The organism is Virgibacillus aidingensis, from assembly GCF_010994035.1.
Lineage (GTDB): Bacteria > Bacillota > Bacilli > Bacillales > Amphibacillaceae > Virgibacillus_N.
This window is the reverse complement of the sequence record NZ_WIXN01000014.1, coordinates 1-57,671: the sequence shown is the minus strand read 5'-3', so window position 1 is coordinate 57,671 and position 57,671 is coordinate 1. Positions and strand designations below refer to the sequence as shown.

General features: G+C 40.7%; 57 protein-coding genes and 2 pseudogenes (1 of these 59 running past the window's edge). 32 read left to right on the top strand and 27 right to left on the bottom strand.

The genetic code is table 11. The features are described from left to right. Positions 1-132, top strand: partial view of a glycerophosphodiester phosphodiesterase gene (locus tag GHD25_RS12840; RefSeq protein WP_164217453.1) — the final stretch only. It extends 627 nt beyond the left edge of the window; the window shows 132 of its 759 coding nt (coding positions 628-759); its start codon lies beyond the left edge, outside the window; it ends in the stop codon at positions 130-132. A gap of 119 nt (positions 133-251) precedes the next feature. On the opposite strand, the gene GHD25_RS12835 is transcribed toward GHD25_RS12840, so the two are convergent. The 3 genes from GHD25_RS12835 to GHD25_RS12825 are packed head-to-tail and all read right to left on the bottom strand — an operon-like array spanning position 252 to position 1,337. Then, positions 252-407, bottom strand: a complete 156-nt coding sequence (locus GHD25_RS12835) for a hypothetical protein (RefSeq protein ID WP_164217451.1) — start codon at positions 405-407, stop codon at positions 252-254. After that, a complete protein-coding gene (locus GHD25_RS12830; RefSeq protein WP_164217449.1) occupies positions 408-1,067 on the bottom strand; it encodes a Ger(x)C family spore germination C-terminal domain-containing protein in 660 nt (219 codons plus the stop codon). A gap of 51 nt (positions 1,068-1,118) precedes the next feature. Beyond that, positions 1,119-1,337, bottom strand: a complete 219-nt coding sequence (locus tag GHD25_RS12825) for a hypothetical protein (RefSeq protein WP_164217447.1) — start codon at positions 1,335-1,337, stop codon at positions 1,119-1,121. A gap of 518 nt (positions 1,338-1,855) precedes the next feature. On the opposite strand from GHD25_RS12825, the gene GHD25_RS12820 reads away from it, so the two are divergent. From GHD25_RS12820 to GHD25_RS12810, 4 genes and pseudogenes are all read left to right on the top strand, one after another. Then, on the top strand, positions 1,856-2,263 hold the full coding sequence (locus GHD25_RS12820) for a VOC family protein (protein WP_164217445.1): 408 nt from the start codon (positions 1,856-1,858) through the stop codon (positions 2,261-2,263). A gap of 118 nt (positions 2,264-2,381) precedes the next feature. Continuing rightward, positions 2,382-2,542 (top strand): annotated as a pseudogene (locus tag GHD25_RS19985) (alpha/beta fold hydrolase); the annotation flags it as partial. Between the two features lie 23 nt (positions 2,543-2,565). Continuing rightward, positions 2,566-2,862: a hypothetical protein gene (locus GHD25_RS12815; RefSeq protein WP_164217443.1), complete on the top strand. Its 297-nt coding sequence runs from the start codon at positions 2,566-2,568 to the stop codon at positions 2,860-2,862. Positions 2,863-2,923: 61 nt separating this feature from the next. Further along, positions 2,924-4,993 carry a catalase gene (locus GHD25_RS12810; RefSeq protein ID WP_240452362.1) on the top strand — a complete coding sequence of 690 codons (2,070 nt, stop codon included), beginning with the start codon at positions 2,924-2,926 and terminating at the stop codon, positions 4,991-4,993. Between the two features lie 63 nt (positions 4,994-5,056). Here the strand turns inward: GHD25_RS12810 and GHD25_RS12805 are convergent, their stop codons facing one another. Both GHD25_RS12805 and GHD25_RS12800 read right to left on the bottom strand, forming a co-directional pair. Beyond that, positions 5,057-5,299, bottom strand: coding sequence for a YozQ family protein (locus GHD25_RS12805; RefSeq protein ID WP_164217441.1), 243 nt, complete (start codon positions 5,297-5,299; stop codon positions 5,057-5,059). 370 nt (positions 5,300-5,669) lie between these two features. After that, positions 5,670-5,867, bottom strand: a complete 198-nt coding sequence (locus GHD25_RS12800; RefSeq protein ID WP_164217439.1) for a hypothetical protein — start codon at positions 5,865-5,867, stop codon at positions 5,670-5,672. A 210-nt stretch (positions 5,868-6,077) separates the two neighbouring features. Between GHD25_RS12800 and cyoE the strand changes: the two genes are divergently transcribed. The 3 genes from cyoE to GHD25_RS12785 all read left to right on the top strand — a co-directional run bounded on the left by cyoE (position 6,078) and on the right by GHD25_RS12785 (position 7,919). Beyond that, positions 6,078-7,001 (top strand): heme o synthase, encoded by a 924-nt coding sequence (cyoE, locus tag GHD25_RS12795; RefSeq protein WP_164217437.1) that lies wholly within the window; start codon positions 6,078-6,080, stop codon positions 6,999-7,001. 75 nt (positions 7,002-7,076) lie between these two features. Beyond that, on the top strand, positions 7,077-7,355 hold the full coding sequence (locus GHD25_RS12790; protein ID WP_164217435.1) for a GNAT family N-acetyltransferase: 279 nt from the start codon (positions 7,077-7,079) through the stop codon (positions 7,353-7,355). A gap of 333 nt (positions 7,356-7,688) precedes the next feature. Beyond that, on the top strand, positions 7,689-7,919 hold the full coding sequence (locus GHD25_RS12785; RefSeq protein WP_164217432.1) for an excisionase family DNA-binding protein: 231 nt from the start codon (positions 7,689-7,691) through the stop codon (positions 7,917-7,919). 162 nt (positions 7,920-8,081) lie between these two features. Here GHD25_RS12785 and GHD25_RS12780 read toward each other — a convergent pair whose 3' ends face one another. The 3 genes from GHD25_RS12780 to GHD25_RS12775 all read right to left on the bottom strand — a co-directional run bounded on the left by GHD25_RS12780 (position 8,082) and on the right by GHD25_RS12775 (position 10,799). Then, positions 8,082-9,161, bottom strand: coding sequence for a multicopper oxidase domain-containing protein (locus GHD25_RS12780; protein ID WP_164217430.1), 1,080 nt, complete (start codon positions 9,159-9,161; stop codon positions 8,082-8,084). 468 nt (positions 9,162-9,629) lie between these two features. Next, positions 9,630-9,755, bottom strand: coding sequence for a hypothetical protein (locus GHD25_RS20190; protein ID WP_276207828.1), 126 nt, complete (start codon positions 9,753-9,755; stop codon positions 9,630-9,632). Positions 9,756-9,797: 42 nt separating this feature from the next. After that, the gene (locus tag GHD25_RS12775) at positions 9,798-10,799 is read right to left on the bottom strand and encodes a DmpA family aminopeptidase (RefSeq protein ID WP_164217428.1); all 1,002 of its coding nucleotides are present in this window, start codon (positions 10,797-10,799) and stop codon (positions 9,798-9,800) included. Between the two features lie 264 nt (positions 10,800-11,063). Here GHD25_RS12775 and GHD25_RS12770 point away from each other — a divergent pair, with 264 nt between their 5' ends. The 4 genes from GHD25_RS12770 to GHD25_RS12755 all read left to right on the top strand — a co-directional run bounded on the left by GHD25_RS12770 (position 11,064) and on the right by GHD25_RS12755 (position 14,594). Then, on the top strand, positions 11,064-11,627 hold the full coding sequence (locus GHD25_RS12770; protein ID WP_240452358.1) for a peroxiredoxin family protein: 564 nt from the start codon (positions 11,064-11,066) through the stop codon (positions 11,625-11,627). A gap of 69 nt (positions 11,628-11,696) precedes the next feature. After that, the gene (locus tag GHD25_RS12765) at positions 11,697-11,891 is read left to right on the top strand and encodes a hypothetical protein (RefSeq protein WP_240452357.1); all 195 of its coding nucleotides are present in this window, start codon (positions 11,697-11,699) and stop codon (positions 11,889-11,891) included. Positions 11,892-11,916: 25 nt separating this feature from the next. Continuing rightward, complete coding sequence (locus GHD25_RS12760) at positions 11,917-13,800, top strand: ABC-F family ATP-binding cassette domain-containing protein (RefSeq protein WP_164217426.1); 1,884 nt, start codon at positions 11,917-11,919, stop codon at positions 13,798-13,800. 122 nt (positions 13,801-13,922) lie between these two features. Further along, positions 13,923-14,594, top strand: a complete 672-nt coding sequence (locus GHD25_RS12755) for a hypothetical protein (RefSeq protein WP_164217424.1) — start codon at positions 13,923-13,925, stop codon at positions 14,592-14,594. Positions 14,595-15,669: 1,075 nt separating this feature from the next. Here the strand turns inward: GHD25_RS12755 and GHD25_RS12750 are convergent. From GHD25_RS12750 to kynU, 4 genes are all read right to left on the bottom strand, one after another. Further along, on the bottom strand, positions 15,670-17,013 hold the full coding sequence (locus GHD25_RS12750; RefSeq protein ID WP_164217423.1) for a CoA-disulfide reductase: 1,344 nt from the start codon (positions 17,011-17,013) through the stop codon (positions 15,670-15,672). A gap of 372 nt (positions 17,014-17,385) precedes the next feature. After that, positions 17,386-18,225, bottom strand: coding sequence for a tryptophan 2,3-dioxygenase (gene kynA, locus GHD25_RS12745; RefSeq protein ID WP_164217421.1), 840 nt, complete (start codon positions 18,223-18,225; stop codon positions 17,386-17,388). After that, complete coding sequence (gene kynB / locus GHD25_RS12740; RefSeq protein ID WP_164217419.1) at positions 18,209-18,865, bottom strand: arylformamidase; 657 nt, start codon at positions 18,863-18,865, stop codon at positions 18,209-18,211. The genes kynA and kynB overlap by 17 nt, the downstream gene beginning before the upstream one ends. Then, positions 18,865-20,106, bottom strand: a complete 1,242-nt coding sequence (gene kynU, locus GHD25_RS12735; RefSeq protein ID WP_164217526.1) for a kynureninase — start codon at positions 20,104-20,106, stop codon at positions 18,865-18,867. Before kynU ends, kynB begins: the two co-directional genes overlap by 1 nt. A gap of 304 nt (positions 20,107-20,410) precedes the next feature. On the opposite strand from kynU, the gene GHD25_RS12730 reads away from it, so the two are divergent. From GHD25_RS12730 to GHD25_RS12700, 7 genes are all read left to right on the top strand, one after another. Beyond that, the gene (locus GHD25_RS12730) at positions 20,411-21,994 is read left to right on the top strand and encodes a Na+/H+ antiporter NhaC family protein (RefSeq protein ID WP_164217417.1); all 1,584 of its coding nucleotides are present in this window, start codon (positions 20,411-20,413) and stop codon (positions 21,992-21,994) included. 435 nt (positions 21,995-22,429) lie between these two features. Further along, positions 22,430-23,590: an LL-diaminopimelate aminotransferase gene (locus GHD25_RS12725; RefSeq protein WP_164217415.1), complete on the top strand. Its 1,161-nt coding sequence runs from the start codon at positions 22,430-22,432 to the stop codon at positions 23,588-23,590. Between the two features lie 247 nt (positions 23,591-23,837). Then, positions 23,838-25,331, top strand: coding sequence for an aldehyde dehydrogenase family protein (locus GHD25_RS12720; protein ID WP_164217413.1), 1,494 nt, complete (start codon positions 23,838-23,840; stop codon positions 25,329-25,331). A 167-nt stretch (positions 25,332-25,498) separates the two neighbouring features. Further along, positions 25,499-26,674, top strand: coding sequence for a saccharopine dehydrogenase family protein (locus GHD25_RS12715; RefSeq protein ID WP_164217411.1), 1,176 nt, complete (start codon positions 25,499-25,501; stop codon positions 26,672-26,674). 316 nt (positions 26,675-26,990) lie between these two features. Next, the gene (locus GHD25_RS12710; protein ID WP_164217409.1) at positions 26,991-27,764 is read left to right on the top strand and encodes an IclR family transcriptional regulator; all 774 of its coding nucleotides are present in this window, start codon (positions 26,991-26,993) and stop codon (positions 27,762-27,764) included. Beyond that, positions 27,761-28,093, top strand: a complete 333-nt coding sequence (locus tag GHD25_RS12705) for a DUF3870 domain-containing protein (protein WP_240452356.1) — start codon at positions 27,761-27,763, stop codon at positions 28,091-28,093. The genes GHD25_RS12710 and GHD25_RS12705 overlap by 4 nt, the downstream gene beginning before the upstream one ends. Before the next feature lie 440 nt (positions 28,094-28,533). After that, a complete protein-coding gene (locus GHD25_RS12700) occupies positions 28,534-29,376 on the top strand; it encodes a malate synthase (RefSeq protein ID WP_164217407.1) in 843 nt (280 codons plus the stop codon). A gap of 106 nt (positions 29,377-29,482) precedes the next feature. Here the strand turns inward: GHD25_RS12700 and GHD25_RS12695 are convergent, their stop codons facing one another. From GHD25_RS12695 to mreBH, 4 genes are all read right to left on the bottom strand, one after another. After that, positions 29,483-30,928 (bottom strand): NAD-dependent succinate-semialdehyde dehydrogenase, encoded by a 1,446-nt coding sequence (locus GHD25_RS12695; protein ID WP_164217405.1) that lies wholly within the window; start codon positions 30,926-30,928, stop codon positions 29,483-29,485. Between the two features lie 157 nt (positions 30,929-31,085). Further along, positions 31,086-32,291, bottom strand: a complete 1,206-nt coding sequence (locus GHD25_RS12690) for an acyl-CoA dehydrogenase family protein (RefSeq protein ID WP_164217403.1) — start codon at positions 32,289-32,291, stop codon at positions 31,086-31,088. A 13-nt stretch (positions 32,292-32,304) separates the two neighbouring features. Continuing rightward, complete coding sequence (locus GHD25_RS12685) at positions 32,305-33,459, bottom strand: CaiB/BaiF CoA transferase family protein (protein WP_164217402.1); 1,155 nt, start codon at positions 33,457-33,459, stop codon at positions 32,305-32,307. A 354-nt stretch (positions 33,460-33,813) separates the two neighbouring features. Beyond that, the gene (gene mreBH, locus GHD25_RS12680; RefSeq protein WP_164217522.1) at positions 33,814-34,821 is read right to left on the bottom strand and encodes a rod-share determining protein MreBH; all 1,008 of its coding nucleotides are present in this window, start codon (positions 34,819-34,821) and stop codon (positions 33,814-33,816) included. A gap of 460 nt (positions 34,822-35,281) precedes the next feature. Between mreBH and GHD25_RS12675 the strand changes: the two genes are divergently transcribed. From GHD25_RS12675 to GHD25_RS12665, 3 genes are all read left to right on the top strand, one after another. Beyond that, on the top strand, positions 35,282-36,052 hold the full coding sequence (locus GHD25_RS12675; RefSeq protein ID WP_164217400.1) for a CAP domain-containing protein: 771 nt from the start codon (positions 35,282-35,284) through the stop codon (positions 36,050-36,052). Between the two features lie 282 nt (positions 36,053-36,334). Continuing rightward, the gene (locus tag GHD25_RS12670) at positions 36,335-37,333 is read left to right on the top strand and encodes a glutaminase (protein ID WP_164217520.1); all 999 of its coding nucleotides are present in this window, start codon (positions 36,335-36,337) and stop codon (positions 37,331-37,333) included. Between the two features lie 26 nt (positions 37,334-37,359). Next, a complete protein-coding gene (locus tag GHD25_RS12665) occupies positions 37,360-38,028 on the top strand; it encodes an SOS response-associated peptidase (protein WP_164217398.1) in 669 nt (222 codons plus the stop codon). 174 nt (positions 38,029-38,202) lie between these two features. Here the strand turns inward: GHD25_RS12665 and GHD25_RS12660 are convergent, their stop codons facing one another. Then, complete coding sequence (locus GHD25_RS12660; protein ID WP_164217396.1) at positions 38,203-39,567, bottom strand: alanine/glycine:cation symporter family protein; 1,365 nt, start codon at positions 39,565-39,567, stop codon at positions 38,203-38,205. Between the two features lie 220 nt (positions 39,568-39,787). On the opposite strand from GHD25_RS12660, the gene GHD25_RS12655 reads away from it, so the two are divergent. The 6 genes from GHD25_RS12655 to GHD25_RS12630 all read left to right on the top strand — a co-directional run bounded on the left by GHD25_RS12655 (position 39,788) and on the right by GHD25_RS12630 (position 44,073). Further along, complete coding sequence (locus GHD25_RS12655; RefSeq protein WP_164217518.1) at positions 39,788-40,261, top strand: low molecular weight protein-tyrosine-phosphatase; 474 nt, start codon at positions 39,788-39,790, stop codon at positions 40,259-40,261. A gap of 14 nt (positions 40,262-40,275) precedes the next feature. Beyond that, positions 40,276-40,572, top strand: coding sequence for a YtxH domain-containing protein (locus GHD25_RS12650; protein ID WP_164217394.1), 297 nt, complete (start codon positions 40,276-40,278; stop codon positions 40,570-40,572). Between the two features lie 91 nt (positions 40,573-40,663). Then, a complete protein-coding gene (locus tag GHD25_RS12645; protein ID WP_164217392.1) occupies positions 40,664-41,479 on the top strand; it encodes a YihY/virulence factor BrkB family protein in 816 nt (271 codons plus the stop codon). A 240-nt stretch (positions 41,480-41,719) separates the two neighbouring features. Continuing rightward, a complete protein-coding gene (locus tag GHD25_RS12640) occupies positions 41,720-41,902 on the top strand; it encodes a YjzC family protein (RefSeq protein ID WP_164217389.1) in 183 nt (60 codons plus the stop codon). 410 nt (positions 41,903-42,312) lie between these two features. Then, entirely contained in the window at positions 42,313-43,182 is an 870-nt protein-coding gene (locus GHD25_RS12635; protein WP_164217516.1) for a transporter substrate-binding domain-containing protein, read from the top strand. A 201-nt stretch (positions 43,183-43,383) separates the two neighbouring features. Continuing rightward, positions 43,384-44,073 carry an amino acid ABC transporter permease gene (locus GHD25_RS12630; protein ID WP_164217387.1) on the top strand — a complete coding sequence of 230 codons (690 nt, stop codon included), beginning with the start codon at positions 43,384-43,386 and terminating at the stop codon, positions 44,071-44,073. Positions 44,074-44,395: 322 nt separating this feature from the next. On the opposite strand, the gene GHD25_RS12625 is transcribed toward GHD25_RS12630, so the two are convergent. Beyond that, entirely contained in the window at positions 44,396-45,553 is a 1,158-nt protein-coding gene (locus tag GHD25_RS12625; RefSeq protein WP_164217385.1) for an MFS transporter, read from the bottom strand. 432 nt (positions 45,554-45,985) lie between these two features. On the opposite strand from GHD25_RS12625, the gene GHD25_RS12620 reads away from it, so the two are divergent. The 3 genes from GHD25_RS12620 (at position 45,986) to GHD25_RS12610 (ending at position 48,834) form a co-directional block, all read left to right on the top strand. Next, a complete protein-coding gene (locus GHD25_RS12620) occupies positions 45,986-46,378 on the top strand; it encodes an OsmC family protein (protein WP_164217383.1) in 393 nt (130 codons plus the stop codon). A 71-nt stretch (positions 46,379-46,449) separates the two neighbouring features. Next, positions 46,450-47,262, top strand: a complete 813-nt coding sequence (locus GHD25_RS12615; RefSeq protein ID WP_164217381.1) for a YfkD famly protein — start codon at positions 46,450-46,452, stop codon at positions 47,260-47,262. Between the two features lie 258 nt (positions 47,263-47,520). Further along, positions 47,521-48,834 (top strand): Na+/H+ antiporter family protein, encoded by a 1,314-nt coding sequence (locus GHD25_RS12610; RefSeq protein WP_164217379.1) that lies wholly within the window; start codon positions 47,521-47,523, stop codon positions 48,832-48,834. Between the two features lie 271 nt (positions 48,835-49,105). Here the strand turns inward: GHD25_RS12610 and GHD25_RS12605 are convergent, their stop codons facing one another. After that, positions 49,106-49,465: a DUF3958 family protein gene (locus GHD25_RS12605; protein ID WP_164217377.1), complete on the bottom strand. Its 360-nt coding sequence runs from the start codon at positions 49,463-49,465 to the stop codon at positions 49,106-49,108. Between the two features lie 21 nt (positions 49,466-49,486). Further along, positions 49,487-49,780: a TIGR04197 family type VII secretion effector gene (locus GHD25_RS12600; protein ID WP_164217375.1), complete on the bottom strand. Its 294-nt coding sequence runs from the start codon at positions 49,778-49,780 to the stop codon at positions 49,487-49,489. Positions 49,781-50,030: 250 nt separating this feature from the next. Here GHD25_RS12600 and pdaA point away from each other — a divergent pair, with 250 nt between their 5' ends. Next, positions 50,031-50,816: a delta-lactam-biosynthetic de-N-acetylase gene (pdaA, locus tag GHD25_RS12595; protein ID WP_164217373.1), complete on the top strand. Its 786-nt coding sequence runs from the start codon at positions 50,031-50,033 to the stop codon at positions 50,814-50,816. A gap of 191 nt (positions 50,817-51,007) precedes the next feature. Here the strand turns inward: pdaA and GHD25_RS12590 are convergent, their stop codons facing one another. The 7 genes and pseudogenes from GHD25_RS12590 to istA all read right to left on the bottom strand — a co-directional run bounded on the left by GHD25_RS12590 (position 51,008) and on the right by istA (position 57,510). Further along, entirely contained in the window at positions 51,008-52,231 is a 1,224-nt protein-coding gene (locus tag GHD25_RS12590) for an ISL3 family transposase (RefSeq protein ID WP_462943738.1), read from the bottom strand. A gap of 116 nt (positions 52,232-52,347) precedes the next feature. Continuing rightward, complete coding sequence (locus GHD25_RS12585; RefSeq protein ID WP_164217371.1) at positions 52,348-52,572, bottom strand: PLD nuclease N-terminal domain-containing protein; 225 nt, start codon at positions 52,570-52,572, stop codon at positions 52,348-52,350. Positions 52,573-52,618: 46 nt separating this feature from the next. After that, entirely contained in the window at positions 52,619-53,410 is a 792-nt protein-coding gene (locus tag GHD25_RS12580) for an ABC transporter permease (protein WP_164217369.1), read from the bottom strand. Further along, positions 53,403-54,329 carry an ABC transporter ATP-binding protein gene (locus GHD25_RS12575; RefSeq protein WP_164217367.1) on the bottom strand — a complete coding sequence of 309 codons (927 nt, stop codon included), beginning with the start codon at positions 54,327-54,329 and terminating at the stop codon, positions 53,403-53,405. The genes GHD25_RS12580 and GHD25_RS12575 overlap by 8 nt, the downstream gene beginning before the upstream one ends. Before the next feature lie 15 nt (positions 54,330-54,344). Continuing rightward, positions 54,345-54,914: a helix-turn-helix domain-containing protein gene (locus GHD25_RS12570; RefSeq protein WP_164217365.1), complete on the bottom strand. Its 570-nt coding sequence runs from the start codon at positions 54,912-54,914 to the stop codon at positions 54,345-54,347. A 379-nt stretch (positions 54,915-55,293) separates the two neighbouring features. Next, a complete protein-coding gene (gene istB / locus GHD25_RS12565) occupies positions 55,294-56,013 on the bottom strand; it encodes an IS21-like element helper ATPase IstB (protein ID WP_164217363.1) in 720 nt (239 codons plus the stop codon). Position 56,014: 1 nt separating this feature from the next. Then, positions 56,015-57,510, bottom strand: a pseudogene (gene istA, locus GHD25_RS12560) (IS21 family transposase). Positions 57,511-57,671: the final 161 nt, after the last annotated feature.

The window sequence follows — 57,671 nt, the reverse complement described above, 5'->3', positions numbered from 1 at the left end:
AAAACCCGTATTTGGACCGTAAATGACATCGATGGATTGAAGCAATTATTGGACCTGGGTGTAAATACAATCATAACAGATTTTCCGGAAAAAGCCCTTTTCTACAAAAGCGAAAGAAAAACTTTCGCCTAAATACGGTTCGCAGGCCAAAATGCTCGTTGCGTCGTATAAAAGCTGTCCCTTCCCGAATTTCCCAAAGTATGTTTAAAGGGCATTGCTTTCGGCGGGATCGGGAAGTGACAGCACCCCCCTTATAACACAGAAAAAAACGGGGTTACAACAATTCCAATAGCTAAAAGAAAGATGGCAATTGACCCCGGCTTATTTTTCTCTTTCCACAGCTTTACTGCAAAACCGGCTGTATAGATAAAAATAACGAAAACAGCCAGCGCTATTACTATCATCATCTAATCCCTCACTTCTTCCAGACTCGGAAGGTCGGTTTGTCTTCCGAAATTTTCAAATTCCACCTCGGTTTTGATATCTATGTCCATTTCAGGATACGTTTTCATCCAGTCAAATGCTGTGAATTCGGGAATAGTGCGAAATTCTTTTCTGGCGGCCAATGACCAGCCAAACGGCTCTGAACCTAATTCTTCCTGCGTTTTTTGGATCAGTTCCGCAAATTGCTTGTTCATCGTTTCCTCGATGGATGCTTTTAGCGTCTCTCTTTTGTTTTGGTCATTTTCAAAATCAATCATGCTATGGTTTGTCAGAATTGCCATCCGAACAGGAACAGTTCCTTTAATAGAAGGGTTTTCCCCATCCAATTCCATATTTAATCGAATATTTCCCTTCCTGGCGATCCTTGCCGCTATTTGATATTCCTTATTAAATGGATCATTAAAAGTTGTTAATATTTCACCGGGCTGTTTCATGTCATTGCTTAATAAATAAGATAGTCTGGTTTCTTTGATGGTAAAGGTATCAATCATTTTTCCTTCTTTGAAAACTGCAGATCTTGTAAAATTGTGTAGTGTTTGTCTGGCCTTCATACTGGAACTCCCCGGCTTCAATTCGATCCGGATCTTCCAGATTGTTCTCTTCGCTCCTTTCCGTAGTTCCATACGTCCCTAAAAAAAGGTCTGCATCCCCCCTCTGTGATTCGAAAAACTCAATTAACCTGGAAGGGGGAGTGATTCCAGTCTCCTGTCCCCGTCCAAAATGGGAAAGCCAGTAATAAAAAACAACTCCGTTATATTGAACGGAGCATTCACTTCATCAAATGACAGGTTTGTTGTTTGTTTATCTATGACATAATCGGCATAATCCTTCAAATAATGATGAAGTACAGATCCGGCTGAATCCCTATGAAAACTGACTTTCTTCTTAATCATCTAAATGTCTAATGAAAATAACAGGCATTCCGTTTGTTTTTAAAGAAAATCTTTGATTATATTCTCCATACGTGAAAGTTCCTCAGTAAACTCGCCCAACTCTACAATCCCGTTTTGTACATCAATTACTAATAATGCTTTCAAAATCCTTCTCCTCCTTGAATACAATTCATCTAATTAATTTATCTTTTACCGCCAAACTGATATATTTGTGGAACAAAGTTTATTTTAAACGCTTATTAGGTTCAGCGATAACATTTACTTTATAAATGTTAAAATAATACTTAAGATGACTGTGCCAAAAAGAAAGATAATATTGTATTTTTATAAAATGGAGAAGAATAAATGGTTCAGCAGGTTTTTATAAGAAAATGGGCACTGAACTTATTGATGGAACACCTTCTGCCTTTTTAAAAATCGTAAGCTCCCTTTAATACAGTTTATAATTGGAGGTTAAGCTACTAAAAAAATATTTACATTAATATATTCTATTTTTCTATTGAAAAGGTGGTCTACTCATGAAATTCAATGATTTTACAGCTGCACAGGTAAGAATAGCCAGGCCTACAGATAAATTTGAGGAGGTTATTGACTTTTATAAAAATGGTCTGGGATTGACGGAAATACAGCAGTTTCAAGGTCATAGAGGATATGAAGGGGTCATTTTTGGATTTCCGGATACGGACTATCATTTGGAATTTACGAGACATATTGACGGAAGTCCCTGTCCTGCTCCGACTAAAGATAATCTAATGGTTTTTTACATCAGGGACCGGAATGAAATCAAAAAAGTGTCCGATCGGCTGCAAAAGATGGGATATGAGGAAGTCGAACCCGAAAATGACTATTGGAAAGAGCAGGGTGTAACGATAGAAGACCCGGACGGATGGCGCATCGTGCTAATGAACCGATCCTATACCTTATAAATGATGAGAGACATTGGATCAATAAAGGTGCAGGTTAAGTTTGAATAAAGTTTGCGTTGAAGATTGCGGAAGCAGTAAAGTGGGTCAAGGATATTCGGATAGGAAGCATTCATAAAATGGTCACTCGATAACCGCGCCATCAAGAGCAGGTTATGGAGCTGCATCAAAAGAAATAGGAAAAAGTCTTGCCACTGCACATGCAATTTTTACCATAAACTTTTAAACATTTTAAAAATCGGAAAGGGGCACGTACTTGCTATGTCTGCGGGAGGACCATCCTCGGAGTTAAGTCTTTTAGACACGTGGGGGGTCAATTAATTTGGCTTGGCAAGGATGCTGTAAAAACGGATAAGAAGCTGATTAAATTCTCAAAAAGCCGCACTAACGCATCGGGCGGATTGATTAAAATAAACTTGAGAGCCGCAGCTGCGTTATTAATCCTATACACGAAAATCCGGATTTATAAAGACGTCAAGCATCCGGTGTTTTTGCCTGTTTACGTATTTTCGATCCCTAATTTCAAATTCTTCCAAATAATAGGCATACATATGGTTTGTCCATCGTATAATGTAGGTTTCGTATACGATGAACAAGAATAATTTTGTTTTGCACACATATTATTAATGGGAGCCTTATATTTTGGGAGAAAGAGGTGATGAAGTGGATAAGGATAAAGATAAACAGAAAGGGGCAAGGAAAGACAACAAGAAAGACGAACAGCTTGATTGGTACAAAAGGAAAAATACAGGTCCCGGAAAGAAAATGACTGATGACCATGGTGTGAAAGTTTCTAATGACCGGACATCGCTAAGGGCGGGGAGACGCGGTCCAGGTTTATTGCAGGACTTTCATTTTTATAAGAAAATTACTCATTTCGACCGGGAGCGAATACCTGAAAAAGTTGTGCATGCCCGAGGGTTTGCAGTGCATGGAGATTTTGTGGCTTATAAGTCGTTAAGGCATTTGACGAAAGCTCATTTCCTGCAGGAAGCTGGGAGGAAAACCCCTGTATTTACGCGTTTTTCCACCTTTCAGGGTAACAGGGGATCGAAGGATACCGCAGTGGATATCCGCGGTTTCGCTGTAAAATTTTATACGGAAGAAGGGAACTATGATTCGTTGTCCCTTCAGTTTCCTGTGTTTATTGTAGCGGATGCCATGAAATTCATGGATGTCGTCCATGCTGCCAAGCCGAATCCGGTTACCGATATTCCGCAGGCAACGACAGCCCATAATAATTTCTGGGATTATGTTGCGAATAACCAGGAGGCAGCCCATATGGTCATGTGGCTTATGTCGATGCGTGGCCGTCCGAGGAGCTGGCGTATGATGGCAGGCTGGCCGATAAATACGTTCCGGTTTATTAATGAAGAGGGGAAATCCACCTTTGTCAGGTTTAAGTGGGTGCCTAAACTCGGGGTTCATTCCCTGCTGCTTGATGAGGCCAATCTGATTGGCGGGGTAGATCCTGACTACCACCGCAGGGATATTATCGAAGCAATTAATAAAGGAGCATATCCCGAATATGAACTGGGAGTTCAGCTTATTGCCGAGGAGGATGAATTCAAGTACGATTTTGATGTATTGGATAATACGAAACTTTGGCCGGAGGAAGAAATTCCTGTTCAAATCATAGGTAAAATGACATTGAACCGTCTCATGGATAATTTCTTTACGGAGGAGGAGCAGTCTGTCTTTGATCCCGCCCATGTAGTTCCAGGCATCGATTTTACGAACGACCCGGTATTACAGGGGAGAAGCATCGCTTACAGGGATACGGAATTATACCGTCAGCGTACCGCCAATATTAATGAAATACCTATAAATAAACCGATTAATGAAAAGAACTTTAATCTGCGTGACAGCTTTTCAAGATACCGGATTGATGTGGATTCTGTTCATTACCACAATAATTCGCTGGCTGGAAACACACCGTCGGAATCCACTTTCCAGGAAGGCGGATATGTCAATTATCCTGAAAATGTGGAGGGTCATGTTACCAGGGAAGTTCCAAGTGAGTCATTCAATGACTTTTTTTCACAGCCAAGAATTTTTTGGAACAGTTTATCATCCATTGAGAAGCAGGATCTGACCCAATGTCTGACTTTTCACCTGCAATATGTGAAAAGTAAATCAGTCAGACAGCAAAATGTGGAAATGTGGGCTAATGTCGATCAAGGTCTGGGGTCGGTTTTAGCGGAAAAATTAGGTGTAAATCCTCCCCAGACAAACCATGTACCAGTGGAAACAAGTTATCCTTCCCTCAGCCAACTGAATACACCGCATCTCGCCGCCACCCAAAAAGTAGGGGTGCTGATTGGTAATGGCTTTCATGGGAAAGAAGTAAAAAATACACTGTATGTATTGCAGAAAAATGGTGTGTTTATGGACATCATCAGTGAAGAACTTGGGATGGTGACCGGAGCAGACGGTACTCAAATTGAAGTGAACGAAACATTTTTAACCAAGTATTCCGTGCTGTATGACGCACTGTATGTTGTCGGGGGGAAAACGAGCAACCAGGCAAAATTCGAAGCTGATATAAATGAATTTATAACGATGGCCTATAAAAATTATAAGCCGATTGGTGTTGCAACAACTGCCAATAATTATATCAAAGCATCAAGTGAAAATAATTTAGCAGGGGTTGTTTTTGCTGCGAATAATCCGGACTTTGCGGAAGATTTTGTAGCTGCAATCGCCAAACAGCGCTTTTGGAACCGAACTTAGGAGGACGGACAGGTGCACGCTGCCACATTGAAACTGATCGGCACGAGGTACCTGTCCATTGTCCTATTCAGGTCTCTTTCTTTTTAGTAGCTGCCCATCATGTGTTTTTAATTTACCTTTACCATCTACCTCATCAATTTTCCCATCAATGGTCCCTTCCATATAGTTGTCAGAGACCTGTTCATGGGTAATGGCCATACCTTTATCCACGCTTTCATTGCTTTCATAGTCCGAGACATCATATGTTTTATCCGCTATCTTACTGGAATTTTCCGTGGATTTTCTTTCACGTTGATTATTGCCCATTTTATCGTCCTCCTTTACTTTCTTATGATTTGCATAGCAGGGTGGGATTATGCGGGAGCCAGACAATTTCAGGGCATTTCTAAACAGGATGCCTTTTTCAACCTGCTATATTTTCGAGCTGTGCAATACCACTCATTTTTCACTGATCCGGACAGGTCTATGGCTCTCTCTGCATGTTCAATAACATCTCGTGGTCTTAATAGGCAGCCAATAAATAATGCTGAAAAAACAGCTCAGGGAGAGGAAAGAACTGTTTAAATGGATGAACCAGTTCTTATTCTCCCTTCCCATTTTCCCTAAAAATACTAAACCGTAAAATAAGAGAGTATATTCTTCTTAGTGCAATTTAGTTATGAGGAATCATTATTTATTAAATTGACCCCTCCTTATCATTTTTTACATGTTTCTTTGTATTCTCTTCCCTGACCTCTTTGACTTCTTCAGGGTGCAGCGACTTTTTGTCCATACTTATTCCATATTGTGCTCCCGTGGAATCGTTCAGAACACCTTCACGCGAACCATCAAAATGGGGGTCAGCCTCAATTTCCTGACGTTCTTTTTCATTCATGCTATTCAGCTCCTTTTGATTTTAGCATCAGAATAGGATTGGGAAATTATGCATTTACCTTTTATATGCTGTCGTGCTGTATTCTTATAAAACACGTTATCCATGGCAAAATCTCCCCCGCCCAATTACTGTCGTCCCTTTTTAATCCATGATATGATAGTTATTATTACTGAAATTTTATGTTTTTTACCTGCTCCAGGAGGATAATATATGAACTATGAGGATAAAACTGTACGAAATTCCAGTCAAACTAAAAAAACGACCATTTTGACCGATCTCAGATCCCTTTTTAAAGCAACCGTCTTAATTGCAAACGTACTTCCCGTCATTTCGGGTTTTTGGCTTGCACTATATTTTACGGATAATGCTTTTGCGGATTATTGGGTATTATTTTTACTTACCATGATTGGCAGTACGCTGGTGATGGCCGGTGCTTTAGTGTTAAACAACTGGTATGACGTGGATATTGATAAGATAATGCAGCGAACGAAAAATAGGCCCACTGTAACTGGGAATATTTCTATGAATACTGTCTTGGCAACCGGAATAATTGCAAGTATTCTTGGTCTGATTATTTTATTATTTACAACATGGGAAGCAACAATTTATGCTTTTATCGGCTGGTTCTTGTATGTTGTGCCATACACCATGTGGACAAAAAGGAAATATACTTTTAATACCATAATTGGCAGTCTTTCGGGGGCAGTTACCCCGTTGATCGGATGGGCGGCAATTGATTCTGCATTTCATATCGTTCCTATTATCTTGTTTCTTATCCTGTTCATTTGGCAAATGCCGCATACATTTTCCATTGCGATCAGAAAATATGATGAATATAAAGCGGCAGGCGTAGCGATGCTGCCGGTTGTTCATGGGGTTGAAGTGACAAAGCGGCAAATGGTTGTTTACATTGCCTGTTTACTTCCATTACCATTTTATTTGGCGCAGCTTGGAATAACGTTTATTATTATAGCAACGCTCTTGAATCTTGGCTGGCTTGCCATAGCGATTAGCGGTTTCTTTGTAAAAGATGTAGTGAAATGGGCCCGCTGGAACTTTCTGTATTCCGTCAATTATTTGCTGCTCATTTTTCTCATGGTAATCGCAGTAACTTTGCCGATGTTTCAGGGATAATATTATATTTAATAAATAAAAAAGTATGATAGCAGGAAAATAAGGGTAAAGATATATATCCAAGGAGGAATAACCATGGAAGAAATTAAAGAAGGCCGGAATAAATTTTACGTCGGCGAGGATGAGGAGAATCCTTTGGCGGAAATTACGTTTGATACTTCCGACGAAAATAACCTTGTCATTGATCACACCTATGTATCGAATGAATTAAGAGGACAGGGGATGGCCGGAAAATTAGTGGACAGGGTAGTAAAGCATGCCCGTGAACAGGACAGCAAAATTGTTGCTTTATGTCCTTATGCCAAAAGCAAAATAGAAAAAACACCGGAGCATAAAGATATACTGGTTGATTAGGTATGTTGAAATAAATACAGAGCGGTTTTGCGGCCTGCTCTGTTATTTTTTTGCAATTTAAGAATAAACTATCAGCATGATGCGATGGGAACCGATGAACTGCAGTCCCAATAGTTTATGATTGGCGGGGTATCATTGTACTGCAATCCGAACGAAGCGGGCAGAGCAAGTTAAACTTATAGTCTGAGGATAAAACCAAGGCATTTACTAAAAGACTTGCAAATTGAGGTTACTTTAAGGAAAAATAAGCAATATTTATAACATCTCATACTGTTTTCCGTGATATAGTATAAATGGCCGGAAGATTAAATCTTAACGAAAGGATTGGAAATCATGTATGTTACAATTCCGGAGATCGCAGAATATTTATCCATAGAAGAAGCAAAAATCAGGGCGCTGGTGCTGGAGAGAAGAATTCGGGCAATACATGATGGGGAACAGTTTTTAATTAATAAAGAACAGTTTAATACACATTTTGAACAAATGGAAAAATATCGTGTCATGATTCAGGAATATTTAAATGAGCCTATCCCTGAGGATGTGGATGTAAAGGACGAAGACTAGGTCTGCTGATTTGATCTGTTTGACTGAATAACCTGCCGGGCTTAAAAACAGTGACCCGCTTAAATGTGGGAATTCCCTGCAAAGCAGGTCTGAAAAATTTAGTTATTTGGCCTTTCCGGCAAAAAGCCTGTCAGCATCGTGAAATGCTGACAGGCTCTAATTTTAATGTCCGCTTACTTCTGCACCATCATCCAATCCATCTTCTGTTACCTTCAGCACTCCAACGCCGCCTTTTGTGGCGTGGTTGAACTGGTGGGTAACAAACGGGTATTGTCCTTCTTCCGTTACTGTGAATTCTACAACGACCCCGCCGCTTGCCGGAAGCAATACTGTCTGCATCCCTTCCATATGGTTGGCAGGATTTCCATCGATATAAACATCATCAAAGATCGTTCCTACAACGTGAAAGGAGCTTACTTCATTGGGACCAACATTGTTAATATAGAAGCGGACTTTGTCGCCGACTTTTGCAAGCAATGGTTCGTCCTGCAGTGCAGTGGCTGTTCCGTTTGTATTCGGCTGATCCCCGCCATTCAGGGTTTTGGACGAGAATACAACCTGAGAAGGTTCCCCATTTGTCATGTCATCCAAGTCATTATATTTATACCATTCGTTTTGAATAAGCACATATTCACGGTCTACTTCATTATCTGTCGGGTATCCATCTTCGGGATGAACGATGATTACTCCGTGCATACCATTGGCAATATGGGAAAGAATCGGATCTGTACCACAGTGGTACATGAATACACCTGGTTTTGTCGCTGGATAGACGAAAGTTCCTTCTTCATTTGGAGCGACATCGGCAAATCCTTTATCCGGTGCTGTATGAACAGCGTGGAAGTCCATGCTGTGCGGTATGGCAGGGTCAAGGTTTTCCATAGTGAAATGGATCGTGTCTCCTTCCATTACCTCAATTAGAGGGCCTGGAGCTTCTCCGTTAAAGGTCCATGCTTTATAAAATTCACCCGGTGCAATTTCAATATCCGTAATCTGGGAAGTCATGGTGATATATACGTCTGAACCATCACGTTCCATTTCTACAGGCACAGGCTCCTGATTTAAATCCTGGTGTGGAGCAATAACTTCAGTCTCCTGCTCTTCAGCAGCATTTACTTGTTCAATGGAATCCTCTAAGTCTTCGGATACTTTCGCATCATCTATTGATTCCCCGCAGGCAGATAACATCAGTACAGCAGCAATTAGACCGGCGATCACATAACCCATTTTATTCTTCAACATAATAATCACCTCATAAGATTATTTTTTGTTTAAAGATAAGGTTTTTTATTTTTATCCACTCAATCAAATTTGGTCTATTGTCTGTATTTGTTATCTGCTTGACTGAATGGCTCTTTCTTATCTCTGATTCTAGTATATTTGATTTTGCACCTTCTGCTTGTGATTTGAATCACAAATTAATGGGTAAATATGAACAAAGTTTGACATAGTGAATATAGTGTAAACCTGTAAATGATAATATAATGAAAAGCATAAAGAAATATAAATTGATATACATTATGTGAAATTAATCACAATAATTCCAGTGGCAGTCTTGTCAATCCGGCAAGTTGATGAACCTAGATAAACAAGAAGCATTATGCTGTGGCTGGAGTAAATTTATGAAGACAGGGTTCAGTAAGACCACGCTTGTGGTAATTTCCCCCAAACTTCCTTAAGACCATTATAGTGGACAATTTTTATAAAAAATCAAGGGGAAAATGTCTCAATAGCAGCCATCCTTGAAGACAAACTGCCTGAAAACGCTGCAAAAATATCTTTAATAACAGCTCCTGAAGATAAAACCCCCTGAAAACGCCGCCAAAATGTCTCCATAACCTTCCTCATAATTCACAGGAAAACTTTTCACCAAATTCATCATTCTTTTTTCATCATAAGCGGTGCTTTTTCCACAAAACGTCCTTTTCTGCCGTAGGTTGTTTCAGCATATTTCATGGAGTTAATGATAGCTTCCTCCGTTGTCTGGATCACGGCTTGAAACAGCTGATTCATTATCCCATGATTATTCCGGATGTAACTGATAGATTCCAACGGGGTTTCTGCCTGATCGCCGTATGTACTGGCCGTGGAAAATGCAATGGCAATATCTCCACTTCCATGGTCAATATTGCTGCCCACTCTTCCTAACCCGGCAGCACAGCGTTTTGCGAGTCTCTTTAACTGCTGGCTATGCAGCGGTGCATCTGTTGCAATAATCATCATAATGGATCCATCCGGTGTATCCAGCTTTGTTTTGCTCCAGTCGGCAAATAAGGCTTCTTCCCGTTTTCCAAAATTGCTCAGCACAAGGCAGCCGACCGTATACTTTTCATTTTTTGCGGATACTATGCGTGATGCTGTTCCAATGCCCCCTTTATAGCCGAAACAGACCATTCCCTTTCCTGCACCTACCGCCCCCTGTTTTACTGGATCGGTCTTGGCATTTTCAAGTGCTTCCATGGCATGTTCCGGTTTAATGGCCTGGTGGTGGAGGGAGTTTAAATAGCCATCATTGCATTCGCCAACTACAATATTAACGGTACTCGCCGTATCGCCGATTGCTTTGTTCCTGTTGATCATATATTGCAAGGTGCCCTGCCAAACAGCACCTACGCTGAATGTATTAGTCAGCATAATAGGCGATTCCAGCTCGCCGAGTTCATCCACCTGAATTAATCCTGTTGTTTTGCCAAATCCGTTAATCACCGCACTTCCAGCCTGAAGCTTTTTGTCAAAAAGGTCCCCGCTATGTGGCAGAATGGCGGTCACTCCAGTGCACACCGTAGTTTCCTCATCTATTTTTTCATATAAGGTAATATGCCCGACTTTTATTCCTTCAATATCTGTAATACAGTTCTTTTTACCTCTTTCTAAAACCATCGTGTTCATCTCCTTTAAAATAACACCTGTTCCCCTATAACAAATATAGATTTCCCGAAACCGATTTATCATACCAGTATAACAATAAAACTGTATTAGATGAAATCGGTTTTTGGTATTTAATAAGTTTTAAAACTTTGCAGATGGTACCCTATAAGGCCAGGCATTACTTCGGGCTCATCAGAAGCAAAGTTTACTGAATGCTGCCCGTATGATTTCCGCTGGCAGGTGCAACAATAGGAATAAAAACGAGGAGGTTTTCATTTGAGAATCACAAATTGGCATGTATTCATGCCCGTTTTGATGGTAATTACGTTGTTCACCATTGTTGCATTTGATTCATCGGGCGCACAACAAGGAGAAAATGCTGCTTTTATAAAGAATGGCAATAAAGAAGAAGTGATGGAGGGAACGGAAGTCGGTAATATGGCTCCGGATTTCCGGGTGGAAACACTGGATGGGCAAGAAGTTCGGTTATCCGACTTTCGGGGGAAGCGTGTAGTGCTTAATTTTTGGGCAACCTGGTGTGGTCCGTGCAGGGAAGAAATGCCGGATATCCAGCGTTTGTTTGAAGATAAAGACGTCATTGTTTTGGCGGTAAATCTAACATATTCAGAGGATTCGGCAAAAAAGGTGAGCGAATTTGTCCGTGAGTACGAACTTACATTTCCAATCCTCTTAGATGAAAATGCCAGTGTAAGCCAGCTATACCGAATTCAGCCAATACCGACTACTTACATGCTTGATTCAAATGGGAAAATTCAGTATAAAGCATTTGGAGCCATGAATTATGAGTGGCTGCTGCAGGAACTGCAGAAAATAAAATAGCAGCACCGTCCCGCAGGTGGAAAATTATGATGCAGTAGGATAAAATATAGGATAGGCTATTATTTATTCGTGGGGGAGATTATCATTAAATTATTGGTTATACAGCTTGCGGTGATCGGAGTAATCTGGACGGGAATGACTGCCTTTTTTCCCCAAATGAACATTTATGCCAGGGCTATCTATTATATTGTAACATCCTGGTTTTTATTTTTAATCGTAGTAGTTGTGAAGGAATGGATCAGGAGCAGAAAAAACCCAAAATGAAGGGATATAAGGGAAGGAATGAAGCATGCTTACGATTGAAAATATACATAAATCATATGGGGACAAAGTATTGTTTCACTCCATATCATGCGCTATAAGGGAACAGGAGAAAATTGGATTAATTGGTGTCAATGGCACAGGGAAATCGACATTATTAAAAATTATTGCCGGATTGGAGCAGCCCGAGCAGGGAAAAGTAAAACACCCTAAGGATTATCATATAGAATATGCACATCAGGAGCCAGTGCTGGATGACAATTTGACCGTAATGGAACAAATCTATTATGGTGACACTATCATCATGAAGGTCATGCGAGATTATGAACAAGCATTGCTGCAATTACAACAGCAGCCGGATGATCAATCAGCACAGGATAAATTGCTGAAGATGCAGCAAAAAATGGATGAAGCTGATGCGTGGGAAGCCAATACCACAGCGAAAACTATTTTGACAAAATTAGGTATTACTGAATTTGCCAATAAAGTCGGTTTTTTATCCGGGGGGCAAAAAAAACGCGTAGCGCTGGCAAAAGCTTTGCTGCAGCCTGCTGATCTGTTATTGCTTGACGAACCGACAAACCATTTGGATAACGAAACCGTAGAATGGCTTGAAGGATATCTAGAGTCTTACAAAGGTTCCTTTATTCTAATCACACATGACAGATATTTTTTAAACCGGGCAACCAATCGTATTTTCGAACTGGATAAAGGAAACCTGTATCAGTATGATGGGAATTATGAAATATTTTTAGAGAAAAAAGCGGAACGGGAAGCGCTGGAGGCCAGTGATGAAATTAAGCACCAAAATACATTAAGACGGGAACTTGCCTGGTTAAAACGGGGAGCACGTGCACGCTCCACAAAACAGAAGGCCAGAAAAGAAAGAATAGAGAAAATGCAGGAAAAAACGTTTCACACAAAAAGTGAATCTGTTGCTTTTCAGGCAGGTGCTGCCCGACTTGGAAAACAGGTGCTTGAATTGAATGATATCAGCAAAGGCTACAACGGCAAAAAGCTGGTTGCGGATTTTAGCCATATTATTATTCCGGGGGACAGAATAGGAATAATTGGTGCAAATGGGACCGGTAAAACAACACTTTTAAACCTGATGGCAAAGCGGATTTCACCAGATGAGGGAAGTATCGAAACAGGCCGGACGGTTAAGATTGGCTATTATACACAAGGTGAGGAAGAACTGGACGGGACAAAGCGGGTCATTGACTATATCAAGGAACAGGCTGAGGTTATTCATACTGCAGATGGGGAAGTGATTACTGCCGAGCAGATGCTGGAACGATTCTTATTTACAAGAGCAGAACAGTGGAACTTCATCCGGAAGTTATCCGGCGGGGAAAGGCGGCGCCTCTACTTGCTGAAAGTTCTCATGAGAGAGCCGAATGTGCTGCTGCTGGACGAGCCGACAAATGATTTGGATACACAAACATTAAGTGTACTGGAAGATTATTTGGCACATTTTCCCGGTGTTGTCATTACCGTTTCCCACGACCGTTATTTTCTGGATCGAACGGTGGATAAACTTTTTGTATTTGCAGGAAAAGGAAAAGTAAATGTATTCTATGGCAATTATAGTGCCTATTTGGAGGAGCTTCCCGTCCATACCGGGAAAAAGAATCTGAAAAAAACAGGTGACAAAGGAAAACAAAAGCAAAAGAAAAAGCTTTCCTATCAAGATCAGCAAGAATGGAATACAATTGAAGATCATATTATGGAATTGGAAATGAAAATTGACCGGTTACAAACGGAGATTGGGGAAGCAGGCAGTAATTCGGAAAAAGTACAGGAGTTATTTTCCGAACAGCAGGTTACAGAAAAAGAGCTCGAGAGGAAAATGGAACGCTGGGAAGAACTTGCTTTACTGGTAGAGGAAATGAATAAAAAAGAAGAATAACTGTCAGGCTGATGTTTAAATTACTAAATGGATAGGGAAAATAAAGCTAGGGATTCATTCTTAAATGATTTTCAGGGCATTCCAACGATTACTATAATTAAGCGATAACGGGAGGTTACAAAATGAGACTATTTCAGGTCAGGAAAGGGCAGTTTGTCTTTTACCGGAATGAATTGCACAAAGTATATTCAGTTAAGCCAATTCTAAAAAAATCTGTCCACCTATATCGTTTGAAGGATATGACACAAATCCTGACGAGGGCAAGTGAGATTGAACTATACCGGCCGCAGCACAACGATACATTTATTTTTTATGGAAAACGCTACACGATTGATAAGAATAAAGTGCCGGAACCGGGTGATTATATTTTGATTGTCAAGCCTGCACCGGACTTTCTGGATCATTATTCCCTTAATGAAATTGAAAAAGTGGAAAGTGTAGAAGATGGCAATGTAGTAACTACGAGGGATAATGGTGTCAAACATAGTGAATATGTTGTGATGGTTCCAGGGAGAAGTGAAGCCAGTCAGGAAATCGCCTATTATGATAAAAATCTTGTTCCTGAAGAACAGCAGCTTCAAGACGAATCCATCAGTTATCTTGCAGAAACAGATAACACGCTAAAGCCGGTAGTAGGGGATATTTATGAGGATATACATCAGAACACAAAAGCAATGATTGTTGCTATGACCGAAGATGAAGTTGTATTTGGACATGGTCCCCGTGTACACGTGGCGGAACTGCTCGATGAAAATAATTACAGGCTTGTTTATCGTTTTGAAGAGGATTTATAAAACGAAAAAGATTCCAGCTGAGTACTGCACCCTTAAAAGTTAGTGACTTTTGGGGGGGGGGCAGTACTGAGGCTGGAATTTTTTGGATTATTTAAGGTTTGATGGCTGTGATACGAACTGGTGGGTATACTGGTTAATTCATCTCGGTCAAATGTCAGGTAGAAGCACTTTAATAGGGAAGCTTCACTGGAAAAATTGACTGATATGGGATTTTAGAAGTATTTAACTCTGCTTTTAAACCAGAAATCGTTATCAAGGACATCCCGCCCAGAACATTTGCTTTTTTTGTCCATGAGCCCGCTCGTCAAGGACAAAATTGCCAATGGTTTTGCTTCATTTGTCCATGAGCCCGCTCGTCGAGGACAAAGTTGCCCATGGTTTTGTTTCATTTGTCCACGAGCCTGCTCCTCAAGGACAAAATTGCCAATGTTTTTGTTTCTTTTGTCCATGAGCCCACTCGTCAAGGACAAAATAGCCCATGGTTTTGTTTCATTTGTCCATGAGCCCGCTCGTCGAGGACAAAATAGCCCATGTTTTTGTTTCTTTTGTCCATGAGCCCACTCGTCAAGGACAAAATAGCCCATGGTTTTACTTTATTTGTCCACGAGTCCACTCCTCAAGGACAAAATAGCCCATGTTTTTGTTTCATTTGTCCACGAGTCCACTCGTCAAGGACAAAGTTGCCCATGTTTTTGTTTCATTTGTCCACGAGCCCACTCCTCAAGGACAAAATAGCCCATGTTTTTGTTTCATTTGTCCATGAGCCCACTCGTCAAGGACAAAGTTGCCCATGTTTTTGTTTCATTTGTCCCCGAGTCCACTCGTCAAGGACAAAGTTGCCCATGTTTTTGTTTCATTTGTCCCCGAGCCCACTCTTCAAGGACATATTGCCCGGAAAATCAGCTTCATTCGTCCGCGAGATTAACATTCAAGGACATGGCGCAATGTTTTTCTGCTTTCCAACGTGCCCATTCAATATAACTGTTATAAAGCACTTATTCTATATATGCCATGCCCTCAAAAATAAATAAACGCTAAAAAGTATCCCCCTTCACAGACAAAATAATCTCAATAACTAATTATCGAGCTTGGCAGCGGCTTTATAGCCAAGCACATTAATTGGATCCTTTGGAGTAGAGTATGGCGGAGCATAACCAAGCTCCAACTCCGGTAAATCGGCAACAGTCAGTTTTGCATGGATGGCTGTTGCCAATACGGCAAGTCGCTTATCGACTCCATCAAATCCTGCAGCCTGTCCACCATAGATGGTACCGGTTTTTTCATCAAATAATATTTTCAGCCAGAGCTTATCGGATCCCGGAAAATACCTGGCATGAGAATAGGCCTCCAGGTTTGCTTCTCTATAGGTAACCCCCTGTTTATTTAAAGAGGTGCGATTGTGACCAGTTGCCCCTACACTCAAATCAAAAAGCTTTATAATAGATGTACCCAGTGTTCCTTTATATGGCACCGGTTTATTATTCAGATGACTTGCAATAATATATGCCTGACGGTGTGCCGGTGAAGCAAGCGCAATACTCCTTGCTGTGTCCATTACTAAATCTCTCGTTTCAACAGCATCCCCCAGTGCATAAATATTCGGGTCCGCTGTTTGCATATATTCATTTACTTTAATCGCTCCGGTGCTGCCCAGGGTTAAGAAAGCATCAATTGCCAGAGAAGTATTCGGTTTTATGCCCACTGCCATAATATTCAAATCAGAATGTACAGTCTTGCCGCTGTTTAAATGCAAAGTAGTGCCATTATCGGAAAAGGCAGCAATACCATCATTTAAATGAACCTGTACTCCTTTTTCTTCCAGATGTGTTTGCACATGTGCCGCAAGATCGGAATCTACAGCTTTAAATACTTGGGCGGATCTGTCAATGATCGTACATTTTAAACCTAACTTGTGGAGGTTTTCCGCCATTTCCAGGCCAATAAATCCGGCACCTGTTATTGCAACTGTTTTAGGACCGTTATTTTTGATATAGGAATAAATGTCATCCATATCAGGGATGGTATGCAGCGGGAATGTTTTATCATTATCTATTCCCTTAATATCAGGCATGACTGCTGAAGCGCCGGGCGCTAAAATTAAAGTATCATAACCCTCTGCATAGGTATTGGATTCCGTTTTGCAGGTAATCTGCTTTTTGTCCCGGTCTATGGATATGACTTCTGTGTCCGTTCGAACGTCAACATCATATTTTTTGCTGAATTTCGTTTCCGGGAATAAGAGGTGGCTTCTTTTTTTCACTACATCCCCGATATAATAAGGCATCCCGCAGTTGGAAAAAGAAATATGACTTCCTTTATCAAAGAGAACAATTTCCGCGTTCCTATCCTCCCTGCGTATTTGGGCAGCAACGGTGGCACCGCCGCCAACACCTCCAACAATCAATATTTTGCGCACCATCTTAATCTCTCCTTTTCTTAGATTTCAACAGCTTGACGGTACTCTTGTTGCATAATTGAGTCGCCGAGGCTGTGAACTGCGGTGATTTTTTGAACTTTGGTATTTATCTTCTCAACCTTGGCATTTTCACTGTGATCTGCAGCGCTTCCACCGTGAACTTTGGGTCAGAAAATTCGGTCCTTCCTCCAACCGTTTCACGGCTGCAAAAACTGGCAATGCTAATGATCAGGGAATACCTCCCCTGCATCCAATGGGAAAACAGAAACGGGGATTAGTTTTGAGATTCGTTTTACTCTAGGCAAATGCGGCAGGAGAAGCGTAACCGACATGCGTTATATCCTGGGCAAAAGCGGAAGGAGAACCGCAGCTGCTTCAAATTTTTGTCCGCAAACCCCATAGTTCCGGAAAAAAGTAATGGTCAAGCACTTTCTTTAGATAGCCTACCCCCGAAGACCCGCCGGTTCCCGTTTTGTGGCCGATAATCCGCTCCACGGTTTTCATATGCCTGAACCGCCACTGCTGAAACCAGTCCTCAATATCAACGAGTTTTTCTCCAAGCTGATATAATTCCCAATATTTATCCACATTTTTATATATAGTCAGCCACGCTTCTTCCACTGAATTATCCTTTTCATAGGTTTTGGAGAAATCGCGATACAATACGCTATTATTAATGGAAAAGCCCTCTTTGGCAATAGCTTGTATAGCAACATCGTATAATCCCGGAGCTTCATAAGCTTCTTTTAGTACAGCATAAACTTCAGGTTTGTTTTTATAAATCTTTAATATGTACGGTGTTTTGTAACCAAGTACGAACTCAACAAGCCTATATTGATAGGACTGAAAGCCGGACGCATTCCCGAGTTTGTCGCGGAATTCCATATATTCCGCAGGGGTCAAAGTGGATAATACATCCCATGCCTGGATAATTTGTGATTGAATCTTTGAGACCCTTGCAAGCATTTTAAAGGAAGTCTGCAAATTTCCATTCTGAATTGCACTAATGGCCGCCTGGATCTCATGGATAATTAATTTCAGCCACAGTTCACTCACATGATGAATAGTAATAAATAACATTTCATCATGATGGTCGGATAATGTTTTTTGGCTTGATAATAAGGAGTCAAGCTGCAAATAATCCCCATAAGTCATTTTTTTGCTGAAATCGGTATGGATGCTTTTTTCTGAAGCAAATTTATTCTCTTTCGCCATGCTCAAACCCCCTCTCGGAAATCGGCCGTAATACAGCTCGGACCGGGCTGCCGTCCCCTCCTTGAATTGCAAGGGGAAGTGCAATTAATTCATATTCACCCTGCTGCACATGATCAAGCATAATATTTTCCAAAATATTAATGTCCTGCTTATACAGTGCGTGATGTGTTTCCAAATGTTTACTGTCTGCCGGATCAACGGAGGGAGTATCAACTCCGAGCAAAACGACACTATTGAGCTTTAAAAATTCTGCAATATTCTCATGCAAAACAGGCATTTTATCCGGAAAATGATTTGGATTATTCGGTAAAGCGGTTTTTAATAAAACTCTTGGTGCCAGATTAACTTCAGACTTTCTCAAAACGTCAGCTGTTATCACATCGGTATGGCTGACATCCAATACGGCTGCTCTTCCAATATACCTATCCAGGTCAAGTTCATCCACGGTTTTGCCGTCAGAATCATAATGAAAAGGCGCATCAATATGCGTGCCGGTATGCAGGCTTGCACTCATCTGCCCAATATTTGCAGAACCGATTTGTTCTTTTGTATACGTTAATGAAAATTGAAAAGGTGTATCCCCCGGAAATACTGCCATATCATTCGTGAGCGGCTGAGAAATATCAATCCATTTTCCCATTATGCAATCACTCCCCGCTTGTTTTCATATTTTAAATAACTTTTTTCTTCCATAATCGTCTTCAACATTTGCACTGCCCTCCATACTTCTTCAAAAGTATTATATAAAGCAACTGGCGCCAGGCGAATCCCGTTAGGGTTGCGGAAATCCGGGATAATACCATTTGCTTTCAGTGCTTTTGAGATTCGGGCTGCTTCCGGATGTTCCAAATAAACATGCCCGCCGCGTTCGTTATCATTGCTGGGGTTGGAAATATGAAAATCAAATGCAGAGAGTTCTTTTTCTATCAATGCCATAAAGTAGCCTGTCAGATGTAATGACTTGCGGCGAATCCTTTCGATCCCTGCTTCCTGAAATATTTCAAGCGAACCAAGTAATAGTGCTGCACTGAAAATATGCGGTGTCCCAATCTGGTAAGCACCTGCATCGGCTGCTTTTATCAGCGAATGCTCCATATCAAATTGTGACTCCTTGGATGAACTGAACCAGCCGGCAAGCCCGGGTTCTTTATTAAAGTGTTTCTCATTGACATAGAGCGCACCGACACTTCCCGGCCCTCCGTTCAAATATTTATATGTACACCAAAAAGCAAAATCCACGCCCCATTCAGATAAATGATGGGGAATGGCTCCAACGGAATGGCAAAGATCAAATCCGATTAAAATATTCCGTTTATGTGCTTCTTTTGTTAATTTTTTCATGTCTAGAATTTGCCCGCTCCGGTAAAGAACAGATGGAAGCACGACCAGAGCGACATTATCGGTCATTTGCTCTATAATATCATTTGTCTTCAGTGTATTTCCGTCACTGCTTTTCACACGGATTAAATGTCCATCAGGATCTAATCCTCTTAATTGCAGCTGACTTTTCAGTGCATAAATATCTGATGGGAAATTCAGCTCATCTGCCAGGATTTTTGTTCTTTTTCCTGCCGGCCTGAAAAAGGTGGCGGCCAACTGATGCAGGTTGGTTGTCGTGGACCCGGTTACAATTACTTCTTCCGATTTTGCTCCAACTAAAGTGGCAGACATCGAGCCGAGTTTTTCCGAGAAATAAAACCATGGGTGTTTTCCTTCCGTCCATCCGTCAATAGCAAAGGTCTTCCATGATTCTTTTAAGCTCTCCAGCGCTGACTCCGCTCGTTTTGACATGAATCCCAATGAATTCCCATCAAAATAAATAATCTCTTCGTTTACATAAAACTGTTTGCGGAATGCTTTTAATTCATCTGTTTTATCCATGGAAATAGCATATTTCCTGCTGGTATCCAAATTGCTCACCTCATCCAGAAATACATGTATTCATTCCAAGTATAACAGAGCTGGTAAAAAATATTGATGTTTTTCCGTATAAAAGAGGGATTTTAAAAATAATATAGAATACTTAAAATAGGCGAACCTATGTAAGCCCTTACAAAATTGGAGGGGAGGGAATTTACGGGCGCATACGAATGAGTTTAGTTGCTGATGTACAGGCAGGAAACATGGAAAACGCAGAAAGTCTTTATTATCCCGTATTAAAAAATATACAAAGGGGTTGAATCAAATGGCAGAATCGATTTGGTCTTTAGTGCCGCCAATTCTTGCAATTGTTATGGTTCTATTGACTAGAAGGGTCATTTTATCATTGGGGGCAGGGGTTGTTGCCTCGGCATTTTTTATTGAAAGCTTTGATGTTATAGGTTCTCTGATATCCATTTGGGAAGCGTTCAAAGGAGTTTTTGTCGCCGATGGAGCGCTGAATACATGGAATGTCTATATTTTATTATTTGTACTGATGCTGGGGATTATCACTGCGTTTATGAGTATGATGGGCGGGACAAAGGCCTTTGCCGATTGGGCTATAAAAAGGGTGAAGACCAGGGCAGGCGCTCAAATCATGACAATGCTACTCGGTATAATACTTTTTATTGATGATTATTTTAATAGCTTGACGGTCGGTCAAGTGGCAAAACCGGTGACAGATAAAAACCGGATTTCCCGTGCCAAGCTGTCCTATATTGTGGACTCCACAGCTGCTCCAATTTGTGTCATCGCACCAATTTCAAGCTGGGGCGCCTATATTATCGGGATCATCGGAACCATTTTAACAGCACATAGTGTAACGGATTATACGGCATTTGGTGCATTTCTGCAGATCATTCCGATGAATTTTTATGTATGGGCCGCGCTTGGAATGATACTTGTCATAGCTATAAAGCAGGCAGATTTTGGGCCGATGAAACTGCATGAACAAAGGGCGATTAAAACAGGGCAGGTATTGAATCCGGACAGTGATGAAAAGGTAGATACTGCCTCTGAATTGCCTGTCAGTGAGAGAAGAAAAATCAGTGATCTTGTTATTCCATTGGCCGTTCTATTTATAGCAGTAACAGCCATTATGTATATGAATGGATGGGGAGCGCTTGAAGGAGATCGTACCCTGATTAATGTCTTCGGCGAGGCAGACGTTACAGTTGCTTTACTTTATGGCGGCCTTATTGCTTTGGCGGTAACTTTTATATTATTTTCGCGTCATATAGCGAAGGGAAGTCTGAAGGGGAACCAGTTTGGATTGGGCATTATTGCAGGAGCGAGATCGATGCTGCCGGCTTTTTTGATATTAATATTTGCCTGGGCGATAGTCGACTTGATTGATCAGCTTGGGACAGGAACATATTTGGCAGGTGTTGTGGAGGCATCCAGCCTAAGTTTTTCATTGCTTCCGCTGGTCATATTTATCATTGCAGGATTTATCGCCTTTGCAACAGGCACATCGTGGGGCTCGTTTGGCATATTGCTTCCAATAGCCGGACAAATAGCGGCTGCGACCGATGCTTCCCTGATTTTGCCGATGATGGCTGCAGTACTTGCGGGCGCAGTTTTTGGAGACCATTGTTCCCCAATTTCAGATACGACGATACTCTCATCCACTGGATCAAGCTGCCCGCATATTGATCATGTTACAACGCAATTACCATATGCACTAACAGCTGCCGGAATTGCCGGCTTGGGCTATTTGGTACTTGGATTGTCGGGAAATGTATTCCTCGGATTGGTTGTTGTCGTGGCGGGACTCGTTGTTTTATTCGCTGTATTGAAAAAGCCGGATGATTCGGATTTGATACAGGAAGAGCCCGTAGCAAAATAAATTCAAAAATGCAGGAAATGATTGCTGCATACTTATTTGTCAGAAAAAAATCACTATGGCGGTATTAGCGTACCGCCATTATTTCTTGTTTGTTACATTATTAAGTTTTTATACAGGTGTTTTTCCAAGAGGTATAAAGTCTTTCCCGATTGCATATATGTAACCGGAGGATGATGCGGCAGTTGTATACAGGGATTGCAGTATTATAGCCGCCCGGACTGCGCAGGTATATAGTTTAATCCGGTTTATGTCTTCTATGGGTTTGCCTGAAATTTTGCAGGATTAGTATTCATCCGCAAAAATAGTCATCATCAAAATGTAAATTAAAAAAAATATTAAAATTCTATGTTGTTATTTTCAGCATATTGTTTTATACTGATGATATACATATGAAATAACGTTTCATTAATTGAAATGTACAGGAGGTGTAAAACGTTGTCATTTGTTTCTGACAGAGTAAAAAGTTTACCCCCTTATTTGTTTTCCGAATTTCAGAGAAAAAAGAAGGAAATGGAAGCAAATGGGGTAGACGTGATTGATCTGGGAATTGGCGCCCCTGATCTGCCTGCCCCTGAATTTGTGTATGAAAAGTTAGTGGAGGAAGCGAAAAGTCCTTTAAATCACAGGTACTCCATTTATAGCGGTATGCCGTCATTTAGGGAAGCGGTAGCTGCATTTTACAAAAAACAATATGATGTGGCATTGGACCCGGAAACAGAAGTGCTGGCGCTGATCGGTTCAAAAGAAGGAATTGCCAATCTGATTCAGGCAGTTGCCAACCCCGGCGATACAGTCATTATCCCGGATCCCGGCTATCCCGTATACCGTACGGCAGTTCATCTTGCAGGAGGGGTGAGCGTTCCTGTCCCGCTGGATGTGAATAATGGTTATATACCAATTTATGACAGCCTTTCTAAGGAAGAAGTGCAACAGGCGAAGCTGATGTTTCTAAACTATCCGAGCAATCCAACCGCAGCAACAGTGGAACTTGAAACTTTTACTGAAGCAGTTTCTTTTGCGGAAAAAAATAACATTTTGCTCGTAAATGATGCGGCCTATGATCTGGTCACTTTCGATGATTATGTATCGCCAAGCGTGCTGCAGGCCCCAAACGCCAAGAAACATGCGGTGGAATTTGGTTCCCTTTCCAAAAGTTTTAATATGACCGGCTGGAGGATTGGCTTTGCAGTCGGCAACAAAGAAGTAATTCAGGCGCTGGCGACATTAAAAAGCAATATTGATACCTCTCAGTTTATTCCCGTCCAAAAGGCGGCAGAAGCTGCGCTGAGAAGTGACCTTTCCGCAGTAAAAGAAAATAATCGTATTTATAAAAGACGGATGGAAAAACTGCATACTGCATTAAATGAAATTGGCATTAAAACAGAAAAGCCAAGGGGAACAATATTTGTATGGGCAGAAGTGCCGGATGGGTATACATCTGCAGGATTTGCGGATAAAGTTCTGGAAGAAGCGGGAGTGATTGTCACACCGGGGAATGCATTTGGCGACAATGGGGAAGGATTTATCCGAATAGCTTTATCAGTTACGGAAGAGAGGCTGGATGAAGTAATAGGAAGGCTGAAAAAGCTTTCTTAAATGAACCATTACACAGGGTTTGAAACTATTAATCTTGCATTTCTATATTTCAAAATATAGTATTTTTTGAAAACGTTGCCATTGGCAAATGAGATTGTAACTTTGGTGATTGTTTGCCAAGGCTGATGGTTTGCGGGAGTTTTCCCTTAAGCTGTTCAGTTCCTGCAAGAACAGTTGCCAGGATAAAACGTTCCGTCAGATATGTAATACAAAAATATATTATCCATATTTTCAAGGAGGTATTTTCATGGCAGTAACATTAGGTACAGACAAACTAAAAAATTTTATTAACGGGGAATGGGTGGATGTTGAAAATTCAACTGCCGTCATGAACCCGGCAACAGGGGAAGAAATTGTACAAGTGCCATTATCCGGTGCTGCAGATGTAAATGACGCCGTAGAAAAAGCTAAAAAAGCTCAGAAGGAATGGGCGTTGGTGCCTGCTCCGCAGCGTGCCGAGATTTTGCTTGAAGTCGGGAATATTATGAAGGAAAGAAAGGAAAGACTTTCCCGGCTGCTGACGATGGAAAACGGAAAAGTGCTGGAGGAAGCCCGCGGTGAAGTACAGGAAGGCATCGACATGGCCTTTTATATGTCCGGAGAAGGAAGACGTTTATTTGGTCATACGACACCTGCTGAGTTAAAAGACAAATTTGCGATGAGTCAGCGGGCTCCAGTAGGTGTAGTGGGGATCATTACACCATGGAATTTTCCGATTGCGATTGCCACATGGAAATCCTTCCCTGCGATTGTTGCAGGTAATGCAGTAATCTGGAAGCCGGCAACAGAGACTCCAATGATGGCATATGAGCTTGCAAAAATCTTTGAAGAAGCAGGTCTGCCAAAAGGAGTGCTGAACGTCGTGTTCGGTTCCGGTTCACAGGTAGGGGATGCGATGGTGCATCATGATGATATCCGGGTTATTTCCTTTACAGGATCTAATGATACCGGGCGTAATATTGCAGCAGAATGCGGCAGACAGCTGAAAAAAGTCTCCCTGGAAATGGGCGGTAAAAACGCTGTTATTGTCATGGATGATGCAGACCTTGACCTGGCAGTCGAAGGTATTATCTGGAGTGCTTTCGGTACAAGCGGGCAGCGCTGTACAGCATGCAGCAGGGTGATTGTTCATGAAGACGTAAAAGAACAGCTGGAAGGAAAAATCCTGGAAAAAATGAAAGACCTTGCCATTGGGGATGGTCTGGATGAATCCAACACGGTAGGTCCGATTATCAATGAAGCAGGCATGGAAAAAATTAAAAGCTATATCGAAATTGGAAAAAATGAAGGGGCAAAGCTGCTTGCCGGGGGAAATGCTTTAACGGACGGTGAGCATGGAAAAGGCAACTACTTTGCACCAACTCTTTTCACGGACGCTACTGCAAATATGCGAATTGCTCAGGAAGAAATTTTTGGCCCGGTTATTTCTCTTATTCCGGTAAAAAGCTTTGAAGAAGCAATTGAAGTAAATAACGGAGTAATTTATGGCCTGTCCAGCTCTATTTTTACAAAAGATGTGAACCGTGTATTCAAAGCCCAGCGTGACCTGGATACAGGAATTGTATACGTAAATGCTGGAACTACAGGTGCTGAAATTCACCTGCCATTCGGTGGAACAAAGGGAACAGGGAATGGACACAGAGATTCCGGTGTGCAGGCATTGGATGTATTTACTGAGTGGAAAGCGGTCTATGTAGACTATAGCGGCAAGCTGCAGCGTGCCCAGATTGATGTAGAATAATCAACGGCATCCAATATAGGAATAGGCCGGAATATGTTTTCCGGTCATTCCTCTATAAAACATTGATTGCGCTTTCAAAAGTATTGATATTATGGAATTTGCATATAATGTGCATTTCTTAACATAGAATTAAAAGGCTTATAATTTTTGACATAGGGGTTGAGGAAATGAAAATAGGTGTATTAGGTTCTGGATTAATGGGAAAAGAAGCAGCACGGGATTTAGTGAGCAGCGAAGGAGTTACAGCAGTCGGTCTGGCTGATATTGACCTGGATAGAGCACATCAGGTTGTAGATCAACTAAACTCTGACAAACTAACAGCGTATAAGGTAAATGCAAGTGACAGGGCGGACTTGGCAGACTATATGAGCCAATTTGACGTTATTATTAATGCGCTGTTTTATTCCTTTAATGAAATCGTGGCAAAAACAGCTATCCAGGTAGGAGTGCATTCTGTGGACCTCGGCGGGCATATCGGACATGTAACAGATAAAGTGCTGGAAATGAAAGAGGAAGCATCAGCTGCCAACGTAACGTTGATTCCCGATCTGGGTGTCGCACCTGGGATGATCAATATTTTATCAGGCTATGGTGCCGAAAAACTTGATAAGCTGGAAGAAATAAAATTATATGTAGGCGGCATTCCAGTACAGCCGGAACCGCCATTTGAATATAATCATGTATTTTCCATGGAAGGGGTATTTGACCATTATACCGACCCTTCGCTAATTATTAGAAATGGAGTTAAACAGGAAATTCCTTCTTTATCAGAAGTGGAAACGGTACATTTTGAAAAATTTGGTCCATTGGAAGCGTTTCATACATCCGGCGGAACTTCCACTCTGTCTCTGTCCTATCCGGAATTGAAAACACTGGAGTATAAAACGATACGCTATCGCGGTCATGCGGAAAAGTTTAAACTGCTGGTTGATTTGAATTTAACCCGGATGGATTATGAAGTGGATGTCAAGGGTCAAAAAATTAATCCGAGAGAAGTGCTGTTGAAAGTGCTTGATCCTATTGTAGAACTTGGAGACAAAGATGATGCAGTTTTACTGCGGGTTGCGGTTTCCGGCGAAAAAGACGGAGCACCTGCCACCTATGTCTATGAAATGACCACCTTCAAGGACAGGGAAACAAATGTCACTGCAATGGCACGTGCTACAGCAAATACCATTTCCGCAGTCGCTCAAATGCTTGGAAATGGCACTATTACAAAAAGAGGGGTCTACCCGCCTGAAAAGATTGTGGCAGGGGATATTTATATTAAGGAAATGGCAAAGCGCGGGGTAAATATAAAAGAGAAATTTAATGCTGTTCAAGCTGCAGTCAAAGCCCAGTAAGTTTGAGGCCGGGACAAAACCTGGAAGAAGTAATAATGAAACGAATGATCCAAAGAAAGTTTTGATTGGATTTCTCACTTGTGCCAATGAAGAAAGCAAAGTCTATTCCGGAACGACTTTAAGCACAAGTTAAGGATGTTCGTATTTCTATTTACTAAAGTTGTTTTGTCCTGCCCTCAGCTTTTTTTACTGCCGCTAACCATTAGGTATGCTTTTACAGCACAGGTATAGCGTACTTTTATTTGTATTCCCGGTATTTTTTTGATAGAAAAAGAGTATGGAATTAATGGTGCTCGCTGCAAAAGGGGATAAAACAATGAATCAAAGTGTACTAAAAGCATTAAAGCTATTGGATTTATTTACAGAGGAAACTTATGAATTATCATTGAAAGAAATTTCCCTCCGTTCCAATCTCCCGAAACCAACAGCTTACCGGCTCTTGTCAGCATTGGAAGAGGCCGGTTTTTTAAATAAAGCAAAAGAAAACGAACATGACAGCAGATACCGGCTCGGGTTAAAGCTTCTTGAATTGGGGCAGCTGGTTTCAGACAAATTGGAAGTACGAAAGATCGCTCTTCCTTATATGCAGCAGCTGGGAAAAGAAATCAATGAGGTGGTTCACCTGGTTGTGATTAATCAGGGAGAAGCGACGTATATCGAAAAGGTGGACAGCACCAGGGCACTGCGGCTATATACAAGGGTTGGAAAAAGTGCTCCGTTATACGCGGGTTCCGGCCCCAAGCTGCTGCTTGCCTATTTACCTGAAAAAAAGCAGGAGGAAGTTATCCAGCTAGCTAAATCAGCAGTCTATCCAAACGGGAAACCCATTCAAACGGACCAGCTGAAGGAAGATTTGCATAAAATTAAAGAGGAAGGCTTTTCCTGGAGCGCCGGAGAACAGGATGAAGACACAACAGGCATATCCTATCCGATATTTGATTTCCGTAATGAAGTAGTTGCCGCATTGGCAGTCAGCGGTTTGTCCAGTCATTTTACAGGGGAGCATCTGGAACTGATCAAGCAGAAAACAAACCAGACAGCGGGAGAAATTTCTGATAAACTTGGGTTTAAAAGGTTGGAAAGGATATGAGTATGTTGAATAATACTGTTTTTATTGCAGGCCATGCAAGGCTGCCTTCCGGAATGGCTGCAAAAAGCATCTATGAAACGCTTACCATTACTGCTGAAATTGATAAAAAATATAGTGTGATCGTTACAGCAAACTGCACACTGGCAACGGATCACGGAAGAGACTTCATTCAGCACCTGCTAAAGGGCTATAGTCTGCAGGACGGGATAGAGGAACCGGTAAATGAAGTAAAGGACAGGTATTTGGGGAAAGCAGGGAATGCTTTGGCTTCTGCATTGAAGGATTTGTATAAGCAGTATGAAGCCTACAAAGGAAAAGAAGTACAGTAGATTATTAAACGGAATCTGTTTTAAAAGCAGCATATATAAAATAGATTATAGGGATACTAATCATAAGTGGTTTAGTATCTCTTTTTATTTTATGACAGTCTTTAGTTCTCACTGACATGAAAGTACTCCCCTGGGCGGGCTATGATTACCATCACTGCTTCTTATAATAACCTTACAGCGGATTAGAGAAACTTATAATTATACAATGAATAAATGTACCCTGTCAATGAAAAAATTGCTTTATTTATGAATGTATGTTAATATATAATTACAGTAATTTTGAGAGAACATTCGTTGATTATGTGCGCAATTTCTTTTGGATGTTGGGTGCGTTTTTTTATTGGACACTATTTTATTCATGCCAGTTGGTCCTAAGAGGCGACTGCTTGGAAAATGGGTAAAATATTCACCTATTAATAATATACAGGGAGCGTGGGTTAATGAATTTACTGCACAAAGAAATAACTCATAAAGTGTTTGGTGAAGGGGATATCGTGAAACAGGATGAATCTTTTATCACGGTTGAATTTAATGATGATGTTAAAACATTCGTTTACCCTGATGCTTTTGGACGGTTTATAAAACTAAAGGACCAGGATACTGCAAGGTCTCTGAAAAAAGTAATTGCTGCAAAAGAAGTGGAAAAGGCAGAACTTGAAAAGAAACGCAGGGAAGAAAAAGAACGGCAGGAGCTTGAACAGCAGCGCAGGGAGAAACTGAAGAACCATAAAATCCATGAAAGCTCACAAATTGTTTTCTGGCTGGATGAAGAAGAACTGCAAAATGTGTTTATCGACTGGCAAGTATCTCCCGGCAGAATTCAAAGCGGAAAAAATAAAGGGGAGCCTAACAGACCCGCCCGGCTGTCTCCAAACAGCGCAGTTCTTCTGACTGTAAGAAAGCCGGACAAACCGGAAACAGACAGGCAGATTATTGGTCTCTACATGGTAGACGAAACATTTACCGGCGAGCTTAGCGATGATGGAATGGTTCCGGCTCATGCAAAATTTAGAATTAAACTCACTGATCAAGAAGCTGAGAAAATGCTTTTTTGGAATTATTATGTCAATAATAATTATCCCCACCGAAAGACGTGGAATTCTGGTAAGTATCGCTATTTTGACAATATCTGGACTGCTCAGATTCTAAAAGATATCATTGCCTTAAAAAAGAATGATGAAGAAGTTAAAGCAGCTGAAGACTTTCTGGAATACTTCTGTAAAATGAATGTCCTGGACATGGACAACATTCCGGAGGCGAACGGTGCTTTAAAGCAATCATAAGATGACATATAGGGACGGTTTATATGCTTTGTCAAAGCGTATGAACCGTCCCTTGTAGTATTTATCACTCCCGGAACTGTCCCTTACAAAGAAATGATAACATTAATCATCCAATGCCAATGGAAACATATTTTTCTTCCAGGAATTCTGCCATGCCGTGATGTCCGCCTTCTTTGCCGATGCCGGACTGCTTAATTCCGCCAAATGGTGCTTCAGGTGTGGCTGGAAATACGTCATTAATCCCGACAATTCCGTAATCCAGCTTTTCGGATGCTCTGATTGCCTGGTTCGTGTTTTCCGTGAATATGTAGGCGGCCAAGCCGTAATCTGTATCATTAGCCTTTTGAATTACTTCATTTTCATCATGAAACGTCTGAATGGGAATAATCGGTCCAAATGTTTCCTCGTTCATGATTTTCATATCATCATCTATATTTGAAAGAATGGTAGGATTATAGAAATGTCCATTAAGATTGCCTTCCCAGTATCCGCCGCCGGAGACTACTTTTGCACCTTTTTCAACGGCATCCTCCATATGGCTGTGCACTTTTTCAGATGCTGCTTTATTGATTAAAGGTCCCAGTTCCGTATCATCTTCCATACCTGAGCCAACTTTCATTTTGCCGACCTTTTCTTTCAGCGTTTCTGTAAATTTGTCTGCGATGGATTCATGCACAAACAGGCGGTTGGTACAAATGCAGGTTTGTCCGCTGTTCCTGAATTTGCTCGCCAGCACAAGTTTGGCTGCTTTATCAATATCTGCATCTTTAAATACAATGCTCGGTGCATGTCCGCCAAGTTCCAGAGAGAGTTTTTTTACATGTTCTGAGCTTTCGCGCATTAAGTATTTTCCAACTGCAGTAGAACCGGTAAAGGTGATTAAACGAACCTCTTTGTTGGTTAACATGGCATTACCTATTTGCTGTGCATCTCCTGTCACCATATTAACCACCCCTTTAGGCATTCCTGCTTTTTCAAAAACCTTTATAATTTCCACAGCAGAGAGTGGTGTTTCTTCTGATGGCTTCAGGACGACGGTACATCCGGCAGCAAGCGCGGGACCAAGCTTCCTGGTAATCATGGATGATGGGAAATTCCACGGTGTAATGGCCCCTACTACACCGACCGGTTTCGGAATTACAAGCATACGCTTGGATTGTGCCGATGATGGGAGCCATTCCCCGTAGGCACGTGCAGCTTCTTCAGCATACCATAACAGAAATGCAGCCGCCCCTTTTACCTCTCCGATGGCTTCTTTTAATGGTTTACCTTGCTCTGAAGTCAAAATTCTGCCTAAGCGCTCGGCATCTTCTGTCATCAGCTCGGAAGCCTTATACAAAATATGCGACCGCTTTCTTCCCGGCATCTCGCTCCAGGGGGGGAATGCCTTTGCTGCGGCCTTGATTGCTTCCTCAGCCTCTTTTTTTCCTCCGTTAGCCACTTTCGTGATCGGCTCCAGCGTGGCAGGGTTATAGACGGTGTCTGTCTGCTGTTCATTCACTGCTCTCCATTCCCCGTCAATGTAAATACTTTTGGTTAACTTTTCAAACATGTCAGAAACCTCCCTTTCTTCTTATCATATCGCATAATTCACCCGAATATCAACACAGGAGGGTCAGCCCTCCGCCGGATTGATGCAGCTTACTTTAGCCTGGCGGAAGTCTGACCCTCCCAGTGTAAAACGTAAATATATAGATGAATAGTAAGATTTATTTTGCGTATTCTGTTTCATTCCATGCAGGCAGCATTTTATTTAATTCCTTATCTTCGCGATAGCCAAGTACATATTCTGCCTGCATCACTGTATGGATTTCACGGGTGCCTTCGTAAATAACCGGTGCTTTTGAGTTGCGCAGGAATCGCTCAACCGGATATTCATCGGAGAACCCGTATGCCCCGTGGATCTGTACGGCATCATCTGCTGCTTTATTTGCAAAATCACATGCCTGCCATTTGGCAAGAGAGGTTTCTCTCGTATTGCGTTTACCTTGGTTTTTCAGTTCCCCCGCCCGATAAACAAGCAGACGGCTCATTTGCAGTCCGGCTTCCATATCAGCAATCATTTTTTGCACCAGCTGATGCTTGCCGATTTCTTTTCCAAATGTTTTTCGCTCATGGCAGTATTTCACGCTTTCTTCCAAACAGGCCATGATTTGTCCTACAGCACCGGAAGCAACCGTAAATCTTCCATTATCCAAGGCCGACATGGCAATCTTAAATCCTTCACCTTCTTCACCCAGCATGTTTTCCTTTGGCACTTTTACATTATCGAAGAACAGCTCACCGGTATTTCCGGCTCTGATTCCCAGTTTTCCTTTAATGGCTTTGGATGAAAAACCTTCCCAGTCGCGTTCGACAATGAATGCCGATATTCCTTTATGTCTTTCGGAGCGATCCTTCGTATAGGCAAATACAAGGAAATTATCCGCAGTATCACAAAGGGAGATCCAGGTTTTCTGTCCGTTGAGGATGTAGTAATCCCCTTCTTTAACTGCCGTCGTTTCCATCGAAGCCACGTCAGATCCTGCTCCCGGTTCTGTCAGTCCAAAAGCGGCAATTCTTTCGCCCTTTGCCTGTGGTACCAGGTATTTCTGCTTCTGTTCTTCATTTCCCCATTGCAGGATAGTCATACTGTTAAGCCCAGTATGCACGGATACGGCTGTACGGAAAGCAGTATCCCCGCGTTCCAGCTCCTCACAAACGATGGCAAGCGAATTATAATCCATGCCGCTGCCCCCGTATTCCTCAGGGATACATACACCCATCAGACCAAGTTCCGCAAGCTTTTGTATGATCGCGGGATCAAATTTACCCTCCCTGTCCCACTGGGCAATATGCGGCAAAATCTCCTTGTCCGTAAAGTTTCTTACCGTGGTGCGCAGCATTTTTTGTTCCACTGTAAATTCAAAATTCATGTAGATCCTCTCCTTATTTATTGTTTATCTTTAAATGTGCAAGAATTTCCTCATTATGTTCGCCCGCATCAGGCGGATGCTGTCTGAATGTGACAGGCGTTCTGGATAGTTTTAATGGACTCCCGATCATTTTGATGTCTCCGGCAGTAGGATGGTCATAATCTACAAACATATCCCTCGCCTGCAGTTGAAGATCACCGGCAACCTCAGCAATGTTTTGAATCGGTCCGCATGGAATATTATGCTGCCTGCATTGTTCCTGCCAATATGACGTTGTTTTTTCCAATAGCTTCTTCTGCAAAAGCGGAACGATGGTCTCTCTGTTTTTCACCCTGTCCGGGTTTGTTTTAAATCTCGGGTCTGTGGCATATTCCGGCTTTCCTATTAACTTGCACAGCATACTGAATTGATTATCATTTCCCACTGCGATAACCATTTCACCGTCCCTGGTTTTAAAAGTTTGATAGGGTACAATGTTTGCATGATGATTGCCGAGTGCTTTCGGAATTTCACCGGACATCAAATAATTGCTTCCAACATTTACAAGCGCACTTACGGCAGAATCATATAGTGAAATATCAAGCTTTTGACCTTTTCCTGATTGAGTTCTTTCCAAGAGGGCTCCCTGAATTCCAATACAGGCATACAATCCGGTTAAAATATCCGTGATTGCCACACCCACTTTTTGGGGGCCGGAATTTTCATCTCCAGTGATACTCATAAACCCGCTCATTGCCTGGATAATAAAATCGTATCCGGGTATATCTTTATTTGGCCCGGTTTCGCCGAATCCTGTGATGGAGCAGGAAACAATTCCCGGATTAATTTCTGCCAGGGTGTCGTAATCCAGTCCAAAGCGTTCCATCGTGCCGGTTTTAAAATTATTAATGATGACGTCACTTACCTTTACGAGCTCTTTGATCAAAGCCACTCCTTCTTCAGACTTTAAGTCGGCGGTGATGCTTTTTTTATTCCGGTTTGCACTTAAGTAGTAGGCACTCACATCTTTTTTAAAAGGAGGTCCCCATCTTCTGGTCTCATCACTTCCGCCCGGCGCTTCAACTTTAATTACTTCGGCACCAAGATCCCCTAATATCATGGTACAATAAGGACCGGCGAGGACGCGGGATAAATCCAGAATTCGAATATGCTCTAATGCACCTGACAATGTTTTCACCTCTTCCTCTATAAAATAAAAAAAGCCAGTTCAAATCAATTACAGTCATAAAAGCTGTAACGATGACTTGAACTGGCTTGTATCCGCCGCTAGGGCCCCGGAATGGGACTGCAGGCAGATTAGGCAGTCTTTGTTGTCGTTCGAAATGTTTTCTCATGAGGTCGTATTGACCTGCTGCTGTTTCCTGGTATCATGTGTTTTTGAATGGGAATTATTCTAAGACATGATTAACTATACCCTATTATATAATTATCTGAAAGGTTTGTAAACAAGTTAATCATATTTATTGAACGAATTATTCACATAATTGTTTTTCCCTGCCGGCTTCCGGGTAATCAGGTTCTTTTATTTAGTAGCCTTTTGCAGTTTGGTAATCATTTTCAAGGAACGTCCTGTACCAATCGCTACTGATTCCAGCGGATTTGGCGCAATATGAACCGGCACGATAATTTCATTGGAAAGCCATTCCTTCATACCATTTAACAGGGCTCCGCCGCCTGTCAGCACGATGCCATGGTCTACAATGTCCCCGCTTAACTCAGGCGGGCAGTTTTCCAGTGTGGCGCGGATTGTTTCCAAAATCTGTCCCAGGGATTCTTTTAAAGCTTCATGTATTTCCGCAGACGTAATGGTCACGGTTTTTGGCAAACCGGTTACCATATCCCTCCCGCGTATTTCCAGTGTTTGTTCTGTATGATCCGGATGGGCGTAGCCGATTTCCATCTTAATATTTTCCGCAGTCCGTTCTCCAATTAAAATGTTATAATTCTTTCTGATGTGATGGATAATTTCCTCGTCCATTTTATCCCCGCCGATTCGCAGGGAATTGGATGAAACAACACCGCCAAAGGAAATAATCCCTACCTCAGAAGTACCTCCGCCGATATCTACAACAACATTGGCGATCGGCTCATCCACAGGGAGATCGGAACCAATGGCAGCAGCGACAGGCTCTTCAATTAAATGAACCTGTTTTGCCCCATAGCTGGTGACAGCGTTATGGATGGCGCGGCGTTCTACAGTTGTACTGCCAGAGGGAGTACATACTACTACGACCGGTTTCCTCATGGACAGGCCGATTTTTTTGCTTAATTTTTTCAGGAATTCTTTCAGCATTTTCGCCGTGATATCATAATCAGCAATCACGCCGTCCTTCAGCGGGCGTATCGGAATAATATTTTGCGGTGTTTTTCCCACCATTTCTTTTGCTTCCGCTCCGACTGCTACCACTTCTTTCGTATTTACATCAATCGCTACAACCGATGGTTCATTTAATACAATACCTTTTGATTTTGAATAGACAAGTATATTGGCGGTTCCAAGGTCAATTCCAATTTCAGCAGTGGATAACATAATTAAATCCTCCATTGTTTCCTTTATTTTGCATGATTTTACATTGCTGTCTGTATAAGTACATCAATGACTCAAAGTAAAGCCGGTTTCTCACATGTTTCTGCAATTAATAATTATTTAAGCGGCATATCTTGCAATACCGTTTTTTAAAATAGTGCTACATTATAAATTAAAGGATGTATAAGGGGGAAATCAAGTAACATTTTGGTTACAAAAAAATGGGTTTTGTAATATAAGAAGCAGATTTCAAGGATGTCAATAGAATAATAGATGTAAAAATTTCCTGTGTAACTGTCCTTTTCCAATTTACCCGATTTTTGGTGATGGTAAACTGCAGAGAAGACAAGGTTTCTAAAATTTTTTTCCTCCAAGTTTTGATTGCGGAAAATTATACCATGAATGTGACAAAAAATGCATGCTATGATGATAATGCAAAACAAAAAAAGGAGTGAGCAAAAGCATGATGAAAAAACTAAGTATCATCACAGCTTTATTTACTATTTTATTCAGTGGTATATTTATCTCTACTGCAGCAGCTTCTGCATCCGACCAGGAACAGCAGAATTCATCATATAAAATCTACTATTCTATAAATAAGGTGCAAAAGCATTTGTCCGGAAATGAATTCTGGCAGAAGTTTTGGAACAAGCATCAGCAGCATTCAGAACAGAATGTTGAACAGCAGCCAGAGCAAAACAATGCTCCGGAAGAAGAAGTAACAGAAAAACAAGAAGAGCAGAATAATGCTCCGGAAGAAGGCGCAACAGAAAAACAAGAGGAGCAGAACAATGCTTCGGAAGAACAGACAGTAACAGAGCAAGATAAACAAAATACAGATAACAATGCTGAGGAACTAAGTCAATTTGAGCAGGAAGTTGTTGAATTGACGAATGCAGAAAGAAGCAAGCATGGCCTGCAGCCATTGCAAGCTGATCCGGAATTGAGCAAGGTTGCCCGTGAAAAATCACGTGATATGGCAGCGAACAATTATTTTGATCATAATAGCCCGACTTACGGCTCACCATTTGATATGATGCAGCAATTTGGCGTCAATTACCGGACAGCTGGTGAAAATATTGCAAAAGGCCAGCGCAGCCCGCAAGAGGTAGTTAACGCATGGATGAACAGTGAAGGCCACCGTGCCAATATCCTGAACGCTGATTTCACTCATATTGGTGTAGGCTATGTAGAACAGGGAAATCACTGGACACAGATGTTTATTGGTAAATAATTAACTAATCTATACGAAGGCGTAATGCCAAAGACCGTATGAGAGAAACGGCCATCAATCTTTTTACAGGATTGGTGGCCGTTTTTTAATGGGGATTTTGGATTCTCTTATAGTCTGTATACCGTCTGTCATGGAGGTAATTCTTTTCTTGTATAGGGGAAAGATAAAAAATAGCCTAACCCATAGGGGGAGTACTATACTTTATAATTCAAGTCTATCCGATATAATAATGGGTAAGGAATTAAAAAGGATAATACAATGACTATTTGCGGGGTGATCATATTGGTCCAGGGTGTAGCTAATTGGAATACTGAAACGACGGAGGAATGGCTGCAGAATTATGTTGATGACTGGGTTTCTTTTTACCGGAAACATACGGAAGATGGAAACGTTGCTTCCTATATTCCGATATTAGGTGAGGCGAATAAAAACCATTTGGGTATTTCCATTCTTGGCAGTGATGGGCTTTCCATTCGTTCCGGGGATACAGATATATCTTTTACCATTCAAAGCATTTCCAAGGTGTTCAGCTATATTGTTGCCTGTATGACCAGGGGGGTGTCCTATGTGCTTGATCGAGTGGATGTGGAGCCTACCGGTGAAGCTTTTAATTCGATTATGCATCTGGAAATGAGAAACCGGCTGGAAAAACCTTTTAATCCTTTAATTAATGCCGGTGCCATAACAGTAAGTTCCATGCTTGAAGGGGATACATCAGATGAAAAATTAAATCCTTTATTTGAACTGTTTGAACGTATACTTGGTTATCGGCCGGAAATTAACGTAGAGGTATATGAATCAGAGAGGGATTCTTCCATGAGGAACCGGGCTATTGGCTATTATCTACTGGAAACAGGATTTCTTGAATCAGATTTAAATATTACGTTGGAGACCTATTTCAAACAGTGTTCAATAGAAATTACCATTGACGATCTGGCCAAGATAGGGACAGTGCTGGCAAACGACGGGGAAGATCCGGCGACAGGGGAAGAGGTTATACCCCGCCAGGTAGCGAGGCTGTCCAAGGCATTAATGTTGACTTGCGGCATGTATGATGCATCAGGGAAGTTTGCGGCCTACGTTGGGGTCCCCGCAAAAAGCGGTGTATCCGGGGGGATTATTGCGGTCAGTCCGCCGAGGGTGCGGGAGGAAAGCCTCCCATTTAAAAATGGCTGCGGCATTGGTGTTTATGGTCCTGCCCTCGATGAACAGGGAAACAGTATTGCAGGCATCAGACTGCTGCGTCATATTGCCAACCAATGGGATTTAAGCATATTCTAAATAGATACATTGAAAGGTGGCCAAAAATGTGCGGAAGATATACGCTGCTTGCAGATGAATTGGATATTATCAAGGCGTTTGACTTGAATCAGGATCGGATTGAAAACTATGAGCCAAGTTATAATGTGGCTCCCGGCCAGGATGTACTGGCGGTTATTCATGACGGCAAAGAAAAAAGGGCTGGATACCTGAGATGGGGACTGGTGCCGTCATGGGCAAAGGACGAAAAGATTGGCTACAAAATGATCAATGCCCGCAGTGAAACTGCGCATGAGAAACCGAGCTTTAAAAAACTAATGGAGAAAAAACGCTGCCTCATTATTGCAGACAGCTTTTATGAATGGAAAAAGACGGAGAACGGAAAACAGCCTAAAAGAATTCAGGTTGAAAACAGAGGGCTTTTTGCATTTGCAGGACTGTGGGATAAATGGGTAGAGGATGGAAAAGTTTTGTTTACCTGCACTATTTTAACGAAAGAAGCCAATGATTTTATGCAGGACATTCACCACAGAATGCCGATTATCTTGCCTAAATCAAAGGAAGAGGAATGGATTGCCGCTAATTTTGACAAACCGGCAGATGCCCGGAAGTTTATACAGGGAATTCAGGAGGAAGCCTTTACGGCATATGATGTTGATACTTATGTAAATGCAGCAAAAAATAATGATGCTGCTTGTATTAAACCGATAGCTTAATGGTTTCTTATCTATTATAAAACCTGGCTTATTGTTAAAGGGCTTCTGACAATGTGTACTTTACTTTCCGGAAGATTTTGCTTTGGAGCGATTGCATTATGCGCAACAAGGGGGGCTAACGAATCAAAAAAGGATTGAGCCGGTATAACGGCTCAATCCTCTTATAACGGCAGATTAAGCTCTGCCTGCTTTTTCAACTCTTTCCTGTTCTTTTTCCTCTTCCCGCACTTTCATAAATTTCCTTGTTTCATAGACAACTACACCGGAAAGACCCAGGAGTCCAATTAAGTTCGGAATAGCCATCAATGCGTTGAAAATGTCGGCTATGCCCCATACAAGGTCCAGCTGGGCGATCGCGCCAAAAAATACAACGATAACAAAAAATACTCGATAATAAGGAACTAGATTATCACTGTTGAATAAGTAACTAAAACATTTTTCACCATAGTATGACCAGCTGATCAATGTTGAGAAAGCAAAGAATGCGATAGCTAGCGTAACAATGATATTACCTAAATCACCAAGGAAAAATGTGAAGGAAGCGTTCGTCAGGGAACCGCCTTCGATTCCTGTGCCTGCCAAATCAGCCATAACGATGGTAATCCCGGTAATACTACATACGATTATGGTATCAATAAAGACCTGTGTCATGGACACAAGAGCCTGACGGCCGGGGTAGTCCGTTTTTGCGGCTGCAGCTGCTATTGGTGCAGACCCGAGGCCAGCTTCGTTGGAGAACACCCCGCGTGCAACCCCGTAGCGGATAACTGTACCCAGTACACCCCCGCCGGCAGCCTGTGCAGTAAATGCATCAGTAAAAATTAAATTGATTGCAGCCGGTACAATATCGATGTTCATGAAAAGAATAAATAATCCACCCAAAATGTAAAATAAGGCCATAAAAGGAACGAAAAAAGCAGTAACTCTTCCGATGCTTTTAATTCCGCCAATAATAACCAAGCCAGTCAAAATAGTCAGTATAATCCCTGTAGACCATGCCGGAATACTAAAGGTATCATTCAATGCATCCGAAACAGCTTTTGATTGGACGGTATTTCCAATTCCAAAAGCAGCCACCGCGCCAAATAATGCAAATAGAATAGCAAGCCATTTTTGTTTTAACCCTTTTTCCAGATAATACATTGGCCCGCCGGACATTTCACCTCTGCTGTTTTCCACGCGGTATTTAACGGCAAGTATAGCTTCCGCATATTTGGTTGCCATCCCGACCAGTGCTGTAACCCACATCCAGAAGACAGCGCCCGGTCCCCCCAAGATAACAGCTGTTGCTACCCCAACAATGTTCCCTGTACCTATCGTAGCAGCCATTTGCGTCGATAAAGCCTGGAAATGGGAGATATCCCCTTTTGACTTTTTATCCTGTTTAGAAGGACTGAATGCTAATTTTAATGCATAAGGCAGTGCTCTTACTTGCAGGAATCCGAGCCGGATCGTTAAATAAATCCCTGTACCAACCAGAAGAATTAGTGTGAACGGTCCCCACACAAACCCTCCTATGGCATCAATAATATCTTGCATACTTCTTCCCCCTTTGTATTAATTATTTGTAACTAGTATTAAATATTCCAAAAATTCAAGGCTTTGTCAACCCTTATTTGAATTTTATTAGTATTATTAAGAAAGGGTATATTCATGCTTCACAGTTTTTTACCTAACTATTCGCGCTTACAGGTAAACCTTTGCGATTTTTGCAGAATCATGCGTATAATAATGGTAAAATGGATTGCGGGTGAATAAAATGATAAGTGTTTTGTTTGTTTGTCTTGGAAATATTTGCCGCTCGCCGATGGCGGAAGCAGTCTTCCGGGATAAGCTTGAACAGAAGGGGCTTACCGGAAAAATATCCGTTGACTCGGCAGGTACAGGTGACTACCATGTTGGAAAAGAGCCGCATAAAGGTACTAGAGAGCTGCTGGACAGAAATCATATTTCTTATGAGGGCATGCTGGCTAGACAGGTAAGTTATGGAGATTGGTCGAAGTTTGACTATATTATTGCAATGGATGACCAGAATATAACGGATTTAAGCAGGATAAATAAAGAAACAGAAGATGTTTATATTGCGAAATTAATGGATTTTGTTGATGATCCCGGTGATGAAAATGTACCCGATCCATACTATACAGGCAATTTTGATTATACGTATGAACTTGTGTCTGAAGGGTGCAGCAAATTGCTGGATTTTATATTGAAAAAGCACACTATTTCATAAAGGAGAGAGTAACAATGGGTAAAAGGAAATTGATAGTGAGTGTAGTGACCGGAGCTGCACTTGGGGGTTTAGTGGCTTTATTTGATAAAGAAACAAGAACATATACAAAAAGTAAATTAGGTACTGTAAAAAGAAGTTCCAGCTATTTACTGAAAAACCCATCAGAGGCCGTTCATAATGTTCGCGTTGCATTTGATACATTTAATAAAAACTTTGCCAACGGAGCGGAAAATGCCATCAACGCACTGGAGCAGGTGGAAAACTCTTTGGACAAAATAACTAATAAAAATGAGGCTGACCGAATAGAATAGACAAACCGCGTAGGGAATATACTCCTTGTGTTTTTGCTGCATATTAGTTTTTTAAAATATGCAGCGTATTTGTTCCTGGGGAGTGGATTGATTGAAAAGAATAGTAAACATCGGATTGCAGCTATATGAGAGAATAGAAAAAGTGGATGTTTTTGGGTTAGCGGCACAATTGGCGTATTTTTTTCTGCTGTCTCTTTTTCCGTTTTTATTGGTGCTGGTGACACTTGTTGGTTTTTTGCCATTTGATGATATAGCGGTGGTAGAATTTATTAACAGGTACGCCCCTGATCAGATCAGCGATTTAATCGAGTCAAATGTCCAACAGCTTATGCATCAGCAAAGCGGCGGTTTGTTATCAATTGGAATTATCGTTACCTTATGGTCGGCATCCAATGGGGTAAATGCCCTTATGCGGGGTTTTAACAGAGCATATGAGGTGGAGGAGAATCGTTCGTTTATTGTGTCCAGATTAATTGCTGTTGTGCTTACTATCGGAATGATTATCGTTATTATTACTGCTTTGCTTCTGCCTGTGTTTGGCAGGATGATTGGTGTCTACCTTTTTTCTTTCTTTGGTTTATCGGAAGGATTTATTACAGTTTGGGAATCTGTCAGGTATATAACTTCATCGGTTGTATTTTTTGTCGTTTTCCTGGCTTTATATGTCCTCGCTCCGAATAAACGGATTTATTTTAAAAATGCGATATGGGGAGCTGTTTTTGCAACGGTCTTTTGGCAGCTTACCTCACTGGCCTTCTCATTTTATGTTAATACCCTGGGGAACTACTCAGCTACATACGGGAGTCTTGGTACAGTAATTGTACTCATGCTATGGTTTTATATTTCTGCTATTATCATTATGCTGGGCGGGTTGATTAACGCGTTCATAAGGGAAAAATCTGCCTGATATCATTAATTCTGCCACATGCAGACAGATTGGTTTATAAAGCAGGATAAACAGCTGGATAGCTTTGGAATGATGTCTTGATTGATAAATGAAGCATCCATGAGATTGTTTAGAGGAGAAAATGTTCCTGATTGCTCCTGGGTAATCTCCTTTTAACCTGATTGTAATTGCTTAACGAGTTTAAATTTATGCCTCCGTGGAATTGTATATGTGAAATAAATTTTAAGGAGGCTGGATAAGATGGCTAACAATCAACAATTTAAGACAGGTGAAAAGGCACCGGAAAGCGGCAAATATAAAGTGGACAAGCTGCAAAACGGTAATAACGCCCAGGACAACACGGAAATCAATTTAAACGAAGGGGATCAGTTTCCGCCTTCTCCATCTGAAAACGAAGCAGCTTATTGGGTGAAATCGTCATAGTCCGGCTTGCAATACGCCACAAAATATATCTTTGATCAATTGATAAAATGGAAAAACACACCTCTATATGTTAAAAACAAGAGGTGTGTTTTTTGTTGTTTGGAACTTCTCAGCTGGTTGGGAAACAGTTTGCTTGACAATACTGTGCATACGGCCGGAGTAAACCAGTGGTGTTCGTGATTTTGGAAAAGTCATATATTAAGACAATTACAGCTGTGGCCAAAGCTATATCTGTACCTTCCACCCAGAAAACATTTTTTAAAAAATATTTCAGCACACATCGAAATATAATCAAAAGGAGAAACGGAACATAAAAAAAAGTTTGTAAAACTTTTGTATTTAAGTCATAAAGTTGTTACAATTTACACTGTGAATTTAATATAACAATAGGGGTGATTAGGTTGAAACAGATGAAATTATTTCTTTTTGTAACAGTATTAACGCTGGCTTTATCAGCGTGCGGAAGTGAAGAGGAGAATGATAACAGCAGTGACGAAGGGGATGTAACAGACGAAAAATGGGAGGAGATCCAGGAAGTCGGAGAAATTGTGGTCGGGACTTCCGGCACATTGCTGGCCGCCTCTTTTTATGATGGAGAGGAAGAGAGTGAGGACCAGTTAACGGGTTATGATGTGGAAGTGATGCGGGAGGTAGCAAAACGGCTTGATCTTGATATTTCTTTTGAGATTATGGGAATTGACAGTATGCTGCCGGCCATTAACAGCGGAAGAATTGATATAGCAGCAAATGATATAGAAGTTACCGACAAGCGTCAGGAAGAATTTAATTTCAGTGACCCGTATAAATACTCCTATTCCACTATGGTAGTCAGGGAAGAGGATAATTCAGGCATTGAGTCGCTGGAAGATCTGGAAGGGAAAAAAGCAGGCGGGGGAGCAACGACTATCTACAGTCAAATTGCAGAACATTATGGTGCCGAGGTAATTACTTATGGAAATGCACCAAATGAAGCATACTTGCGTGATGTAAATAATGGCAGAACAGATGTTGTCGTAAATGATTACTACTTATCCAAATTCGGTGTGGCAGGTTTTCCGGATTTTGATATTCACCTGCACCCTGATCTTAAGTTCCATCCGAATGAACAGGCTGCGATCATGGCCAAAGGCGCGGACGAATTAACTAAACAAGTAAATAGTGCATTGGCAGAAATGCGGGAGGACGGCACGCTGACCGAGCTCGCGGAAACATTCTATGAAGAAGATGCTTCCCGGGAGCTTGAAGGAGATTTTATTGAAATTGAAGGCCTTGACCTGTAGACAGAACTGTTGGTTACAAGGCAGTATAGTAGTGTAAGAAAGTTAGTTTATTACGGACTGGTACCATATTATCTAGATTGATTCACTTTGGTCTTTACAGGAGCATCGTTTTGAGTTTTAGGAGGAAAGCCTTTAATAGTAAAGGCAACAAAGCTGTTTGATGGATAGATGTAGTCAATTTTGGATTAAAGGGGAAGGACAATGAATTTTCAGGGGTTTGATTTTGGGGGGCTGTTTGATGTAAAGCTGGCATGGGAAAACCTGCCCTTTGTGCTTGGCGGGCTGCCTATGACCTTAACGATTTCCCTGGCAGGTATGGTGATTGGACTTGTATTAGGTTTAATGCTTGCACTTGCCAGGGGCTCAACGAGAATTATTTTGAGGTGGCCTGCACGGATATATATTTCCTTTATGCGCGGTACACCTATGCTGGTGTTTTTATTCATTTTATATTTTGGCCTGCCTGTTGTCGGGATTGAATTTTCTGCTTTGGCTGCAGCTACACTTGGATTTGGATTGAACAGTGCAGCATATATCGCAGAGATCGACCGCTCTGCGTTAAACAGTATTGATAAAGGTCAGTGGGAATCGGCAAAAGCACTCAATCTCGGCTATGCAAAGACGTTAAGGAAAATCATTTTGCCGCAGGCTACGCGAATTGCCATTCCTCCGCTGACAAATGTATTTATGGATATCGTGAAAGCAACGTCTTTAGCTGCGGTAATTACTGTGCCGGAACTGTTTCAAAAAACCCAAATTGTTGCAGGCCGTGAGTTTGATGCCATGACAATGTACGTATTAGTGGCGCTCATCTACTGGCCAATTTGTGTAATCATCTCTTTTATCCAGGACAGGCTGGAAATTCGATATAGTAAGTATGTGGAAAATTAAAATGTAATGAAAAATGATGCGGCGCGAATGCACTGTTATTGTTTAGACTTAGTTTATAGGTCATAAAATAAAGGATTTCATCAAATTTCGAGGGAGTTAAATAAGCTTATAAGTACATGAGCAGTAACCCTTCCACAGTCATACGCCGTCTCCTTAAAAGACTTTTAAATTAAATAGCTGATATAATTTATGAATCAATCCGTGAATCAAGGGTATACAAAAGATTTAGTGAAGCAATGAATTAGCAGAAGGTATTGGATATGAAACCGCTTCTGCTAATTTATTGCTCCCCCAGGCTGATACTGCTCTGCCCCCTCCTGTTTTACACCGCTGCAGGTTCCTTTTTAAAATAAAGGGCGCCAGCGACAATTACCAGTATGCCGCTTAATAAATAGAAAAAGGACAACCCGGGGAAGATATCTACATAAATACCTCCAATAAAAGGACCGCTGATGCTCCCGATGCTAAAAGTAATGCCAACCATCAGATTTCCCGCCGGCAAAAGATTTTGGGGCAGTAAATCAGTCATATATGCAATCCCCAGAGAGAATAACGAACCGACAAGCATGCCGGACAGGGCGAATAAAATAAACAGGGCAAGCACGGAACCTTCAAATAGAGCAGTCAGGAAAAAGCAGACTGCACCTGCGGATATAATGGTTAACAGAACGCGCTTCCGTCCATATCTGTCACTTATAATCCCCAAAGGAATTTGGGTAACAAGACTGCCTAAAGCAAAAAACGGGATGATCAGGGCCAGCGTATCTACAGAGTGTCCCAAACGCAAACCGTAAATGGGGAAAATACTATGTAATGATGCCTCTAAAAATCCATAGCCAAAACCGGGGAGCAGTGCAACCCAGGCTATCTTTGCTGTTTCCAAAAATCTTTTGAAGGAACTGGTTTGTTTTCCCGTCTCAAATTCCTTTTCCGGAATCATATTTTTTACAAAAAGCATAGCAGACCAGACAAGCATGCTAAGCAATGCTGAAATGAAAAATGGCAAAGCTTCGTTAATGGATAAAAGCCTTGTCATTAATGGACCTAAAGCAAATCCAAGACCGAAAGACAACCCGTAATAGGCAATGCTTTTTCCGCGGGAATGCGCTGAAACGGTGGAGGTAATCCAGGTTTGGGTGCCAAAATGGAGCATTTGATCACCGATGCCGATCAGCATACGTAATATAAACCAGAACCATAGTGCGTGCCAAAACGGAAACAAAGCCAGAGAGATAAATACGAGCATGCCTCCAATAATAATAATCGGTTTGAAGCCGAATTTCCGCAAAGGTTTTTCCATGAATGGGGAAGCCAGGATGATCCCAATATACAAACCAGTTGCATGAAGGCCATTCACAGAGGAAGAAACACCGCTTTGTTCGAGTATGATGGCCAAAAGCGGCAAGAGCATCCCTTGTGAAAAACCGGAAATGCCCACCAATGCGATTAAAATCCAGAATCTCGTTTGAATGGATACCACGGCTGCCGCTCCTTCCTTAAAAATATGATTTAGACTTAAAGGATTTTAAGTTAAATTTTTATTTCCTTGCACGTTAAAAAAATTTCAGCCGGGAAAACTAAAATTTTTAAGTGTTAAGTTTGGATTAATTTCATGATTGCTTATTTTAGTTAAATATCCGGACTTGTAAATGAAAATATATATGTTTACTCGTGAAGTTCATGATTATGGCGCAATTGCTTCGTACAGTAAAATAATTATTGTTAATGAGATTTTTATCCCTTATTAATGTAACAGATTCTGAGGAAATTTTCCTTCCGGGGATTCTTGGCGGGGATGATACCTTGAAGCCAGAGCCAAGTCTTTTCATGGGCAAAGGCAAGAGAAATAAGTTATCCTATGGTCATAAAAGGAAATAGTATATGTACAGAAAACTTAAATGGAGGTACTGGTATGAAATTTACATTAAAAGAAAATGGCATGCGCACTGAATTGGATTACGGGCAATTAGATGTTTCCGGAAATGAAGAATTTGGATATAGACCTTATCAATTGATGGTTGCCTCGATAGTTGGCTGCAGCAGCTCCGTTTTCCTGAAAATAATGAAAAAACAGCGGACAGAAATACATGATATGCAGGTGGAGGCTACAGTTCACAGAAATCCGGAAGAAGCAAACCGCATAGAAAAAATTCATATGAATTATGTGATTAAAGGAAAGCAATTGGATCCGGATAAATTATATAAGAATTTGGCGATCAGCAGGAAAAATTGCTCCATGATCCGTTCTGTGGAGAACAGCATTGAAATCGAGGAGAGTATAGAAATAGTTCCATTAACGATGTAATTTAGAGACGGCTGTACGTATAAAAATCATTTGTCTGAAAAAACTATGGGAAAAAGAAGGGATATGGACAAATGAAAGCAAGCCGTTATTTTAAAACCCTCCTATTCTTTATGATGTTTACGCTGATGTTGCCGCTCATTGCTTCTGGTGAGGAAGACAAGGCGGAGGATAAAGAAGAGAATAAGGATTTTGAAATCCCCAGTCATGTGTTAAGCATTGAAAAAGAAAACACCCATAACAATACCGCAGAAGATCAAGAGGTAATAGAGCCGAGTGAATTAACGAGCGAGCTGATAGAGAACACGGATATACCGGTAGAAAATCCTGATTTAATAAAAACCCTGAATGAAACAACGCTTAATCCTTCCCCCATTGCGATTGGTTACCGTGGTGAAGTTTTCATCGGGAGATGGCCTTTAAACTACACCTCGAAGGATACGAGGATTAACTGGGAATATCAGTCGATTAATAAAAACGAAATTAATAATATTGGGGGCAATGCGAATCAGGAATTAAATTATACCCAGCAGGAACAACAAGAGATTCAAGGGTCACTGACCAATAAAATTTCAAGACCGGATGAAGTCAAAAAAATGATGCTGCTTCATGCGGAAAGCATGGTAGACCTGCCGCTTTCATTTAACACCGTTATTGGCCGCAATACAAAAAAGAGTCATTCCTATCAGGTGCCTGCTGAAAAATATGGGACATTGGAAGCTTTTGCTCCGGCAGTTAGTGAAAAAGGCGAAGTTACTTTTGGTGAAGTGTATATCAAGCTCAAAGGTTCCAAGAAATCGATTGAAATAAAAAATGTGACCAAACAGGGGGTAGGTGCCTGGATACCGATTCAGGACCATGTAGCCTTCTCCTATAATATTAAATGATTCGTTCCCGGGACTGCAGGTACAGCAGTTCCCATCCCATAGCATAAAATCGGGCTTGCGCCAAATGCTCATTACCCAATATATACTGCATTCCGTTCCCCTGATTTTCAAATCCTTGAAAAATCCTGTAGATGTATACAGGATTTTTCTAATGCATAAAAATAAGGAAAAAGGGGGTTGAACTTTTCGCTTTAATACTTTATCATGATAAAGAGATAAAATAAAAATAGAAATAAGGGAATATGAGGGGGAAGGGAAATGGAATGGGTTGTGGCCATATCTGTTTTGGTAATGACGATACTCAGCTTATTGCGTGTCAATGTTGTTATAGCTATTATAATTGCTGCATTAACTGCAGGTGTAATGTCAGGACTTTCTATTATTGAATCTATTGAAATGCTTGTGGAAGGCATGAGCGGGGGAGCTAACACGGCCTTGAGCTATATCCTGCTCGGAGCTTTTGCTGTAGCTATTAGCTATACGGGGATTACAGGCATTCTTGTACGATATTTAATTCGTATACTGACAGGTAAAAAGACGATGATGGTACTGGTTATTGCTGGGGTTGCTTCGTTATCACAGAACCTTGTACCGGTGCATATTGCATTCATACCAATATTAATACCGCCGCTATTAAAGGTTTTTGACCAAATGCGTGTCGATCGCCGGGCTGTTGCTACAGCATTGACTTTTGGACTGAAAGCACCTTATGTAATGATTCCCGCAGGATTTGGATTGATTTTTCACGGAATCATTGTGGAGGGAATGGAGGATAACGGGGTTCCCATTACGGTAGGGGAAACAGCTTTATCCATGTTGATTCCGGGGCTGGGAATGTTAGTTGGTTTACTTGTCGCGGTATTTATCACATACAGAAAAGACAGGGATGCAGCAGCAGGAGCCGGCGGAACGGAATCAGTCATTAAAACGGATGAACAAGTTGGCGAAACAGCATTTAGCATCAAACACTTTTTCACGCTGATTGCCATAGTTGCAGCACTGGTTGTGCAAATTGTTACAGATAACCTGATTGCCGGTGCTTTAACTGGATTAATTCTTATGTTCGTATTAGTGGCAGTGCCGTTTAAAGCAGGGGAAAAAGTAATGTCAGAGGGAATCGCCATGATGGGGATGATTGCGTTTGTTATGTTTGTTGCATCCGGTTTTGGCAACATTTTAACGGAAACAGGTGCTGTAAATTCATTGGTGGAATCGTCTTCCGGTTTTCTTGGTGATAATCAAGTGCTTATTGCCTTTATTTTGTTGCTTGTTGGCCTTATTGTTACAATGGGGATTGGTTCCTCGTTCGGTACTATTCCAATATTGGCAGCTTTATATGTGCCAATATGCGTTGCGGCAGGGTTTTCACCTATGGCTACCGCTGCGCTCATTGGTACAGCAGGAGCGCTTGGGGATGCCGGATCACCTGCATCGGACAGTACACTTGGACCGACGGCAGGTTTAAACGCAGACGGAAAACACCATCACATTTGGGATACGGTAGTTCCGACGTTTATACATTTTAATATCCCATTATTCATATTTGGCTGGGCAGCTGCAGTTATATTATAATGAAAAAAATCACTTTCTCCCTGTTTAGGAGAAAGTGATTTTTAGTTCTCTATCATTTTAAGAGCTGTGGGTTAGCGGATAAATTCATATTCTCTTTGTAAGGGAAATTAACCCAATTTCCGATAAACACGATGCTTATCTAAAATTTCTGCATGCTGCCCGCTTGATTTCCAGTTCTATCCATGCAGAGCTTTCAATGCAACACGGAATTCATAATGATGCTTTGAGATTAAGGTTGCTGCAGCGTATATATTCGGCTTCACGCCTATTTTCACTCGTTCAGGAGTGCACGTCTCTGACTGTATAATTCATCTTCCAGGTTATTTAATCGCCTTTTTTCGTCATTCAGTGCTTTTCTTTGATCTTCCAGGTGAAAGGAAATCTGTTGTTTATTATGCAATAGTTCCGTATTTTCCTGATTCAGCCAATTGGCAAAAGCTTTGTCTTTGTTCCAGGAGCAAAATAATCGGTCAAATAGCCGATCACATTTTCTGCTGATTTCGGAAAAATGCTGTTCCGACTGTTCGTTTGTCATAAGATCACGCTGATTTTGGACTTGCTTTTCAGATATCTCATATAAACTTTTATTTATTTCCTGCAGTCTTTCATCGGAAATTATTTTCTTTTCCATTTTCTTCTCTCCCAAAAAATGCTAAACGTTCTTATAAAAAAGCCTCGAATTGAACATTTGCTGAAGTTGACTATCTGTCCGTTCAAATTCTTCTGCTGCAGATTGAATGTTTTGGATTGTTTGCTGAAAAGCCTGATTGAATGCCTGTGATAAGTCAACAGCCTGCTGGTTTGCAGTTTGTGCCCTTTCATTTACGGTAAGTGTTGTTTTATCAGCCGTATTCAAAGATTTTTGTGTTGCGCGTTCAATAGCGTCGGAGGCCTGGCCCATCAGTGTTGCAATATGCTCAGCGTTTCCCAGGTTGCTTTGAATCATGGAGTCACCTCATTTTTCCAAGTAAATATGTTACATCCTAATCATAAAAAATATAACGTACAAATAGTTGCTCATAGGTATCCCATTATACTATTAGCGTAACAGTGACGCATATGAAAAACAAGGGTATTTTGTAATATTTGTATTTAAAATCTGACTGATTTTTGCAGGCTGATGGCTGGCACAGCACAGGGTGAATAATAAACTTTTTACGGGATAAGATAAAAGAAAAGTAGTTGGAGTTGTTGCTATGCGAATATTTTCAGCTGTATTATTAACTATATTCATCATTGCTCCCTTTAATGTTATCCAGACTGAGGCTGCAGGCGGCTATGGGTGGGGCTATAAAAAAAATAGTAATCATGAAATCCCCGATATTGGTAAATACAAGGAAATTCTTGACAAATTTGGCGCGTATTATGCAGATGAATCAGGAGAAAAGAATATTTATCTGACCTTTGATAATGGCTATGAGGAAGGCTATACAGATGACATACTGGATGTATTAAAAAAAGAAGCAGTACCTGCAACTTTTTTTGTAACCGGCCACTATGTGGAAAGTGAGCCGGAACTTGTGAAAAGAATGGTGGATGAGGGGCACATCGTTGGCAATCATTCATACCACCACCCTGATTTTTCGGTTATTACTAAGAATGCAGTGAAGGAGGAATTGGAAACACTGGAAGCAGCAGTGGCTGAAGTGTCGGATCAGGATGATTTGAAATATCTCAGACCGCCAAGGGGAATGTTTAATGAAGATACTCTGCAATGGGCAAATGAGCTGGGTTATATGCATATTTTCTGGTCGCTGGCATTTATTGATTGGGAAACGAACAAACAAAAAGGCTGGGAATACGCATTTGACCAGATTATGTCTCAAATCCATCCTGGGGCAATCGTGCTGCTTCATACAGTATCCTCCGATAATGCGGAAGCGCTGGAGCATCTTATTGCCGAATTAAAAAAAGATGGATATGCTTTTAAGAGTTTGGATGATCTTGTGTTAAAAGATCAGCTGCCGGAAGGAATTTACTAAATGGGACAGGAAGTTCGTAAACAGTACACTTCCTGAATTTTGCCGAACGGGGACAGGCATCCCGCCTTTTTTGTTATATTCAAAACATTTATAAACCATTACCCATGAAGGATCGAAATCGACTTTCGGGTGAACAAAAATATCTGCAGCTTTAAAATATCGGGTATTCGGATTATAGTGTGGAAAGAGGGTTAAAAAGAACCCTCATCCATAGCCTTGATCAGTGTGGAAAAGTCAGCACCATAGATTTCTTCGTACACCCATTCATATTCTGGTTCTAACCAATTTGGCATTTGATCAGGCAACATTTTTCCGAAAGTAACTTCAACTTCTTTGAATTTCTTTTTCCTTTTAACTTTGCGATAGCCCTGTGTAAACAAAATCTTGGCTCTGAGGGCTTCAAAAGAGTAACCACGACCAATATGATTTATCGTCTTAATTAAGCGATTTAAGGACTCTGTATAGGCGTTTGTGATAGGTGAAGTGAAATAGTTGAATATCTCTTCTTCCCAATTGGTCATAGCCTTAATGAGATCCTCGAAGTAGGTCATTAACCCTTTAGGTACATTTGAAATCCATTCTTGATAGAGTTTATATGCTTCATCGACTGTTTTAGCTTCATAAATGTCAAAGAACTGTTCTTTGAGTTCATAGGCTTGACCAAGCAACGGGAACATATCAGTCCATACTTGCAGTTTTATTTGGTCATCAAAGTCGTTGAGGTCTTTACGCCTTGTCAGAAGCACATAACGATCTCTCATAAGTTGCCTACGTTCTTTGGCTGATACATTTTGACGATTAGCCTTTCGTATCTTCTCTAAGCCTTCATTTGCTAATTTAACAACGTGAAACTTGTCGATAACTATTTTGGCGTGTGGAATTACCATGTTAACCGCATCTTTGTAAGGTCTCCACATATCCATTGCTACAAGTTCAACTTTATCAATGTCTTTGAGCTTTGAAAGATAACTGATAATCACATTTTTATTACGTTTTCGCAAAATGTCAATTACCGATTTGTTTTCAACATCTGTAACGACAAAACGATAGTTTTTTAACAAATGGACTTCATCAAGACCAAGCCATTTAGGAGTTCTAAACTCTGTTTGTGCTTCAAGTTCAGCTACATAGTCATTAAAGATGTTACGTACAGTTTTTTCATCAACGCCTATTTCGTCAGCAACACTGGTGAATGGCTTTTCAAGACTTTCTTCTTGAATCCAATCTATAAGCCTATTAGTGACAGTACGATTGACATCCATTTCTGCTAGATTTTCAAAAAATGTTTCATTACAATCCCTACATTTATATCGTTGGCGATTGACATAGATACCGACACGTTTTGCGTGCATTGGCAGGTCGAAAAATAGCTGTTGTTTCTTACCATGTTTATATAAGTTTGCAACGGACCACATTTTGGACAATGTGAAGGAGACAGAGCAGTAGACTCCACTAAAAATCTATAATCATACTCACTCTCCTTCATGTCGAGGATTTTAAAATTTGGCAGGTTGAGCATATTGATTAGCATTTACTTTTTCCTTTCGCTCTTCTTGTTTTTTCTAATAATCAAGTAAACAAGTCCTCCTATAAATGGAAGAAATAAAGTTCCAAATAACACAATCAACGCATATTCATTACTATTGCCCCTTCTAATAGCATCTCGGTAAATCCATATGCTTGTAATGATATTTATAATAGCCCCAATGAGAATTAATACAAGGACAAGTACTATATTTAAAGTATTAGTTTCCATAGTTAACACACCATTCTATTGTATAGTAAAATTCAGCACTACATTTCTAAGCAATTATATCTCTTTTATTGAATATCCACCAAGTTAGGATAACAAAAATAAGAAAATAAATAGCAAGCGTAATGACGGAAAAGCTCAACGTCAATCCCTCTGTAATAGAAGTCCCGTCAATGTGCTGTCTTAAATTCAAATTAGCAAACAAAATGTACTTTGCCCAATCGTATTGGTGAAGAACGATCACAATATTCGGACCTGCAAATCTTAATAAAACCACTAGACCAATGGCCATCGCACTATTATGAAAAATAGTGGAAATCATAAATGCTATTGTAACCATCATCAGCATATCGATAAAAATAAATGCAGTCACAGTGATAAGATGAGGAATAACATTTTCCACTGGACTACCGCTCATTGTTATTAGGTTTGCTTGAGATGGAGGATCAAATCCAAAAAATATACCGCCTACTAAAAGGGATAAAGCGAATGTAGTTACGAGCATACCAAGTGAAAAAGAAACAGTAGCGATATATTTGGATAACAGGACTTTGGATCGGCTAATTGGACGTATGAGTAACAGCTTGATAGTGCCTTTCGAAAACTCCATCGGAATATTCCCTGCAGCTATAATGACTGCGTACAAGACGATAATGGAAACATAAATTTCTAAATTAACATATAAAAATTCCCACATAGACGCAGGGGATTCAGGCAAATAGTTATGGATTAAACCAGCAACAAACACAGCTAGAATTAATGTACCAACCATTATTTTGGTTCCTAAACGACTGTAGATTTTCAAGTTTTCATTTTTAATACATTCGATCAATTTAGACAATTGGTTGACCTCCCGTTATTTCGATAAATTTATCTTCCAGCGTTTTCTGTGTTGATGTAATGCCATATATTTTAATTCCTTTTCCCACAAGGGAATTTGTCACATACGGAACCTGATTGTACTCCAGATGTACTTCGAAGGTCTTGTCACTTACATTAAATGGCTTATTATCGAAATCCTGTTGTATAGTTTGTTCTGCTAAATCAACTCGGTCAACAGTAAAAGTGACGGTCAATTTCTTTTCTGATTCAACAAAGTTGTGTACCGATTGAACATCAATTAATTTTCCGTGTTGAATAATACCTATCCGATCACACATCATTTCCATTTCAGCGAGGAGATGACTCGACACAAGAACAGCCATTTTTTCTTTTTTTGCTAACTTTATTAGAAGCTGACGAAACTCTCGAATACCTGATGGATCTAACCCGTTTGTTGGTTCATCTAATATGAGTATAGACGGAGAGTGCATAAGAGCTTGCCCCAAGCCTAATCGTTGACGCATACCTAACGAATATGTTTTCACTTTAGCTTGAATGGCATTTTCCAATCCAATGATTTGAATGATATCATTGATTCGTTCTTTCGAAACATTTCCAGACATACGAGAAAAATGGATCAAGTTTTGATAGCCCGTTAAATAATCATATAATTCAGGATTTTCAACAATCGCCCCTACTTGAGATATTGCTTGTTCAAACTCTTTTTTAATGTTCACACCGTTCAGTAATATTTTTCCTTCTGTTATTGATAGCAATCCAACGAGCATGCGAATGGTGGTCGTTTTTCCAGCCCCGTTTGGACCTAATAACCCAAATATCTCACCAGCATATATATCTAAACTTATATCGTTCACAACCACTTTGTTCCCAAGTGTCTTACTAACATTTTTTAATTGCAAAATTGGTTTATTATCCATGAATATTCATCTCCCTTATTTAATTTCATATTTTAGAGGGGTTTTAATCACTTTTACCCCTTGAATCACATTCCAAATAACAACACTTACGCTAATAATAGCAAGGATAGTTACGCCCCAAATAACTAAAATGGAATTTGGTTGATCTGCTCCTGTTAAATACGAAGATAGGGAAAATACACTCATCATTATGAAATATAAAATCACAGGAATAGAGTGGGATAAAAAAGCTCTTTTCCCATGCCCTTTTATGTCCTTTTCACCAACGAGAATCGTAATAAATGGGAATAAGAAAGGAGCGAAAAAAATACTGAAATAGTTTAACGATGATAAAAGTCGTCGATTAGATATGATTCCGCCTTTTACAATTATTCTCTTTTGAAAAACTTTATCTCCTTTGATGAGTTCGTCTAAACTGATATCAAACAATTCACTTAGTGCAATTAAATTTTGAATTTCAGGGTAACCTTTATCACTTTCCCATTTATAAACAGCTTGACGGGAGACGTTAAGTTTATTCCCTAACTGCTCTTGAGAAAGGTTTTTATTTTTACGTAACATTCGAATCTGTTCACCGATTTTCATTGTCATCCTCCTTTGATTTTAGTTTATAGGAACAATCATAAAAAATCGATAAACCCTTGATTTACATGTGTCAACTATCTGTTTACATTGATGCGAAGACTCTTTTGCTATTAGCAATCCAACTTAAAGGGTAACATTTTAGAAATAGTTTACCTATATACAGTACAAGCTATATTTATAGAACTTTTTTAAATATAGATTTACCCAGTTAAAGTAACCCCCTTAATTTATTAAGGGGGTTACTTATCTTTAGTAAGGATTATGCTACAATACATACTTTTATTTGATTGAGTTCCACACGATTATCCGAATTTGTATTTGGCAAGTGAAAAATGTATGAAATGGCATTTAAAATTGTATGCCACTTGCCACCTCTGATTTATTCATGTAATAAAGATTCTTTGTACCGGAAGCTTTCTCCTGTGAAAAGCAGTAAATGAGAATGATGAATTAAACGATCGATGACTGCCTCTGTTAAGACGGGATCCCCAAAAACATGATTCCACTGGCCAAACTGTAAGTTTGTTGTTATGACTATACTTTTGCTCTCGTAGCACATTGATATAACCTGAAATAAAAGCTCTGCGCCTTCTTTGTGAAGTGGAATATAACCCAACTCATCTAACACCAGTAAATCGAGCTTCTCTATCTGTTTTATTAGTTTCTGAAGCGTTCCTTGCTGATTCGCTTCTATAAGTTTGTTAACTAAAGATGCCACGGTGTAAAACTTAACCCGACTGCCAAACCTATGTATGGCATTTAAGCTGATTAGTGTTGCCAAATAAGTTTTACCAGTACCAACTCCTCCATATAAAATAAGATTCTCTTTCTCATGAATAAAAGCCCCGTTTTGTATTGTTGCTCGATCAATCCCCTGAGGAATTTGAATATGCTCCCATTGAAAGGGCTGCTGACCTGTTTTGGGTAACTGTGCCTGTTTGAGTAATAAGTTTACCTTTCGCTCCTCACGGTTCTTAACTTCTTCTTCAAATAACTTAAGAAGATATTCTTGATGCGAGTCTGCTTCCACTTGGTTAAAGTTTTCTTTAATCCAACTTAGTTTTAGCCGTTTGGCATACGCTACAATCTGTTCTTCCATCTTATTGATCCCTCCTTTCAAAGAAGGAATCATAATGTGATAGTCCCCTGGCTGCCTCAGGTACCTTAGGTACCGACATAGACGGCGTTATAGCTTTATGTGCAGTATCCTCGTTAAGTAGTGTATAAAAACAGTGTTTTATTTGGTCGACACTTGGATGATTGTTGATAGAGGCTGATTTCAAGGCCTCGTTTAATAATGAAAAATCATCGTTCTTTAATAAGTCTGCCAAAAGACGCAATGCACTTTTTTGTTCTTCTTCTGTACAATTGTTTAAGTACTCCGTCCATAGTGCTGGAAATTGATCATACAAGCTTGAATATTTAATAGCCCGTGGTCGTTTTGATAATAAAGTCAGGTATGGCTGCCATATCATTGATTTTCTTTTAATGCCATATAACCTTGAATGCGTCGCAATGACGTCATGATTATCACTCAGGATTATTACATAGTTATACGTAATACAGACGCGTACGTTGTGCTTGGCAAATCTGGGAGAAGTGGAATATTGCTTTTTGTCGATTGAAACGAAACCGTACTTATCTGATTTCACTTGTTCATAACGAGCACATTCAAATCTCTTTTCAGGTAATACCAACCAGTTCTCCCGATCTTCTTTAAACAATTCAGCTTGAAGGGTTCCCTTCTCATAATGACGTCGCTCTCGATCTCGTTCAGCTGATTCCCACAATGTTTTATTAAATTGATCCAGATCTAAAATCGTATTCTCTGGTAATAGAAAATTATTCCTCACATATTTAACCATTGCCTCCACATGGCCCTTTTCATTCCCTTTACCAGGATTACAAAATTCATATGAAAAACCATAGTGTAAGACGAAACGGTCAAACATATCTGTTAGTTCGCGTTCTCCCTTTGCACGAATCTTCGATACTGCTGGTGATAAATTATCAAAACGGATTGTTCTAGGTACGCCTCCCATATGACGAAACATTCGCTGCAAGCCCTCTAGTAAACATTCTGTATTTTCCGAAGGAAATACCTGAAAATAAAAGCTGTTACTGTAAGGAAACGACATGACTAAATAGGATAAATCAATAACTTCAGAATGGTACTTAAATGGCGCTGTTCCAAAGTCAACCTGTGCTGTACCGGGAAAGATTCAAGCGGTAACGCTGCATCTTCCATGATTTCCTTTAACTCTCGCTTACGGCGTGATACATAGTCCCGAACCGTTCGGTAAGATCCTTTGAAACTATGAAACTTCTCTAATTGTTGAAACATCCTCTTCGCTGTTCTATGATACTTTCGTTTCTTATTTAGATCTTCCTTAATCCACTTATCTAAAATTGGTTTAACCGGATCCATAATGGGAGATTTTCGTCTCTGTCTTTCCCTCTTCATGATTTCCTCTTGATTGGCATATTTATTAACCGTGCGTGGATCTACACCCATCCTTCTGCCTACACTGGCATATGTTTCTCCTTTTTGATTGACCTCATGTCTGATATAATCAATTTCAGCCACTGCTAACATCTCTTTAATAACCTCCTGTCGAACGTTGTTGGTCCAACGAGGAGTTTAAAGTTATTTGGAGAGGTTGGCAAGTGGTTTTTTCTTTATATACCCCCCTCGTATATTATATTTAGGCTCTTCATTCAGCCTATAAATTCCTTAAAAACCTTTTTAGTACATGT

Excerpts from the sequence above, each read along its gene's own strand:
- GHD25_RS12775 (WP_164217428.1), bottom strand. The coding sequence starts at position 10,799 with ATGGTTTTAGAAAGAGGTAAAAAGAACTGTATTACAGATATTGAAGGA.
- GHD25_RS12695 (WP_164217405.1), bottom strand. The coding sequence starts at position 30,928 with ATGTTTGAAAAGTTAACCAAAAGTATTTACATTGACGGGGAATGGAGA.
- GHD25_RS12665 (WP_164217398.1), top strand. The coding sequence starts at position 37,360 with ATGTGCGGAAGATATACGCTGCTTGCAGATGAATTGGATATTATCAAG.
- GHD25_RS12650 (WP_164217394.1), top strand. The coding sequence starts at position 40,276 with ATGGGTAAAAGGAAATTGATAGTGAGTGTAGTGACCGGAGCTGCACTT.
- mreBH (WP_164217522.1), bottom strand. The coding sequence starts at position 34,821 with ATGTTATCCACTGCTGAAATTGGAATTGACCTTGGAACCGCCAATATA.
- kynB (WP_164217419.1), bottom strand. The coding sequence starts at position 18,865 with ATGGGAAAATGGATTGATATTTCTCAGCCGCTCACGAATGATATGGCA.
- GHD25_RS12720 (WP_164217413.1), top strand. The coding sequence starts at position 23,838 with ATGGCAGTAACATTAGGTACAGACAAACTAAAAAATTTTATTAACGGG.
- GHD25_RS12690 (WP_164217403.1), bottom strand. The coding sequence starts at position 32,291 with ATGAATTTTGAATTTACAGTGGAACAAAAAATGCTGCGCACCACGGTA.
- GHD25_RS12615 (WP_164217381.1), top strand. The coding sequence starts at position 46,450 with ATGAAAGCAAGCCGTTATTTTAAAACCCTCCTATTCTTTATGATGTTT.
- GHD25_RS12830 (WP_164217449.1), bottom strand. The coding sequence starts at position 1,067 with ATGGAACTACGGAAAGGAGCGAAGAGAACAATCTGGAAGATCCGGATC.
- GHD25_RS12655 (WP_164217518.1), top strand. The coding sequence starts at position 39,788 with ATGATAAGTGTTTTGTTTGTTTGTCTTGGAAATATTTGCCGCTCGCCG.
- istB (WP_164217363.1), bottom strand. The coding sequence starts at position 56,013 with ATGGAAGAACAGATTGTAGCGTATGCCAAACGGCTAAAACTAAGTTGG.
- GHD25_RS12640 (WP_164217389.1), top strand. The coding sequence starts at position 41,720 with ATGGCTAACAATCAACAATTTAAGACAGGTGAAAAGGCACCGGAAAGC.
- kynU (WP_164217526.1), bottom strand. The coding sequence starts at position 20,106 with ATGGATAAAACAGATGAATTAAAAGCATTCCGCAAACAGTTTTATGTA.
- GHD25_RS12660 (WP_164217396.1), bottom strand. The coding sequence starts at position 39,567 with ATGCAAGATATTATTGATGCCATAGGAGGGTTTGTGTGGGGACCGTTC.
- GHD25_RS12605 (WP_164217377.1), bottom strand. The coding sequence starts at position 49,465 with ATGGAAAAGAAAATAATTTCCGATGAAAGACTGCAGGAAATAAATAAA.
- GHD25_RS12805 (WP_164217441.1), bottom strand. The coding sequence starts at position 5,299 with ATGGGCAATAATCAACGTGAAAGAAAATCCACGGAAAATTCCAGTAAG.
- GHD25_RS12620 (WP_164217383.1), top strand. The coding sequence starts at position 45,986 with ATGAAATTTACATTAAAAGAAAATGGCATGCGCACTGAATTGGATTAC.
- GHD25_RS12635 (WP_164217516.1), top strand. The coding sequence starts at position 42,313 with ATGAAATTATTTCTTTTTGTAACAGTATTAACGCTGGCTTTATCAGCG.
- GHD25_RS12750 (WP_164217423.1), bottom strand. The coding sequence starts at position 17,013 with ATGGTGCGCAAAATATTGATTGTTGGAGGTGTTGGCGGCGGTGCCACC.
- GHD25_RS12825 (WP_164217447.1), bottom strand. The coding sequence starts at position 1,337 with ATGATTAAGAAGAAAGTCAGTTTTCATAGGGATTCAGCCGGATCTGTA.
- GHD25_RS12755 (WP_164217424.1), top strand. The coding sequence starts at position 13,923 with ATGAGACTATTTCAGGTCAGGAAAGGGCAGTTTGTCTTTTACCGGAAT.
- GHD25_RS12590 (WP_462943738.1), bottom strand. The coding sequence starts at position 52,231 with ATGTGGTCCGTTGCAAACTTATATAAACATGGTAAGAAACAACAGCTA.
- GHD25_RS12585 (WP_164217371.1), bottom strand. The coding sequence starts at position 52,572 with ATGGAAACTAATACTTTAAATATAGTACTTGTCCTTGTATTAATTCTC.
- pdaA (WP_164217373.1), top strand. The coding sequence starts at position 50,031 with ATGCGAATATTTTCAGCTGTATTATTAACTATATTCATCATTGCTCCC.
- GHD25_RS12790 (WP_164217435.1), top strand. The coding sequence starts at position 7,077 with ATGGAAGAAATTAAAGAAGGCCGGAATAAATTTTACGTCGGCGAGGAT.
- GHD25_RS12800 (WP_164217439.1), bottom strand. The coding sequence starts at position 5,867 with ATGAATGAAAAAGAACGTCAGGAAATTGAGGCTGACCCCCATTTTGAT.
- GHD25_RS12630 (WP_164217387.1), top strand. The coding sequence starts at position 43,384 with ATGAATTTTCAGGGGTTTGATTTTGGGGGGCTGTTTGATGTAAAGCTG.
- GHD25_RS12715 (WP_164217411.1), top strand. The coding sequence starts at position 25,499 with ATGAAAATAGGTGTATTAGGTTCTGGATTAATGGGAAAAGAAGCAGCA.
- GHD25_RS12710 (WP_164217409.1), top strand. The coding sequence starts at position 26,991 with ATGAATCAAAGTGTACTAAAAGCATTAAAGCTATTGGATTTATTTACA.
- GHD25_RS12730 (WP_164217417.1), top strand. The coding sequence starts at position 20,411 with ATGGCAGAATCGATTTGGTCTTTAGTGCCGCCAATTCTTGCAATTGTT.
- cyoE (WP_164217437.1), top strand. The coding sequence starts at position 6,078 with ATGAACTATGAGGATAAAACTGTACGAAATTCCAGTCAAACTAAAAAA.
- GHD25_RS12700 (WP_164217407.1), top strand. The coding sequence starts at position 28,534 with ATGAATTTACTGCACAAAGAAATAACTCATAAAGTGTTTGGTGAAGGG.
- GHD25_RS20190 (WP_276207828.1), bottom strand. The coding sequence starts at position 9,755 with ATGGAGACATTTTGGCGGCGTTTTCAGGGGGTTTTATCTTCAGGAGCT.
- kynA (WP_164217421.1), bottom strand. The coding sequence starts at position 18,225 with ATGGCGAAAGAGAATAAATTTGCTTCAGAAAAAAGCATCCATACCGAT.
- GHD25_RS12705 (WP_240452356.1), top strand. The coding sequence starts at position 27,761 with ATGAGTATGTTGAATAATACTGTTTTTATTGCAGGCCATGCAAGGCTG.
- GHD25_RS12820 (WP_164217445.1), top strand. The coding sequence starts at position 1,856 with ATGAAATTCAATGATTTTACAGCTGCACAGGTAAGAATAGCCAGGCCT.
- GHD25_RS12570 (WP_164217365.1), bottom strand. The coding sequence starts at position 54,914 with ATGAAAATCGGTGAACAGATTCGAATGTTACGTAAAAATAAAAACCTT.
- GHD25_RS12760 (WP_164217426.1), top strand. The coding sequence starts at position 11,917 with ATGCTTACGATTGAAAATATACATAAATCATATGGGGACAAAGTATTG.
- GHD25_RS12835 (WP_164217451.1), bottom strand. The coding sequence starts at position 407 with ATGATGATAGTAATAGCGCTGGCTGTTTTCGTTATTTTTATCTATACA.
- GHD25_RS12780 (WP_164217430.1), bottom strand. The coding sequence starts at position 9,161 with ATGTTGAAGAATAAAATGGGTTATGTGATCGCCGGTCTAATTGCTGCT.
- GHD25_RS12785 (WP_164217432.1), top strand. The coding sequence starts at position 7,689 with ATGTATGTTACAATTCCGGAGATCGCAGAATATTTATCCATAGAAGAA.
- GHD25_RS12610 (WP_164217379.1), top strand. The coding sequence starts at position 47,521 with ATGGAATGGGTTGTGGCCATATCTGTTTTGGTAATGACGATACTCAGC.
- GHD25_RS12600 (WP_164217375.1), bottom strand. The coding sequence starts at position 49,780 with ATGATTCAAAGCAACCTGGGAAACGCTGAGCATATTGCAACACTGATG.
- GHD25_RS12675 (WP_164217400.1), top strand. The coding sequence starts at position 35,282 with ATGATGAAAAAACTAAGTATCATCACAGCTTTATTTACTATTTTATTC.
- GHD25_RS12575 (WP_164217367.1), bottom strand. The coding sequence starts at position 54,329 with ATGGATAATAAACCAATTTTGCAATTAAAAAATGTTAGTAAGACACTT.